Below are 56034 nucleotides of genomic sequence, written 5' to 3' on the forward strand. Positions count from 1 at the left end.
GATGCCATGTTGGCCCTGAGGGAGGGCGGTATCATCGTTCAGCAGAGCGAATCCCCCCTGCTGCACACCAATACCATCATCAAGGACATTCACGATGACATGCACAAAGCCGGTTTTGGCCATGTGCAGACATTGCCATTCCCCCAGCCGGTATACCCCACGGGCTGGTGGAGCTGCACCATGGGCAGCAAGGAAAACCCGCTGAAGTATTTCCGCGAGGAAGATGCCAACAACCGCCCCTTTGTCACCCGTTACTACAATGCCGGGGTGCACCACGGTGCCTTGGCCATGCCGCAGTTTATGGTGGATGCGCTGGAAGATGAGGTTCGCCCGGAAGAGGGTTGAACCAGAGCTTAAAGAAAAAGGGCGCCACAAGGGCGCCCTTTTTCGTTCCGATAGGTAGCGGTGTTACTGCTTGCCGCTGACAAACTCCGGATAGGCTTCCATACCGCATTCGGAGAGGTCGACACCTTCGTACTCTTCCTCTTCGGTCACACGGATGCCCATGACAGCCTTCAGGATACCCCAGACGACCAGACTGGCTACGAATACCCAGATGAAGATGGTCAGGGCGCCGATGATTTGGCCGCTGAAGCTGACATCGCCGTTGGTAACCGGTACCAGCAGCAGGCCCAGCAGACCACAGACACCGTGGGCAGAGATGGCGCCGACCGGATCGTCGATGCGCAGCTTGTCCAGAGTGACGATGCTCAGTACCACCAGGATGCCGCCCAGGGCGCCCCAGATAGTGGCTGTCAGCGCGCTCGGGGTGGATGGCTCGGCGGTGATTACCACCAGACCGGCGATCGCACCGTTCAGCAGCATGGTCAGATCAGCCTTGCCAAACATCAGGCGAGCGGTGATCAGGGCGGCAATAGCGCCACCGGCAGCGGCTGCGTTGGTGTTCAGGAACACCATGGCCACGGAGTTGGCACTGGCGACGTCGCCGAGTTTCAGTACAGAACCACCGTTGAAACCGAACCAGCCCATCCACAGGATGAAGGTACCCAGAGCGGCCAGTGGCATGTTGGCGCCCGGGAAGGCACGGATTTCACCGTTGGGGCCGTATTTGCCTTTACGCGGGCCAAGCAGCAGTACACCAGCCAGGGCCGCAGCGGCACCTGCCATGTGTACGATGCCGGAGCCGGCGAAGTCACTGAAGCCAAGATCACCGAGGTTGTACATACCGAACACATCGGCGCCACCCCAGGTCCACGCGCCTTCCAGCGGGTAGATAAAGCCAGTCATGAAGACCGCGAATACCAGGAACGCCCACAGCTTCATGCGCTCGGCAACCGCGCCGGACACGATGGACATGGCGGTGGCCACGAACACGACCTGGAAGAAGAAGTCAGAGGCCGCCGAGTAGATGGAGCCGCCGGTGAAGCCGTCTTCACGGGTGGCGAAGTCACCCAGTACGCCGTCCACGTCCACATCGGCGATGCCGGAGAGGAAGACGTTACCGCCGTACATGATGGCGTAACCGCACACCAGGTACATGGTGCAGGCCACGGCAAAGAGCGCGACGTTCTTGGTCAGGATTTCGGTGGTGTTTTTAGCACGCACCAGGCCGGACTCGAGCATGGCAAAGCCTGCGGCCATCCACATGACTAATGCGCCACACACGAGAAAATAAAAGGTATCTATTGCATACTGCAGGTGAAAGAGATTGCTTTCCATAGGAAGCCCTCCGCACAAGGCTCTTCAGGTTATAAGTTTTTTGCGTTGGCTGGGTGTCAGTTCTGGATCAGACCGCTTCTTCGCCGGTTTCGCCTGTCCGGATCCGGATAGCCTGTTCCAGTTCAGTCACGAATATTTTGCCGTCGCCGATCTTGCCGGTATTGGCTGCCTTGGTGATGGCTTCGATGACCTGGTCCAGCAGGTTGTCGCCAATGGCGATCTCCACTTTGACCTTGGGCAGGAAATCCACCACGTATTCCGCGCCACGATAGAGCTCTGTGTGGCCTTTCTGCCGACCGAAGCCTTTGACTTCAGTGACGGTTACGCCTTGTACGCCAATCTCGGATAGTGCCTCACGGACATCATCCAATTTGAAAGGCTTGATGATCGCTGTCACAAGTTTCATTGCTTTCTCCTTGGTAAAGCCGTCCCAACAGTGAGGGCCCGTCGGCCGGTTGTTGAGTTCGGGATGCTGCCACCTCGCACATCAATTGTGCGGATTGCGTACGAGGGCTTTAGCATCGGGTATGCCAACGCAAAAAATAGCTTTTAAAACAAACTCTTAATTATTGTCTGTGCCGAAATGGCGCAGCTTGATGCACCGTTGTGGTGCATTGTGCCTGCGATTGTCTCAAAACAGCGCAGTCGGGCCATCGGCCGCGGCCATTATAATGCCGACCGGGTACAGTATGGCAGGGGGTAGGGTGTGATACACTCCCGCAAACACCCCGGCGACACGGAAAATAGTCTGATATCGCCGAAAAACCGATTCGAGAGGTGATTGATGAAAGGGCCCCAGGAAATTTTTTCTCAGTTGCAGGGTCAGTTTGGCCAGTTTGTTCCCGATATGGCGCGGGCAGCACGGGAAGATTTTGAAACCCAGGCCCGGGCCACGGTGATGTCGGTTCTGTCCCGGCTGGAGCTGGTGACCCGGGAAGAATTTGATGCCCAGCAGGCGGTCCTGATGAAAACCCGTGAAAAGGTTGAGGCCCTGGAAAAACGTGTTGCCGAACTGGAACAACGCCAGAGTTCCTGATGGTTTGCCCGGGCGGCAGGGTCGCTGCCCGCAACGACTGATTGTTCTGTGCCATGGAAGGTTGTCATGCTCGCTATTGTCCATTCGCGCGCCAGCATTGGCGTGTCTGCTCCCCCAGTTACCGTTGAGGTGCACCTGTCTGGTGGCCTGCCGGCATTATCCATCGTCGGGTTGCCGGAAACCGGAGTGAGGGAAAGCAAGGATCGGGTTCGCAGTGCACTGCTGAATGCCGGTTTCGAATTCCCCGCCCGTAGAATCACCATCAATCTCGCGCCTGCTGACCTGCCCAAAGAAGGTGGCCGTTTTGATTTGCCCATTGCCCTGGGCATCCTGGCAGCCTCCGGCCAGATTCCCCCCGAAAGCCTCGAAAGCCACGAGTTTCTCGGAGAGCTGTCCCTGGATGGTGCGCTTCGGCCCCTCAAGGGGATATTGCCCGCGGTACTGGCGGCTCGCGAGGCGGGTCGTTCGCTGTTGCTACCGCAGGACAACGCCGAGGAGGCCGCCCTGGCCAGCCGTGATGATGTGCTTGCCGCCAGCCATCTGCTGACGGTCTGTGAGCATCTGGCGGGTCGTGCCCGGCTGGTTCCTGTTCCTCGATCTGAAACGCCGGGAGACGGTGCCGCAGCGGTGTCTGTGGCCGATCTCTCAGAGGTGCGAGGCCAGCAAGTGCCCCGTCGGGCGCTGGAGGTGGCCGCAGCTGGCGGTCACAATCTGTTGTTTTTCGGCCCTCCCGGAACCGGTAAAAGTATGCTGGCGAGCCGGTTACCGGGCATTCTGCCAGGTTTGCCAGATGAGGCAGCCATGGAGGTGGCCAGCGTGCATTCCGTTGCGGGCCAGCCGCTAAAGCCAGGTGGCTGGCGTCAGCCACCATTCAGGGCGCCTCATCACACGGCGTCTGCGGTGGCGCTGGTGGGCGGTGGCAGCAGTCCTCGCCCGGGCGAGATCTCTCTGGCGCACCGGGGGGTGTTGTTTCTCGATGAACTGCCGGAGTTTGAACGGCGGGTCCTGGAAGTGCTGCGGGAGCCTATGGAAACAGGCGAAATCTCCATCAGCCGGGCGGCGCGGCAGGTCACTTTCCCAGCGCGATTTCAGGTTGTGGCCGCCATGAACCCATGCCCGTGTGGTTACAGTGGTCACCCCAATATCGAGTGCCAGTGCACGCCGGCACAGGTGATGCGTTATCGGGCAAAGATCTCGGGGCCGTTACTGGATCGGTTCGATCTGCATGTGGAAGTTCCGGTGCAGTCCGGAGAGGTCTTGCTCGGTTCCGGGGTGTCCGGTGAGAGTAGCGCCAGTGTCAGGGCCAGGGTTCTGGCTGCCAGGGCCCGGCAGGAGGCTCGTGGGATGCTCAACTCGGCCCTCTCGGGAGCGTTGCTGGATCAGGCTTGCCGGCTGGATGCCGCCAGTGAGCGGTTGTTGACCCGGGCCATGGAGCGACTGGGGTTGTCGGCCCGGGCGCTCCATCGAATATTACGACTGGCCCGCACCCTGGCGGATCTGGAGGGTGCTGAACACCTGAGCCAGTCGCACCTGATGGAGGCGCTGGGTTACCGTCAACTCGACCGTCAGGCTGGCCAGGGGTCGGTTGTCTCCGCCTGAAGCTGCTGACTCTGGTAAACTGTGTGCCAGGTTTATTCCATGAGATCCGCTTTGAAGCTTGAGGACACAGAATGACTGACCAGAACGAGACTCAGGATACGAATCCGGTCACCACACGCCGCGGTGTTCGCAGCTTTGTACTGCGCCAGGGGCGGATGACCGAAGGTCAGAAGAAGGCCTTCGATCGCAACTGGGCCAAGTACGGACTGAGCCGTGACAATGGCATGATCGACCCCCGTGAGGTGTTTGGCCGCGATAACATGCTCAACCTGGAGATCGGTTTCGGGATGGGCAAATCCCTTGCCGATATGGCCGAAGCTGCACCCGAGCAGGATTTTATCGGCGTGGAAGTGCACCTGCCTGGCGTCGGCGCCTTGTTGAAAGAAGTGGAATCGCGTGGTCTTGAGAATGTGCGGGTATACAGCATTGATGCCAATGATGTGATTGACCTGTGTCTGCCGGATGCCTGTCTGGATCGGGTGATGGTGTTCTTCCCGGACCCGTGGCACAAGAAAAAGCATCACAAGCGCCGCTTGATCCAGCCGGAATTTGTTCAGCGCATCCGCCATAAGCTGCGGGTGGGCGGTATTCTGCACCTGGCCACAGACTGGGAGAACTACGCTGAGCACATGCTGGAAGTGATGAGTGCGTCAGAAGGCTTTGCCAATACTCAGGAGCAAGGTGGTTATTCGCCCAAGCCTGATGACCGCCCGATCACCAAGTTCGAGAAGCGTGGCGAAAATCTTGGCCACGGAGTATGGGATTTGTTGTTTTATCGCACCAACTGAGTTCAGTGGGAGTGAGTCAGGGGCCTGCGGCGGGAAGCACGGATGACCACCAGGCCCGCCATGCCAAGTATCAGGCCGGTGAATTTCACCAGCGCCAGAATGGTGGCGGTCAGGCTCAGGGAGTCTGAAGGCGGATTGAAGTTATTAAGCAGAACAATGTTTTCCGCTACATCGCTGATGCCTGCGATGACAAAAAGGGCGCGCACCCAGCGGGCGACCATCCGTTCCCGGATACCCGGTCTGTCCCGGGTGAAGTGGCGGGTTAATTGAAGCAGCGCGGCCAGATAGACCACGATGAACACAAAGTCGAGCCACAGTGATAGCCGTGCCATGGCGAGATTGCCGTCCCGCCAGCTGCGCAGAATGGCGTGAGTCTGCTCGGCGGTACCGGCCAGCTGTAAACTGACAATCCCCTGAGGCGCGGCGGACGTATGCAGTGGCTGGTTCAACGCCACCAGAACCAGCCACAGTGCCAGTGCAGCCACCAGGGAAACCTTCATGGGCAGCTTCATCGGGCGCATGGGAATAAGCGGTGGGCGCTGGGCTGAGTCCATCAGAGAAAGTGCTCCAGCAGGCTGTTCAGGTATCTTTGCCCCTTTGCCGTCGCCTGCAGACGGTCGGGGACGATCAGGTTTTCATTTCGTAACTGCTCAAGTTTTACCGCAATGGACGACAGTGGTAAACCTGTATGCTCACCGTACAGTCTTTCGTCGGTGCCGCTTTTTAGTCTCAACGCATTCATCATGAATTCCAGGGGCCGGTCTTCCGGCTCTATGGCTTCACTGCCAGCGGTGCGGGAGCCGATCCGGTTGAGATATGCGTCGGGCTGCCTGGTCTTCCAGTATCGCAGGATGCGTCCGTCGGCAAGGCTCACCTTGCCATGGCCGCCTGCCCCAAGGGCCAGATAATCCCCGAAGGTCCAGTAATTCAGGTTATGCCGGCTCTGAGCGCCCGGCAGGCTCCAGGCGGAGACTTCATAATCGTCCATCCCCGCCTGGCGCAGCAGATCTCCCCCGAGCTGGTAAATCTCCCAGAGCCGGTCATCGTCCGGCAGGGCGGGTGGTCGGGAGAAAAACTCGGTGTTGGGCTCGATGGTGAGCTGATACCAGGACAGGTGCCGGGGCTGGTAGCTCAACGCTGCCTGTAAATCATCCAGAGCCTGACTCGGTGTCTGGTCGGGCAGGCCATGCATCAAGTCGACATTGAAGTTATCAAAACCGGCCTTGCGGGCGGCTTCAATGGCGCTGTGGGCCGAAGCTCTGTCGTGAATCCGGCCCAGGGTTTTCAGTTGCGCCGGATCAAAGCTTTGAACACCGATGGACAGCCGATTGATGCCAGCCTCCCGGAAGCTCTCGAATCGACCAGTCTCCAGCGTGCCGGGATTGGCCTCCAGGGTGATTTCGGCCTCGGGGCTGAATGTTAGCCGTTCCCGGAGCCGCTCGAACAGGCGGTGGTAGAACGCGCCGCTCATCAGGGACGGGGTTCCGCCACCGATGAATACGGTTTCAATGGGGCGTTCCCGTACCAGGCCCAGATCCTGATCCAGGTCTTCCAGAAGGGCGTTCAGGTAGGCGTGTTCGGGAATCTCTCCCTTGACAGCGTGGGAGTTGAAGTCGCAGTACGGGCATTTGCGCACGCACCAGGGCACGTGAATGTACAGACTCAAGGGCGGGCAGACCGCCACGGGCAGGGTGGCGGTCACAGTATTAAAGCTCCGCCCTGAGTTGATCCAGAAGGCTGGCCAGAGCCCGTCCCCGATGGCTGATCCTGCCTTTCTGCTCCCGTGTCAGCTCGGCAGCGCTGCATCCATGCTCCGGTACCAGAAAGACCGGGTCGTAACCGAAGCCGCCTTGCCCGCGCGGCTCGGCAAGAATGCGGCCTGGCCAGCGACCATGGCAGATGATCGGCGTGGGATCGTCAGCATGGCGGAGATAAACCAGAACGCAGTGAAACTGAGCGCTGCGCTCTGCTTCAGGCGTGTCTTTCAACGCTGCCAGCAACGCCTCGACATTATCATTGTCGGTTGCCTCTTCGCCGGCAAAGCGGGCGGAGCGAACGCCCGGGCGGCCGTCCAGGGCATCCACGGCCAGGCCACTGTCGTCGGCCAGCGCAGGCAGGCCGGTGGCTTTCGCCGCATGGCGGGCTTTGATAATGGCATTCTCAACGAAGGTAACGGCCGGTTCTTCGGCCTCTGATACCCCAAGCTCACCCTGGGCGACCGGCTGCAAGCCAAGTGGCGCGAGCAGATCAGTCAGTTCGGCGATCTTGCCCTTGTTGTTGCTGGCGATGACGAGTTTGCGGGCCATGGTATCAGTCGTTGAACAGGGTATGGGAAAAACGGATCGGAAGATCTTCCTGGTGGCCGCTGGGGCGCGCCGTGACGTTGAACGTCATCAGATCTCCGGATTGATACTGGTACTGGGCAATGAAGTACACGGCATCACCTTCCTGAATGCGCCGGAACGCCAGAAAGTTCACCTGCTGGATATCGTTGGAGACCTGGCCTTCCACCTGCCCACTGACGGGCTGGATCTGGCCGTGCTCGTCTTCGGTCATGATCGAGATGTTAACGATGCCGATGCCCCGGCTGCGTTGCAGATTGTTGGCCTGTGCCACTTCCGGCGCCAGGAAGGTGCTGGGGAGCACGCTCCAGTGCACCTGATATTCTCCGAAATCCTTTTGTCCGGCCTGGCTGGTGATCGATACCAGCATGAGCCCGAATGCCAGAAACAGTGTCTTGCTTGCAGTCAGAAGGTTCATCATGTGCTCTCCCGTGTGATGCGGTATATGGCGATTTCCCCCAACAGATTGGGCCAGAGCCGCGCCAGCCAGCTGTTCTGATGCTGCCCGTCCACTACCCGGCGGCTTTTGATCTTGATGCCTTTCTGCCGGCACAGCGCTTCAAAATCCTTGAAAGTGCAAAGGCGGATATTGGGGGTGTTATACCATTTATACGGCAGTGCATCGGATTCGGGCATTCGGCCGCTCAGCGCCAGGCCCCAACGCAGTCGCCAGTGGGCAAAGTTGGGGAAGGTGACGATGCCTTCGCGACCCACCCTCAGCATTTCATCAATGACCTTGTCCGGGCGGCGTACCGCCTGCAGGGCCTGGGTCATCAGGACAATATCGAACATGCCATCATCGAAGTTGTCGAGGCCCTGGGTATCCAGGTTCTGCTCGATCACCCGTACGCCGCGGCCCATACAGGTGGTGATGTGGTCCGGGTTGATCTCAAGGCCAAATCCGGTGGCATTGCGCTCCCGTTGCAGGAAATCCAGCAGGGTGCCGTCGCCGCAACCCAGGTCCAGAATGTGGTGGCCCGGGCGCACCCACTGTTGAATAATTTCAAGATCTGCTCTCATGCGCCGACCTCCCGTGCTACCCGGTCCATATACGCAGTAAAGATGTCGGTGTATCTGGGGGTTGGGATCAGGAAGGCATCATGGCCCCAGGGTGCATCAATTTCGGCATAGCTTACGCGCTTTCTGGCGGAAATCATGGCATTGACCATTTCCTCGGAGCGCGCCGGCGAGAATCGCCAGTCGGTGCTGAAGGACAGTACCAGGTATTCACATTGTGCCGGTGCCAGGGCCTTGGACAGATCGCCGCCGAAGTCGTAGGCGGGGTCAAAGTAGTCCAGTGCCCGGGTCATCAACAGATAGGTGTTGGCGTCGAAGGTTTCGGAAAAGCGCTCGCCCTGGTAACGCAGGTAGCTTTCCACCTGGAACTCGGCGTCGAAACCGAACTTGTAGGCTTCCTCACGCAGTTCACGGCCAAATTTTTCGCCCATGGAGGCGTCTGAAAGATAGGTGATGTGGCCAACCATCCGGGCCAGCATCAGGCCGCGCTTCGGCACCAGATTCTCGTCGTAATAGCGGCCTTCGAAAAATTCCCGGTCCGAAGTGATGGCTTGCCGTGCGACTTCGTTGAAGGCGATGTTCTGTGCGGTCAGACGTGGAGTCGAGGCGATGACCACGGAATGCCTTAGCCGGTCCGGGTAGTCCAGGCTCCACTGCAGGGCCTGCATGCCTCCGAGGGAGCCGCCAACCACAGCGGCCCATTGCTGAATGCCCAGATGATCCGCCAGTCGGGCCTGGCTGGCGACCCAGTCAGCCACGGTAACGACCGGGAAATCCGGACCATAGGGTTTCCCGGTTTCCGGGTTGTTCGAGTTGGGGCCGGTGCTGCCGTGGCAGCCACCGAGATTGTTCAGGCTGACCACGAAAAACCGATTGGTATCAATGGGCTTGCCGGGGCCGATACAGCTGTCCCACCAGCCCGGCTTGCGGTCGTCCAGCGAGTGGTAGCCAGCGGCATGGTGATGGCCGCTGAGTGCGTGGCAGATCAGTACCGCATTGCTGGCATCGGCGTTGAGTTTGCCATAGGTTTCCACCACCAGATCGTAGCTTTCCAGCGACTGGCCGCAGGCCAGCTCCAACGGCTTGTCGAAGTGGATGGTCTTCGGGCTTACAAGGCCCACGGAATCCGAGGGCAGGGAATCAGGCATGGGTGTGATGAGTTCCTGGTTCGGTCCACTGGTGTCTGGCCACAGGCCTTGGTTGGCACCGGAACTGGCGCCAGCACTGCAGTTTAAAGGCGGGGGGAGGTTGCTGCAACCGGCGTTTAGGGTGCCTGTCTGGCGAGTCGCACCAAAGTAGTGCGGCTCGCCAGTGCCTGGTTACATGGCGCCGGAAATATTGACGACTTTTTGCTGGATCATCGTGGGCGCCGGCTTGCGAATCTGGCGCATCATGGCGTCGGCCAGTTCCAGCTGCTTGCGAAGGTCTGCCGTGGCATGATCCAGACGCTGGCGTTCGGCCCGGCTGTCCCGATCGGTGCGAACCATGTCGCGCAGGCGGCGGATCTGGTGCTCAAGCAGCTGTTTCTGTTCCATGGAGAACTGCATGATTGGCAGCAGGGCTTCGTGTGGCCAGCGCTCTACATCTTTGCGCACCCGGCCATGCAGCGTACGGGCCTCGCTCACCATCACATTGAAGAAGCGGCGGACCACCGTTGACTGTTCCGACAGCAGATTCTTCGGGTTATTGCGGAACCGTCGGGCTTTCTTGCGCAATTCACGAATGGCAATCACATGCCGGCCGGCCCGTAGCGGAATGGGCTCCAGGTGCCGGGCGCGGGTGTCTTCGTTGTATCTGCGATAGATGGCGCCTACCATTTTCTCCGCGAGCCGCCCTTCGCTCAGCAGGTTAGTGAGGTCGCTCTCCAGGAGTTCGAAAAAGTGTTCCATGGCCCGGTTCATGCCGGCCGTGGTCCAGCTTTTCGACATCATTTTCCGTACCTGGCTGGCGTGCTGCTCAAAGCGATCTTCGCTGACCAGCTTGGTGAGCATGTCACCCTGGGATTCCATCAGTCGACGCGATGAACGCAGAGTGATCAGCTTCTTGTAGTAGAAGTCATAATCCTTCTGGGCCCGTTCCGCGAGCCGGGACAGCGCGGCCTTGTCGAGGGTGGCGCCGGCGCAGGCCTGGCGTTCTTCTTCCAGGGCATCCAGGCGGTACTGCATGGCCGCCTGGCTGTTCTGTAGCATTCCCAGCAAGTCGTTGATCAGGTTCTGGGTAATCAGCTGCTCCTTATGCATCAGGATGCGCTGAATGATCAGCTGCTCCAGCCTACCGATGTTGGAGCGGTCGAACAGGTTGTTGTCTTTGCGAACCCGTGCCAGCAATCCCTGTTTTGCAGAGAGAGGAATAACGTCCTGCTGGCGGATGCCCAGATGGTCCGCGGTGTAGTTGCGAACACGGTCAATGGATTCCTGGGTGTGCTTCTCGCCCTGAAGGTCGTCCCATAGAACGTCGATCTTGTTGAGAACTGCAAACCGGCCGGCCCGGTGGTCGGCGTGCTCGGTATCGATATGCTCTTTCCAGATAGTCATGTCACTGGCTGTGACGCCAGTATCCGCGCTGAGCACAAAGATAACGGCATGGGCCCGGGGCAGCATGCTGATGGTCAGTTCGGGTTCCGAGCCAAGGGCGTTCAGGCCCGGAGTATCAAGAATGCGCAGGCCGCGCTCGAACAGGGGGTGGCGAATGCTGATCTGGGCATTACGCCAGGCCGGTACCAGCACATTACCGGGATTATTGCGATCGTGTTCCAGCATGGCCTCGTCGAAGCCCAGCTCCCGGGCCTCTTCCGGGCTCACGCTCTTGATCCGGGCAACTTCCGCCAGCACTTCGCGCATGACGTCCGGATTGCGCTCGTCGAGCTCATGCCGAATCCACTGTTCCGGCTTCTTGCGCAGCTGCTGCAGAGACAGCTCACCCGTGCGGGTTTCGATCGGGAGCAGAAGCAGATAGTTCTGGTTGGCGCTGCGATCAAAAAACAGCTCGGTCGGACACATGGTGGTGCGCCCGGCCTGGGATGGCAGCATGCGCTGGCCGTATTCCGAGAAAAACAGGGCGTTGATCAGCTCCGTCTTGCCACGGGAGTATTCACCAACAAAAGCAATGGTCAGCTCATCTTCAATGAGCAGCTCCAGCCCGTGACGAATACGGGTGCTGACGTCTTCTGAAAACAGGTTGTTATCCTGCAGCCACAGCCGATAGCGGCCAATCTGCCGGATCAGTTCCTTTTTCCAGTTGTGATACGCCTCAACCTGCTGCGACAGAGTTCCCTGCGGGTTCATCGGATAATCCTTCTGCGCGACTTCCGGGTATGTCCTGGGTGAGTCGGTGATGGTGAACACGTGTCGCCAATCGCTCGCCCAGATTAAATGCGTTTAATAATAACCTGTTTTGTTAATGTTTGAGGGTGCGCGAGTCGGCATTTCCGGGAAAGGGCCTGAGTTTGCTATCAAAAAGGCCAGCAATTCAGTGGGTTGAATTGCTGGCCATCGATAGTAACAAATCAGTGTATTGTGTAACGAAATGTATATTCGAGACGCGTGTTACATTCCGAGCCCGATTGAGCCCAGTCCGGCCGCCACTTTCATGTGATCAATGACCACGGTAATCACGTTCAGAATCAGGAACACGATGATTGGCGAAAGATCCAGACCGCCCATGGAGGGCATGATATTACGCACGGGTCGCATCACCGGTTCGGTGATCTGGGCCACCAGTTGAATGGCAGGGTGGCCACTCTGGGGGGCGATCCAGCTGACCACTACCACGGCAATGACCGACCAGAAGTAGATCTTCACGATCAGGCTGAGCACGTTCAGTACGGCCCAAACCAGCAGAGTAACCGGATTGATGGCGGGAATGCCGCCGTTCAGTGCGACCAGAATGAGGAAGAAGGTAATGGCCTGGATTAAAACCGCCAATACCAGGGATGCGCCGTCAATGCCGCCCCAGCCCGGAATGAAACGCCGCAGGGGACGCAGTGGCGGGTTGGTGGCCTTGACTACAAATTGTGAAATGGGATTGTAGAAATCCGCCCGCGCCAGCTGCAACAGAAACCGCAGCAAAACGATGGTCATATAGAAAGTGGACGCAATCAGCAGGATCGTAATAACAATATCTGCCAGCATGAAGCTGAGTCTCCGTTATCGGTTACTGTTTATCGGCCAGTTCTCTGGACATCTCGCGTGAGCGCTCGAAGGCAGCGCTGTAGGCTTTTTTCACCAGATCGCGCAGGCCGCCTTCCTCGAAGGTGTTGATGGCGCGTTCAGTGGTGCCGCCAGGGGACATCACGTTGCGTTTGAGCTGGCCGGGGTCATCCTCGCTGCGCGCGGCCATCTCGGCGGCCCCGGCCATGGTCTGAATGGCGAGGGCGCGAGCCGTTTCGGACTCAATGCCGGCTTCGGTTGCGGCGGACTCAAGTGCTTCCAGCATCAGGAAGAAATAAGCGGGGCCGCTGCCGGAAAGGGCGGTGACACTGTGCAGAAGGTTTTCGTCGTCAACCCACAGTGCCGAGCCGATGCTCTCGAACACTTTCTGTACCGCATTTCTTTGATCGTCTTTCACCTGGCTGTTGGCGAACAGACCGGCGGCACCTTTGCCCACCAGAGACGGAGTGTTGGGCATCACCCGAACCAGTGGCAGCCCGCCACCAAGCCAGGTATCTAGTGTGCCGGCGGTCAGCCCGGCCGCAATGGAAACCATCAGCGGGCGGGTGTTCTGAACTACCGGGGCAATGTCCCGGCAGACGTCGCCCATCACCTGGGGTTTGACCGCGAGCACCACAATGTCCGCCTGTTGGGCGCAATAGCGGTTGTCGGTTGTGACGCTGACGCCGAAACGTTTGCGAATTGACTGAAGATGGCCGTCATCCGGGGCGCTCACCCAGATGTCGCCGGCCTGAAATCCGCTATCCAGCATACCGCCGATGATGGCGCTGGCCATGTTGCCGGCGCCGATGAAAGAGATGGTGGGTGATCTGCTCAAGGTTCACTCCCGGTCTTGATCGTTTGAATCGTTGGTTCGGATGATAGCAGGAACCGCAGCGTTCAGCTCTGGCTGTGTTTGGCCGGGCGGGCGCCGAACAGGGCCGTACCGACACGAACCCAGGTGGCACCTTCGGCAATAGCCATTTCCAGATCATCTGACATGCCCATGGAGAGGGTGTCCAGTGGGCCGGCTTCAGGATGGTCCTGCCGCAGCTTTGTCAGGGTGGAGGCCAGCTTCCGGAAACTCAGCCGCAACTCGGCCTCGGGTTGGTCCGGGTCCGGAATCGCCATTAATCCCCTCAGGCGCAGATTGGGCAGTTCGCCAATGGCCTCGAGCAGCTCATCAAGCTCGTCCAGCGTGCAGCCGGACTTGCTGTCCTCATTGTTGATGTTCACCTGCAGACAGATATTGAGCGGCGGCAGGGTCTCTGGTCGTTGTTCGCTGAGCCTGCGAGCGATCTTCAATCGGTCCACACTGTGAACCCAGGCAAAGGCTTCGGCAATCTGGCGGGTTTTGTTGGACTGGATCGGCCCAATGAAATGCCACTCTATACCCTCTATGTCGGAGAGCGCCTGCATTTTGTCCAGGGCTTCCTGCAGGTAGTTCTCGCCAAAGGCGATCTGGCCGGCTTCGAAAGCGGCCTTCAGATCCTCCGCCGGTCGGGTCTTGCTCACCGCGAGAAGGCGCACGCTGCCGGGCTCCCGTCCTGCCTGCAATGTTGCTTTTTGTATGCGTCGGGTTACGCTCCCGATGTTGTCTGCTATGCTGCTCATAATGTGAGTTTGCCGCTTCTGGACTAAAAGAAAAAGCCCTCCGAGGAATCCTATGGATATTACTGAACTGCTTGCCTTTTCGGCCAAACAGGGTGCGTCGGATTTGCACCTGTCTGCCGGTTTGCCCCCAATGATTCGTGTCGACGGCGATGTGCGCCGGATCAACCTGCCCCCCATGGAGCACAAAGAAGTGCACGGGTTGATCTACGACATCATGAACGACAAGCAGCGTAAGGACTACGAAGAGTTCCTGGAAACCGACTTCTCGTTCGAAGTCCCCGGCGTGGCCCGCTTCCGGGTTAACGCCTTTAACCAGAACCGCGGTGCTGGCGCGGTATTCCGTACGATCCCCTCGAAGGTTCTGACCATGGAAGATCTGGGCATGGGCCAGGTTTTCAAGGATATTTCTTCTGTGCCTCGTGGTCTGGTACTGGTAACCGGGCCTACCGGTTCCGGTAAGTCCACCACCCTGGCGGCGATGATGGATTACATCAACGATACCCGCTACGAGCACATCCTCACCATTGAGGATCCGATCGAATTCGTGCACGAATCCAAAAAGTGTCTGGTGAACCAGCGGGAAGTGCATCGGGATACCCTGGGTTTTAACGAAGCCTTGCGTTCGGCCCTGCGGGAAGACCCGGACATCATTCTGGTAGGTGAGCTCCGGGACCTGGAAACCATTCGTCTGGCACTGACCGCTGCTGAAACCGGCCACCTGGTATTCGGCACCCTGCACACCACCTCCGCCGCGAAAACCATCGACCGGGTAGTGGATGTATTTCCTGCGGAAGAAAAGTCCATGGTTCGCTCCATGCTGTCGGAATCACTGCAAGCGGTTATCTCCCAGACTCTGATGAAGAAAATGGGGGGTGGCCGTATTGCCGCCCATGAAATCATGATCGGCACCGCCGCCATCCGGAACCTGATCCGGGAAGACAAGATCGCCCAGATGTACTCGGCCATTCAGACCGGTGGTTCCCTGGGTATGCAGACGCTGGACCAGTGCCTGGAGCGCCTGTTGCAGAAAGGTCTGATCTCCCGCGAGGCTGCTCGGGCCAAGGCGAAGATGCCGGATAACTTCTGATACTGAAAACTGGGTAGAAAAATGGAATTCGAGAAACTGTTACGGCTCATGGTAGAAAAGGGTGGTTCAGACCTGTTTATCACAGCAGGGGTGCCTCCCAGCATGAAGGTGAACGGTAAGGTGTTGCCCGTTACCAAGAGGGCCCTGACGCCAGAACAGACGCGGGAGTTTGTCTACGGCGCCATGAATGACAAACAGCGCGCCGAGTTAGAAGAAACCCACGAATGCAACTTTGCCATCAGTGCCCGGGGCATTGGCCGCTTCCGGGTGTCGGCCTTCTTCCAGCGCAACCTTTGCGGCATGGTGCTTCGCCGGATTGAGGTGAAAATCCCCCAGATTGACGATCTGTCGCTGCCGGAGATCATCAAGGATCTGGCCATGACCAAGCGTGGCCTGATCATGTTTGTGGGTGCAACCGGTACCGGTAAGTCCACCTCGCTGGCGGCCATGCTTGGCCATCGCAACCGTAACAGTCGCGGCCATATCATCTCCATCGAAGACCCGATCGAATTCGTGCATCAACACCAGGGCTGTATCGTGACCCAGCGGGAAGTGGGTATTGATACCGAAAGCTTTGAGGTGGCTCTGAAGAACACTCTGCGGCAGGCGCCGGATGTCATTCTGATTGGTGAGGTGCGGACACGCCAGACCATGGAATACTCGGTTCAGTTCGCCGAAACCGGCCACCTGTGTCTGGCCACCCTGCACGCCAACAACGCCAACCAGGCGCTGGACCGGATTATCCAGTTCTTTCCGCCGGAGCAGCACAACCAGATCTGGATGGATCTGTCTCTGAACCTGAAGGCCATCGTCGCCCAGCAACTGGTTCCCACGCCGGACGGCAAGGGGCGTAAGGCGGTTATCGAGGTATTGATCAACACCCCGCTGGTGGCAGACCTGATCCGCAAGGGCGAAGTGCACAAACTCAAAGAGCTGATGGCAAAATCGAACGAGTCTGGCATGCAGACCTTCGATCAGGCTCTGTACAAGCTGTATGCCGAGGGCTCCATCACCTACGAAGATGCCCTCGCGCACGCAGATTCCGCCAACGATCTGCGCCTGATGATCAAGCTGGGTGCTGACGCCCAGGGTGCAGACAAGCTGTCTTCCTCCGTCGACAAACTCACCATTCAGGACGACTGACGTCCTCGTCTTCCGCCCCCGTTCACCGGGGGCGGCATCTAATACCAAAGTTGTAATTGGTTAGCGGCGCGAACCAGTAGCTTTGGCATTTGAGGCAGTTGCCATGTGCTGCGTATACTCCGCGCGATTCTAAAAAAGGAGACACCATGCACAAAAATACCAACGCACTCGTAAAAGCGATCCGTTTGGCGACGCTGGCAGTCATAGCAGCACCAGCCAGTGTTCTGGCCGGCGGTTTTTCCCTGAACGAGCAGAGCGCCAGCCAGATGGGCGTGGCCAATGCCGGCGCTGCCGCCAACCCCGAGAACGCCACCACGGTTCTGTTCAACCCGGCCGGTATGAGCCAGCTTTCCGGCACCAATATTTCGTTTGGTGCGGCGGTGTTGGATATTGATGCTGAGGCGAAAAGTGGTGCGAAAGCGGTTAACCAGCTCGGCGGTGACGTAGAGGGATCCCGCGGTGGTGATATTGCTGATCCTGCGGTTCTGCCGAATTTCTATCTGACCCACGAAATCAATGACTCTATTGATGTTGGTTTTGGTATTCATGCTCCTTACGGCCTTGCCGCTGATTATGAAAACGACTTTGTTGGACGTTATTTTGCGGACAAGACAGAGCTGACGGCGATTGCCTTTACGCCGTCTATTGCCATTAATAACGGCAAGGGTCTGTCGATGGGCCTAGGTCTTAATATCATGTATGCCGAGGGCCGACTGACAAAGTACCAGGATTATTCAGGCATCTACGGTCGATGGCAGGCGGGTTATAGTCAGTTGGAGGCCGGTCTTCCTGTACCTCCCACTGCCGTAGGGGTTCCTGATCCATCCTCTATCGATGGTTTTGATCAAGGATATGCTGATATCGAGGGCGATGACGTCGCGATTAATTTTAGAATCGGCTTCTTGTATGAACTTTCAGACAGAACTCAGATTGGTTTGACAGCGCAGACTCCAACACGGTTTGATCTCGAGGGTGATGCTGAGGTCAGCAAAATTCCAGATACCGCTGTTGTGACGATTCCTGGCGTGGGAGAGCAGGTGTTTCCCACGGGGGAGCAAACCAATCAATCTGAGAAGGTAAAAGTTCCGCTGGAAATACCAGAAAGCATATCTGTGGGCATCCGGCACCAATTAGCTGACAGCATAACTTTGTTGGCCGGGGCCACATACGCGCGCTGGAGCCGTTTTGAAGAGCTGGACATCAACTCCCGCGAGGGAGCGACCGGAGATATCTCGTCAGCGACTGGTAGGACTGGCGACACGCCAATTACCCACATTACCGAGAAGTGGAAAAACACCTGGCAGTTTAATGTTGGTGGAATTTGGCAGGCTTCGCCTGCGTGGGCATTTAAGGCAGGCTATGCCTTTGATGAGTCGCCAGTCGACCAATATGTGACTGCACGCATTCCTTCTGAAGACCGTCATTGGCTCACCCTGGGTACTCAATGGAAGGACGTGCAAAGCGGCTGGACTGTTGATGTGGCTGTGGGCACGTTGATCTTTGCCGACGACGCCAAGGTTGATGAGTTCCAATACCTTCATGATGCGCCATCTACAGTTGATCCGAACTCCGGTGCCTCAAACTACCAAGCTGAATACGAACTCAGCGCCTGGAGCGCCGCATTCGAAGTCAGTAAAGCCTTCTGATTCTCGAATAGCCCTCTGCGGCTGATTCCTTCCGGAATCAGCCCACCACCTGCCCCCGGTAGATCACCTTTTTCTGCCGGGGGCAGTCGCTTCCGGACATTTCCGCCGTAGCCTTTCTGTTACCTTCTTCCGCGATAGGTTGTCCGCGGTACATCCGTGGCGCAATTTCCTCTTCGATATTGGAGGTATTCAGCTCCGGCACTCTCTGCTTAAGCGCTTCCCAGGTATGAACCAGATGCTTTGAACGGGTTTTACGGGCGTACTCGGCCAGGTGTTGCTCCAGGCCATCTTCGTTAAGGTGCAGTTTTACGCCGAATTCAGACTGGATAAGCCGGCGGCACTGATGCACGAGTTTCAGAAGACTGGGGTCGAACAGCCAGTTGCGTTCGCTGGTTGCGGAATTCATCGCTTGGACCTCGCATTGGTGTCACTGCATGGGGCGAAGGGCCCCGAGACATCGGAGGACAATGCAGAATTCGTGCCTCAGTGCCGATGGCCGTCTTTGCTGGTGTCTGCGAGGGTGTGAGCGGAGAGTCTGCCCTGTTTCTGTGCCCGGAAGCGGGATGTTGTTCAGAAACAGGGCGTTATCCGAAGTTGCGGGGCTTTTAGTGAGCCTGGTCCCAGTTGTCACCCACACCGGCTTCCACCAGCAGTGGCACATCCAGGCTGGCGGCGGCGGACATGCGCTTGACCAGGCCTTCTTTGACTTTCTCGACGGCTTCTTCGCGAACTTCGATGATCAGTTCGTCGTGTACCTGCATGGTCATGCAGGCATCGTCGGCGTGTTCGCTACGTAGCCAGTTGTCTACCTCGATCATGGCTCGCTTGATGATGTCGGCGGCCGTGCCCTGCATGGGCGCATTGATGGCGGTGCGCTCGGCGGCCTGCTGCAGCTGCTTGTTACGTGCGTTGATCTCCGGCAGGTACAGGCGGCGGCCGTAGAGCGTTTCCACGTAGCCGTCGTCATGGGCCTGTTTGCGGATGTTGTCCATGTATTTGAGTACGCCGGGGTAACGCTCGAAATACCGGTCGATGTATTCCTGGGCGGTTTTTCGGTCCACCTCCAGCTGGCGCGAAAGTCCGAATGCCGACATGCCGTAGATCAGCCCGAAGTTGATCGCCTTGGCACTCCGACGCTGGTCGCCGGTTACCTCATCCACTGTCACGCCGAAGACTTCGGCTGCGGTGGCCTTGTGAATGTCTTCGCCGTGTTCGAACGCGGTCAGTAGACCTCTATCGCCAGACAGGTGAGCCATGATGCGAAGCTCAATCTGGGAGTAGTCAGCGGCCAGCAACTTGTAGCCTTTCGGGGCAATAAATGCCTGGCGTATGCGTCGGCCTTCCCGGGTCCGAATCGGAATGTTCTGCAGGTTGGGTTCCGATGAAGACAAACGTCCTGTCGCTGTCACCGCCTGATGATAGGAAGTGTGCACTCGCCCGGTGCGGTGGTGGATAAGCTCGGGCAGGGTGTCAGTATAAGTGGACTTCAGCTTGCTTAAACTGCGGTGCTCGACAATCAGCCGGGGCAGTTCGTGCTCGTGGGCCAGCTCCTGCAGAACCGGCTCGGCCGTCGATGGCGCGCCCTTTGGTGTCTTCTTGATGACCCGCAGGCCAAGTTTGTCGTAAAGGATGGCCTGCAATTGTTTGGTGGAGCCCAGGTTGAAAGCTTCGCCGGCAACCTCGTGGGCTTCCTTCTCCAGTTCAGCCATGCGCTCTGCAAGTTCCTGGCTGTGCTGGCGTAGCGTGCTGGCACTGATCAGGGTGCCCCGCTGTTCCATCCGGGACAGCACCGGCACCAGCGGCAGGTCGATTTCCCGGTAGACGGATTCCAGCTTGCCGGTGTCTTTCAGCCTCGGGGCGAGAGTCTGGTGCAGGCGCAGGGTGATGTCAGCGTCTTCGGCGGCATAGGGCCCCGCGCTTTCCAGATCGATTTGGTTGAACGTCAGTTGCTTGGCGCCTTTGCCCGCAATCGATTCGTAGGTGATGGTTTCTTCATCAAGATAGGTTCGGGCCAGGCTGTCCATGTCGTGGCGGGTGCCGACCGAATTCAGTACGTAGGACTCCACCATGGTGTCCTCGGCGATGCCCTCCAGCTGTATATCATGGTTGGCCAGCACGTTTTTGTCGTACTTGAGGTTCTGCCCGACCTTTTTGTGTTTCGGGTCTTCAAGCAACGGCTTCAGCTGTTCCAGCACAGAGTCGCGGTCCAGTTGCTCCGGCGCGCCCATATAATCATGGCCCAGTGGCACGTAAGCGGCCTTTCCCGGCTCAACAGCAAACGAAACGCCGACAATTTCGGCATCCATGTAGCGGAGGCTGGTGGTTTCGGTGTCGAAGGCGAACAGATCGGAATCTTTGAGTTTCTTCAGCCACTGGTCCAGGTCCGCCTGCTCGGTAATGACCTGATACTGCTTTTCCACCGAAGGTTTCGGCTGTGGTTGGCTGCTCTGGGAGCCGTCGTCTGATGAGGAGCCGTTTTCCAGTTCCGCGATCCAGGTGCGGAATTCGTACTCTTTGAAGAGCTCCAACAGACTGGCGTCGTCCTGCTGGCGTTCCTGAAGATCCTCCAGCCCGAATTCGAGTTCCACATCGGTCCGGATGGTGGCCAGCTCCCGGCTCAGGGGCAGGGTGTCGGTTGCTTCCCTCAGGTATTCGCCGATTTTGCCTTTGATCTCGTCGGCATGCTCAATGAGGTTGTCGAGGTTGTCGTAGCTCTGCAGCCATTTCACGGCGGTTTTCGGGCCGCATTTGTTTACACCGGGAATGTTGTCGACTTTGTCACCCACCAGGGCCAGGTAATCGATGATCTGCTCCGGGGTAACACCAAACTTTTCAACGACCCCGTCCCGGTCCATGGCGGTTTCGGTCATGGTGTTGATAAGGGTAACGTGGTCACTGACCAGTTGGGCCATGTCCTTGTCGCCGGTAGACACGACCACATCGATGCCCTTGCTGGTGGCTTCATGGGCCAGGGTGCCGATGACATCGTCGGCCTCGACGCCGGGCACGATCAACAGTGGTAAGCCCATCGCCCTGACAATCTCGTGAATGGGTTCAATTTGTACCGCCAGATCATCCGGCATGGGGGGGCGATTGGCTTTGTATTCCTCATACATGTCGTGCCGGAAAGTCTTACCCTTGGCATCAAATACCACCACGGTTTTTGAGCCCGGAAAGTCCTGTTCAATCCGCCGCAACATGCTGATTACGCCTTTGATGGCGCCAGTCGGGTGATTCTTGCTGGTGGTCAGTGGCGGCAGGGCATGGTAGGCACGGAACAGGTAAGACGATCCGTCCACCAGAACCACGGGAGGGTTGGTTTGTTCAGTCATATCAAAACAGGTCCGGATTCTGATTGAAGCGTGGATTGGCTTGTGCAACTCTAGCCAGAAAGATGAACCAAAGGGTACCACGAAAATGAAACGAATCGCCTGTTCCGCCCTGCTGTGGGGCTGCTTCTCTGCGCCGTTGCTGGCCCAGGATGAAGGGGCTCTGAATGCCACCCCGGTGGTTACCCCTCAGGAACCTGTGGTTATTTCCGATTACCAGCCGCCGGAGGGTGGTGCGGAGATTGTTATTCGCCCCGGCGAGAAAGAAGTGTTTTATGAGTATCGGGTGAATGGCCAGCTGATGGAGATCAAAGTGGTGCCTGAAATTGGCCCGGAATACTACCTGGTGCCGGCCGACGGCGGTGGCTGGGTTCAGGATACCGAGTCCGACCTGCTCGTGCCCAGCTGGGTGATCTTCCGCTGGTAACCCGTCCTTCCGGTCAGATCAGGTTGACCTCAACCGGGTCTGATCGCCTGCTTTCCAGGCCATCCACATCAATGGTTGTGATTGAGAACTCGTAGGCGCCGGGCTGCATCTCCGACAGGGTGTATCGGGTTTTGCTGCCATCGTTCAGCGGAATGACGCTGAAGCTCTCCTGATGTTTCAGTCGGTAATAGATGCGGTAACCGGCAATCTGACCAGGTGTCAGTGCTGAGCCATCTTCACGGGTGAGCGGTGGGTTCCATACCAGGGTTTTCGGGATGTCGGCGCCAGGTGGCTGTGGCGTTTCCTGATCGTCCGGCTGGCTTTGGCCGAGCGTGGCAAGCAGGTCGCCCTGCGCCTGTTTCAGGCGGCTGTCTGCCATCTCCGAAGCGCGTTTTGAATCCAGTTTACTGGCTCGCGTGTCTTCCTGGCAGCCGGCCAGAACTATGGCAAACAGGCAAAGGAGTGTGGCCGCGGTTCGTGACAGCGGACTGGGATAAAGCGTTCTCTTCATAACTACTCGCATACGGGGCGCTGCAGGTGCACCCTCTGGTGTTCGTTCGTATGGAGCCTGAATACAACCGGGAGACGGGCTTCGTTAAAACAGTGTGCGATTATGCCAGCGAGTATTCTGTGATCAAGTGAATAATCGGTAAAAACCCCTATCCGTGTTTAGTATGAACATTCTAATTTTTAGCCGTACTTTGGTAGGTGAAAGTTACCAAAGGCTCTGCAAAACGCGGTGCCGAAACGACTCGGAAAACAGGGAGAACCACCATGGGTAAACTGAAATCCTACCAGGAACAGCTGCAAGACATCGTTGAGAAAGGCATCAACGCGGCTGAAGAGCAGCAGAAGAAGCTGGCGTCCAAGCCGTTTGATTATGCAGAAAAGCTGGAAGCGGAAGCGCGTGAGTACAGCGTAAAGACCCTGCGCAAGCGTTACAACGGCTACTCCGAGAACCTGTTCGAGCAGCTGCGTTCGCTGAACTTCCGCTTTGGCAACTTCGCCGCTGAGCTGGTTGCGAAGCTGGAAAAAGAAGCTGCCGAAGGTGCGGACGCTGTTTCAGAGGCAGCCGACGATGTTTCAGAGGCCGCTCAGGATGCCAAGAAGTCCGTAACGGCCAAGAAGCCGGCTACGCGCAAGACCACTGCTCGCAAGCCTGCGGCCAAGAAAACCACTGCCGCCACTGCTTGATTCGACGAGTTGGTGAGTCATACGCAAAGGGCGCTCGGTTGAGCGCCCTTTGTCATTAGTGGAGCTTAGTTTTCTTCCGGCTCCAGGGGGAGTGTTCGTGTCTCCCCGGTGATTTCTTCCAGACGCTTGATGTCTTCTTCGTAGGCCCTTTTCATTTCGCCGATATCCTGCCGCTGAGCGGAAATCTCCCGCTCGATATCTCGAATCTGGGCTTCGAGCCTGCGGATTTTTTCCAGCGTCGTTTCCGGGATGTCCCGGCCGGCGCGCTCCATATCCGCCGCGCGGCTCTGCTCGCTGTCGAGCTGGCTGGAAATTACTGAAATGTTCCCGCGCTTCAGCTGGATAATGCCCTCCAGTTCGCGGATCTTGCGATGCATGGCGCGCACAGCCTGATCCGGATGGCTGAAGCGTTTCAGGAGCAGACGATCCTGCTCCTGCTGGAGTTCCAGTTGCTTCTGGCGCTCTTTCTCGGCTTCCCGGGCGGCGATTTCTTCCGCGGTGGGGGCGGGGGCAACGGTTTCGACCACCCGGCCGTTGTTGCTCAGGATATCGTAACCACGTTTGGTCGCTTCCTGGGGAATGGTGTTGCTGATAACCAGCCGTCCGTTTTCATCCGTGTAACGGTACATGGTTGCCTGGGCGCCGGCCGCAAACAGCAGTCCGAAGGCCGCAACGCCGGCAACAACAGGAGAAACGGTCAGATGGTGACGCATTCATCAGACTCCGTAGCGGTCCCGGTAGCTGGCCACGTTCTCCGCATGGCCGGCAAATTCCGGATTGGACTTCAGGTAGTCCAGTACCTGTTCAAGACGAATGATGCTGACAACGGGGATGCCGAACTCTTTCTCGACTTCCTGGATGGCGGACAGTTCACCGTTGCCCTTTTCCTGTCGGTCCAGGGCAATCAGCACGCCCGCCGGTTCGGCTCCGGCGGCCCGGATGATGTCGATAGATTCCCGGATGGCCGTGCCTGCGGTAATCACGTCGTCAACAATCAGTACCTTACCTTGTAGTGGGGCGCCAACAATATTGCCACCCTCACCATGATCTTTCTTTTCTTTGCGGTTAAAGGCAAAAGGTTTGCTGTTACCGTCTGTTGCAAGTGCCATGGCAGTTACCGTGGCCAACGGAATGCCCTTATAGGCAGGCCCGAAAATGATGTCATAATCCAGCCCGCTGCGTGCTATCGCAGCGGCATAGGCCTTGCTTAACTCAAGCAGGTCGTTTCCGGTGTTGAACAGTCCGGCATTGAAGAAGTAGGGGCTGGTGCGCCCGGATTTGAGTGTGAATTCTCCAAAACGCAGCACATTCCGCTGGATGGCAAACTCAATGAATTTTTGCTGATAGTCATGCATGGCAAGGCTTCTGGCGGGGTTTGATCTTTAATTAAAGCGTAAAAACGGTATCATACACACAAACCGAATCAGGGAACACGTATGCGGGTAGTATCAATCAGCGTCAATGGTCTTGAGCAGGCTGTTGAAAAGGGTTTTTTTGACTGGCTTGCCGAACAGGACGCTGATGTGGTCTGTGTGCAGGACCACCGCATGCGCGCCTACGAAATTGAAGACAGGAACCTGGTTCCGGAAGGCTACGAGGCCTACTTCATTGATGGTGAACTGAACGAACATGGTGGTGTAGGCATCTACACCCGTCATTTTCCGAAGGCCATCATGTATGGCTTTGCCAATGAACAGTCAGACCGGGAAGGCCGCTTTATCCAGGCCGACTTCGACAAGGTTTCCGTTGCCTGCGTGCTCGCGCCCTGCGCCCTGGGCCGCGAAGAAGAGCTGACTGGTGAAGACGATCTGACGGTTCTCGATCACAAAGACGAGTTCATGGAAGCCTTTGGCGTGCACATGCAGAAAACCCTGCGCAAGCGTCGTCAGTTTATCTTCTGTGCCAACCTGCAGACGGCTCACCATGTAACGGATGCCAGCCCGCTCTACCACAAGACGGATTTTTCCGGCTTCCTGCCCCATGAGCGTGCGTGGCTGGATCGTTTGTTCGATGAGATGGGCTGTATTGATGCATTCCGTGAGATCAACAAGCAGAGCAACCAGTTTACCTGGTGGCCGGAGCAGACCGAGGGTTCCCGCAAGAAGGCCGGTATCCGGGTGGATTACCATTTGCTGACGCCGGGGATTCGCAAGACCATTCGCGATGGCTGGATTGATGACGGTACGCGGTTCTCTGACCACGCGCCGGTGATCATGGATTACGATATCGAAATCGGTTTTTAAGCCGTTCCTTAATCCGGGGGAGGGCGCCGTTGTGGCAAGCCTTCCCCAGAACCGCTACGAGCACATCCCTGTGCGCTTATCTCAGGCCATCCATGGCCTTCGAAATTCTGGGGAAGGCTTGCCACAACGCCACCCCAGACTCCTGAGTTAGCCTTTCAGGGCTTCTTTCTGCAGTTCAAACAACTGATTAATCGCTTTCCTTGCCAGCGCCAGCATGGCGTCCAGTTCTGTTTGTTCGAACGGTGCGCCTTCGGCAGTTCCCTGAATTTCGATGAAGCCGCCCTGATCGGTCATGATTACGTTCATGTCGGTTTCGGCTTCGGAGTCTTCCGGGTAGTCCAGGTCGGCTACCGGCATGCCTTTGTATACACCCACTGAAATGGCCGCGACCATTTGCTTGAGCGGGGATCGCTTCAGGCGTTTGTTGGTGACCAGGTGGTTCAGGGCGTCTACCAGGGCAACGCAGCCGCCGGTGATGGCTGCGGTGCGGGTGCCGCCGTCGGCCTGGATGACGTCGCAGTCGATGGTGATGGTGTGTTCGCCCAGGGCTTCGAGGTCTACCGCTGCGCGCAGGCTGCGGCCGATCAGGCGCTGGATTTCCACGGTGCGGCCACCCTGTTTTCCACGGGCAGCTTCCCGGCCCATGCGGCTGCCGGTGGAGCGGGGCAGCATGCCGTACTCGGCGGTGATCCAGCCTTTGCCTTCGCCGCGCAGGAAGGGCGGTACTTTGTTCTCTACCGAGGCGGTGCAGATAACCTTGGTGTCGCCGAACTCAACCAGCACCGAGCCTTCGGCGTGGCGGGTGTAGTTGCGGGTGATGCGAACGTCTCTGGGTTGCTCGGGCGTTCTGCCGCTTGGTCGCATAGTGTGTCCTGTTTTTGAAGATGAATGTCCGGCTGTTGCCGGTCGGGCGTTTTGAAAGGGCACCGAGTATAGCATTTGGTCGGGTTCGCTGCTCCGGGCGTTTGCCTGTTAAACTCGAAACTCTGTTGAATAAGACTGGAGCCATTATGATCCGCAGCATGACTGCTTTTGCCCGCAAGGATTCCCGGGGTGACTGGGGTACTCTCACCTGTGAGATCCGTACCGTAAACCATCGCTACCTGGAGCCATCTTTCCGCCTGCCGGAGGCTTTCCGTGAACTGGAAAACCGGTTCCGGGAGGAGTTGCGCAAGCAGGGGCTGAAGCGGGGCAAGGTGGATATTTCCATGCGCCTGCAGTCGGTGGAGAGCGAGGTGCAGAGCTTCGAGATTAGCGATGAAATGGCCCAGGCGGTGAATGAGGCAGCCAACCACATTAATCGTATGCTGGATAACCCGGCCCATATCAACGCTTTGGATATTCTCCGCTGGCCGGGGGTGATGTCGTTGCCGGAGAAGGATTACAGCGCGGCCAAGGAAGCGGCGGCGGGGCTGTTCGCGGAAACTGTCAAGGAGCTGATGACGGTTCGCGAGCGAGAGGGTGAGCGCCTGCGGCCACTGTTCGAGGACCGCCTGACCGCCATGGGTAAGCTGGTGGCGGAAGTTCGGGAGAAAATGCCCCAGCTGCTGGCCGCCCAGGAGCAGAACCTTCGTGATCGCTTTGAGAAAGCCAAGGTAGAGCTGGACCCGGAGCGCGTGGCCCAGGAAATGGTCATGCTGGCCCAGAAGAGCGACGTGGCCGAAGAGCTGGACCGCCTGGATGCCCATATCAGCGAAGTCACCGACACCCTGCAAAACGACGATGCCATCGGCCGGCGCCTGGACTTCCTGATGCAGGAGCTGAACCGGGAAGCCAATACCCTGAGCAGCAAGAGCATCGATGCCGCCGTCACCCGTGCAGCGGTGGACCTGAAGGTGCTGATCGAGCAGATGCGGGAACAGGTGCAGAATATTGAGTGATGTTCTTGGGGGTTCGACGTTGTTCTTGATGGCATTATAAATCAAATAGTTATGTAATTTTGACGCTCATAATGTTCGTGTAAGTTCTGCCAAGTTTGGGTAGTGATGGGTAGTAGATTGGGGAGTATTTTCTCGCTATATTGTATCGGCGAGATTGTACTCCCCAATTTTTTTAAGGCAGGAAAGTGGGCAAGCTACACGACAAGACCGTCAAGAAACTGATCAAAGAGAAGCCATCCGTGCGGCATGCCGATGGCAATGGTCTCTACCTCATGACCCCGAAGCGCGGCGATGCCTACTGGATGCTGCGCTATACCACCCCAGCTACCAAGCTCCGGCGCGAATACACCATCGGCAAGGTGGACGACTGGTCATTGGCCGACGCCCGTGATGAGGCGGCGAAGCTGAGGTTGGCGATCAAGCGTGAGGGTGCTGACCCGGTTCAGGAGCGGCAGAAGGTCAACCAAAACCCCTTCAAAACGCTCAATGACCTGTACGCGGACTACTACGAGCTTCGCAAACGAGAAATCGCGTCCCACCATAAAGAGAAGAGCCTGTACGAGCGTGAGGTCGCCTGGCGCATCGGAAAGGTGGAACTTGAAAAGATCCGACCAGTGGATATCAGTGAAATCCTGCGGGACGTGGCCACTGGCTATGACGACAATAAGCCCCGCCCAACCCTATCAAATGATTTGATGCGCCTGCTGAGGAACCTGTTTGATCATGGCATCAAACTGGACGTCACCAGGTTCAATCCAGCCTCGCCATTCCGTCCCAGGGACGCCGGCGGGGAGGAGAAGGCCGCCAACTACCCAATGAATGAAGACGAAGTCACCGAGTTCTTCACCAAACTCCGGGTGATTCCGGCGCAGTTCAGCCGTGAAAACTACCTGGCCTGTGCTTTGTTGATTGCGACCTGTACGAGAAAAATGGAGCTGCTGGCAGCGCCTTGGTCGGAATTCGATCTGGAGAACCGTATCTGGTACCTGCCCGAGGAAAGGACCAAAAAGAGAAGGGCCATCGATATCCCGTTGGCGGAGCCCGCCGTGGAATGGCTGAATGAGCTGAAGGTACGTTCCTGCGGTAGTGAGTGGGTATTTCCAGCTCGCAGGATCAGTAAAAAAGCACGGACGCCGTTTGTGTGTGAAAACACGCTGAACCATGCGCTCAAGAAACTCTTTGAGAAAAAGTTCTTTTCGTTCGACAAGCGCCGCGTCCACGATCTGCGTGGCACGGCCAGGACGAAGCTGGGCAAGCTTGGTTTTGATGACAATCTGGCTCAGCGCTGCCTGAATCAACTGCCCGGCAACCGGACGGACCGGGTTTATAACAAGCATGCGTACTTTGAAGAGCGAAGAGCGGCTCACGAGGCGCTCTGCGAGTGGCTGGCGCCCATCGTGAGAGGTGAAGTCAGCTCTGGAGGGTAAAGGGGCCAGATCAGGCCCCTTGTTGCTCAATCCAGGCCAACAGATCCGATAGTCGCCACGCCACCGAGTTGCAGCCCAACTTGAGCCGTGCCGGAGCCACTCGCTTTCTTTCCAAAGTCCACCACTGCGTCCGACTGACACCCGTAATCGTTCGACGGTCCGACTCCCGAACCAGCCGCTCACACTGTCCAGAACGAGCCAGAAGCTTGGTGCGCACCTCTTCCGAAGGCGGACTGAAGGTTTTATCAATCATCCTCCTCTACCTCCGAATCACCAGTGGGAATAGTGGGAAACTGGGAAAGTCCATCTCCATCCGGTAGCGCTTCCCAATACGCCTTGATGCGATCAGGCCACAGGGCGAAAAAACGCTCCGATCGATCCCGTAGCTTGATTTTCATGGTGCCACGGCTCTGTTCATTGGTTTCCAGGAAATCTCTCTGGATCAGCGGCTCAATTTCCCGGGTGTATCGACTTCGAAGGCCAAGCTCCTTGATAAGAGTATTTTTGGGTATCAGCCACTGCGTCTCACCGGCCACTTTGCGTCGCAGACCAATTGCTCTTCCGTAATCCCCCCGCTCTATGTCAACGAGACGGTGATTCCATTTGTAAATAGCATCGCGAAGGCGGGCCAACAGGCGGTACTCCTCCGAATTGAAGATGTGACCCCGGCTCCGAAGCCAGGCTCCAACGACTTGGTGTACTGCTCGAACCGACTCCGCTTCCGTCCAGGGGAGGAGATAGTTCCGACATGCCAGGCATAGTGCAGCGGTGATCAGTGCGAACCGCCTGATCACTCGGACGACTTGCGAAGCCATATGAGGGGTCTTCCATTGCTCCGTCAACCGGGCAACCTCATTCTGGATGTAGCTGGGTAGGTCATTCACATCTTCTGTAAGACGCTCGAGCCAGTGCCGGAACAGTGTGCCGTGGTAGTGCCCGGTACGGCTTTTCAACGTGTCCACGAACTCTTGGGCACTGTTGAATCCATGCAACTTGTCAAAGGCTCCAAACCTCCCAAAAATCGGAATCTCGACAAGTCGGGTTTCTTGGCCGGCTTTAACCGACTTGCCTATTTCCTGAAATACTTCCGATAGCCATACCTCACCGGTACTTAAAGCCAGAGTTCGCCAGTGCGTTTGTGCAGTAAGGTCCCCTGATATATTCGCACGCAACTTACTGGCACCGGTCATTATATGATACGTCGCTACATCGACATCTTCCGGGCGCGCCAGGCCAATTTCATCCAATGCCAGCAACATGTCATTGTGCTCAGCAGCCACGGCTGCCAAGCCATTGGCAGTCGATACCCAGTTCCGCACAAACGTTGGTGCACCACACACGCTCGCGGCCGCCTGCAGTAGTGTCGTTTTACCGCTGGAGCTATTGCCGCCGAAGTGAAAAGCCCCATTTTCAATCTCCGCATGCTTCAGCAGTGGTGCCGCAAGGGCTACCCCAATGCTGAACATCGCCAGCGGGTTGCCCTCACACAGCTTCCCCACTTGAGCTTGCCAATCCTGGAGAGAACCGTTTTCCTGAAGTAGAGGGGAGGTTGATAGCTGCCCGACGAAGTAGTGCTGCTCATCCGCCTGACCTGCCGTCCAGCTACTCGTCGCGAAGATGGGGCCGTGCCAACCTGTACGGTCGACGGTTGTGGCCGGCGGCGCCTTTGCCATTTCCTCAAGCAGGTAGCGTTGTAGTCGTGCCCAACTGATATTGCCAGGCTCCAGCGGATAGCCGCTGTCCACGAGCAGCTCCCGTATCTGTCGGGCGTTATCGCCGTTCAGGTTGCGCGCATACACCACCTCGCGGAGCAGGACGTTGTCCATATTTTTCCACTGCAGCAGCGCACCGTGACCGTGCTTCTTGTTGGAGAGTCGGGTTCTGGCAATAACCTCAATCCATCCACCAACTCTTTGCCATTCATCAGAGCTGAAGCAGTACAGGCCAGAGTCTCTCAATTGAAATTTCATTTGCCCCTCCGTCACAACCGATCCAGCCAGTTTCTAACATCCTGGATCCGAAACCTGACGGCTCGACCTTGCGGGTTTGGCTTGATGGGGGCGGGGAAGCGACCTGATCGGACGTATCGACGTAGCGTGGCTTGCGATAGCTGAGTGACGGCGCACACTTCTTCGTATGTGAGCAAGCGCTCGTTGGTCTCGCTAGAAAACATGTGTTTCATTATCTACTCCTGGTTCGTTGATTAACGGCAGGAGTGATTATTAGTAATCAGGAGTCAGGACCAGAACCGTGAAATTGGCCATTTTGGGCGCAAAGAGAAAAAAATTATAACTAGATGAAATTAAAGGTTAACTTCTGTCATTAAGGCGATTTTCATGGGAGCCTCATCGGTTTACGAGCAAAATCTGGCGAAATGTAAGCAATCGCTGTTACCCGCCACCATCACGGCATCATTTTGTGAAGCGGTAATGCGCATTGACTTTCACATGTGAAAGTCAATGCTGGACGTGATCAAAACAGCCTCTTAAAGAGCCTTTTCGAGGCCCTGTTATTTTACGGGGCATGTCCATATCACAACGGGGCTCCAAAAGGTCTCTTCCAAGCCCTTTGTAAGTGCCCCGAGGAAGTAGCGGGAATTGTCGTAGCGACGACAGTCAGTCCGGTTCCATCAAGCCACCGGATACCGGTGTTTTCACTGAGGTGGGAGGCCAGGGTCCCAAATAAATAATGGAGCGCGGATCCTTCAGCCCATGCGAGCTATTTCATGGCGCGTGGGAGCGCAGCGGCAAAGTCCCAAATCAGGTAGTCACGTGGACAGGAATTGGAAAGGTCCCATGGCTTGGAGGAAGGAATCTGCCTCCGCCCCCGCCTTTGTGTCCAAAAAGGACAAAAGCACATGGCAGCTCAAAGCACTCGACGGATTACGATTGTTGGCAAATCCATAGCGAGGAGCCAGCCATGAGCAAACGAATGACTCACCAGGAAATCTGCGAAGAGTGGGAGTCGGTCAGCCGAGCCCAAAATTTGGACCATCGTCGCGGCACCGAAGCCGCCATCAGGCAGTGCCGCCAATTTCTGGCCGCGATTCAGCAACAAGCAGACGTGGAGCAAGCCAGATATCGCTATCTGGCGCAGCGGCTCTGTGATCACTTCTGGTCCCACAACGTCGCGCATCGTACCGACCAGACACCCGGCTATCCCGGGCACTTCGGCTGCCGCGTTCGACTCAGAAAAAGAAAGCTGGAGTTGTCCTGGTACTACAATCGCTTTGTACCGAAGAAGGGTAGTGAAGGCCGCTCGGTGTTCAGTGAATACATCCGCAAAGAAGGTCAGTATCGCTACCACAAACCGGCCTTCACGCGGGCCCAGGATTGGGAGCAACCGCTCATCATGGAGACTGAGACCGGTTTTGAGATGTTGCGAAGGCTCAATGCCAACCAGGCGGAGCTTTGTCGAATCGTGCGGAAAAGCGAGCGCCTTCTGAAAGATCTAGAGGACCACCTCCGTGGACTGAAGGAAGCTACCAGCGTGAGTTCAAGCCGCTCCAGCGAGGAGAGATGAGGGCTTTTGGCGGTAAAAGGCCTGTCGTTCACACCGCAGGTGTTGATTGTGTGGGGCTATTGATGGGGTCGCCCAGATTTTACATGGCTATATGCGCCGTTCTTTGCTGGTCTATCCGGGTCAAATCGGTTGAATGCGGCGTGGTACCTCTATATATTGATCAGTCAATCTAGTGTAGGGCTGCTCCGCCCACGAAACCATGCCGCCTCAGATGAGGCGGCAACACCATCGCCCATAGGAAGCGAAAACATGGCCGAGATGGAAGATCGCTGGTTATCCGTAGACGAAATAGGCAAGCACCTCGGTGTCAGCAATGACACCGTGTACCGCTGGATCGACAAGCACTCAATGCCCGCCCACCGCATGGGGCGATTTTGGAAGTTCAAAAAAGTCGAAGTAGATGAGTGGGTCAAGGGCGGAGGAGCCGCCGAGACGAGCAAAGGTGAGCGTTCCGAATGACCCAAGGCCGGTATCGCATCTCCTTCACGTCCGGCAGCCTGTATCACCGCGAATCGGTGAAGCTGGCCGAGCTGTACCTGTCGCTCCGTGACTGGGATGAGGTGCGGACTCAAGCTCTACATGACAACCTTCTACAGGCCAGAACGGAAAGCACGGCAAAGCGCACCTGTAGAGAGGCGATTGCACGCCTGAAGACGTTGACCGAAAGCGAACTGACTTTCCTGGCCGAGGCAAACCACCAGGACCAGGCGCACCTCCTCTGGGTTGCAGTGTGCCGCCTGTACCGCTTTATCGCGGACTTTGCGGTGGAAGTGCTACACGAACGGTTTGTCGCGATGAAGCTGGATCTCAGTTTTGAGGATTTCGATGCCTTCTATAACCGTAAATCGGAATGGCATGACGAACTGGATAATGCCAGCGCCTCAACGCGCGATAAATTGCGGCAGGTCCTGTTCAGAATGCTGCGGGAGGCAGGGTTGTTAGCTAAGGACAAAACCATAAACGCAGTTCTGCTCAGCCCCAGGCTGGTTGAGTTGCTGCGTCAGAACAATCCTGACGAGTTTTTCTACTTCCCAGTCTATGAATCCGATATCAGGGGGATGTCAGCTTGAAAAAGGACATTGCCAAAATGCCGATGCAGGAGCGACTACAGCACCTGTTTAGCGTGGTTTCCGGCCAGCGGTTCCTGAACAAACAGGGACTGGGTAATGAAGTGCCTTTCTTCATCTGCCCCTACCGGCCTGAAGAAGCGGTCGAGATGGAGCGTCTTCAGCGGCAGTTGGTTAACCGGCTGGAGCAGGCGGGCATCCGGATCCTGAGTATCAATCTGTACGACCTGGCCGTCGATATTTTGAAAGAAAGAGACATCTGGGAGCAGGTGTTGGAGCTCGAGCCCACGGTCTCAAAGGATCAGCTGAAAGAACTGCTACAGGGAGTGCTGGACCCGGAAGCCCATTTGGTGCCCGCTATTGCGGCAAAACTCCAGTCCGTTGAGTTTGACGTGCTGTTTCTCTCAGGGGTGGGCGAGGTTTTCCCCTACATACGCTCCCATAACGTGCTCAACAACTTGCAGAGCACCGCCAAAGACCAGCCAACGGTGATGTTCTTTCCGGGGTCCTATACCCACTCGCTGGAAACCGGTGCATCGCTGGATCTGTTCGGCAGGCTGCATGACGACAAGTACTACCGTGCGTTCAACATCTTTCATTACGAAGCCTGAGCGGACGATACGATTCGAGGCGTAATCATTAAGGGAAAGTACAATGACATTGAAGAATATTTTTCTAAAGCCCGTTGACCGCCCCATTGAAGGCGTTATCAAAGCCGACGATGAAGCCAGTCTTCGCCTCGAAATTGAAGAATACGTACTGACCAACGAAGTCGAGAAACGCCTCGAAGAGTTCCTGGACGCCTACAATAACTACGAAGGGGCGAACGGGGTCTGGGTATCCGGCTTCTTCGGCTCAGGCAAGTCGCACCTCCTCAAAATGCTGGCCCTTTTGCTTGAAAACCGGGAAATGGACGGTGCTACAACCCTGGACCTGTTCCTTCCCAAGTGCAGTGAGAATGAAATTCTCCGGGGCGACCTGAAGCGAGCTGTCTCAATTCCGGCGAAGAGCATTCTGTTCAACATCGACCAGAAAGCCGATGTCATCAGCAAAACCCAGATCGATGCGCTTCTGGCCGTGTTCGTTAAAGTCTTCGACGAAATGTGCGGCTACTACGGCAAACAAGGGCACATCGCCCAGTTTGAGCGCGATCTGGACGGCCGTGGCCTGTACGAGCAGTTCAAAGCCGAGTACGAGGCCATCGCCGGTCGCCTCTGGCAGAAAGGCCGGGAGCAAGCCCTTCTGGAAGGCCCGAATATTGCCAAAGCCTACGCCGCTGCGACCGGTGGCGACCCGCAGTCGGCAGCGGGCATTCTGGATAAGTACCGCAGCGAATACCGAGTTTCAATTGAAGACTTCGCGGACAATGTGAATGCCTATATCGAGAAGCAGGCAAAAGAGGGTGGCCACAAAGAGTTCCGCCTGAACTTCTTTGTGGACGAGGTTGGCCAGTACATTGCCGACAACACCAAGCTGATGACCAACCTGCAAACCATTGCCGAGAGCCTCGCCACCAAGTGTCGGGGCCGGGCCTGGATTATCGTCACTGCCCAGGAAGAAATGAAAAACGTGGTTGGCGAAATGGGCAAGCAGCAAGGCAACGATTTCTCGAAAATTCAGGCGCGGTTCAATAACCGCATGAAGCTCTCCAGCGCGGACGTCGCGGAAGTAATCCAGAAGCGCCTACTAACCAAGACCGAAGAAGGCGTCAATCAGCTGTCGGACGTCTACCACGCACAGGCGAACAACTTCAAAACCCTGTTTGACTTCGCGGATGGATCGGCCACCTACCGGAACTTCCGGGACAGGGACCACTTCATCCACAGCTACCCCTTCGTCCCCTACCAGTTCGCGCTGTTTCAATCGGCGATCCAGAACCTGTCACAGCACAACGCCTTCGAGGGTAAACACAGTTCTGTCGGTGAGCGCTCCATGCTTGGGGTTTTCCAGCAGGTGGCCATCCACATCGGCAACCATGAGGTGGGCCAGCTGGCCACCTTTGACCTGATGTTTGAAGGCATCCGCTCTGCACTGAAATCACAAATACAGAGGGCGATTATTCAGGCCGAGAACCACCTCGATAATGCCTTCGCCATCCGGCTGCTGAAGGCCTTGTTCCTAGTGAAGTATGTCAAGGAATTCAAGCCCACGGTGCGCAACCTATGCGTGTTGATGCTGGATGCCTTCGATCAGGACTTGCCGGCACTTCGCACTAAGGTCGAGGAAGCCCTGAGCCTTCTGGAGCAACAGACCTACATACAGCGCAACGGCGACCAGTACGAGTACCTCACGGACGAGGAAAAGGACGTCGAGCAGGAGATCAAGAACACAGAGGTTGAGTCATCGGACGTTGCGGACGAGCTGGAAAAGATCGTTTTCGACTTTGTTATAAAACAGCGCAAAATCCGCTATGACGCCGGCTCCTCCCAAAACCAGGGGCAGGACTACTCCTATTCGCGCAAACTGGATGATCGTCTGTATGGGCGTGAATACGAGCTCTCGATTAATGTCATCAGCCCGTTCCACGAGCATACTGACAACGAGCAGATGCTACGCACAGCCTCGACCTACAAGGCGGACGAGTTGTTTGTGCTAATGCCGTCAGACGAGCGCCTGGTGCGCGATCTGCTCATGTTCAAGCGCACCGAGAAGTACATCAAGCAGAACATTTCCGTTACCCAGCAGGAAGCCGTTAAGCGGATCCTGAATGACAAGGGCTTTCAGAACCGTGAGCGCGAGGCCAGGCTCCGGCAGCAGGTTCAGACCCTCATTGGCAAGTCCAAGTTGCTCATTGGCGGCGCCGATGTGGAAGTGGCGAATGAGGACCCCCAGACCCGCATTATTCGGGGCTTCCATGAGCTGATTTCACGGGCTTACCCCAACCTCCGCATGTTGCGCGGCGTTTCCTATACGGAGAACGACATCAGCAACTGTCTTAGCCGCACAGACGATGGCCTTTTCGGTAACGACGCCACGGCCCTGGCGGAATCCGAGCAGGAAGTGCTGGCGTTCATTCAGAGCAACAACCGGGGCGGTGTCCGCACCACCCTCAAGAGCCTGCTGGAAAAGTTCGAACGGAAACCCTACGGCTGGTATTACGCTGCGATTCTCTGCACCCTGGCCAACCTGTGCGCCCGTGGCAAGGTGGAAGTTCGTCTCGACGGGAATATCCTGGAGGACAGCGAGCTGGAGCGCGCCCTGCGTAACACTCACGGCCACGGCAACGTGGTGCTGGAACCACAGATTGAGTTCACCGCCTCTCAGGTCCGAGCCCTCAAGTCGTTCTACGAGGACTTCTTCGACAGCCCGCCCCGCAGCAGCGAAGCCAAGGCCCTGGGTAAAGAGGCCGGCGAAGCCTTCCAGGACATGTACCACGACCTGGACCGGCGGATAGCGCAGGTCGATCAGTATCCCTTTCTCAATGCCTTGAAACCTGCCCTGGTGACGCTGAAAGAGGTCGCCGGAAAGCCCTACACCTGGCACCTGACGGAATTGGGCAAGCAGGAAGACCAGCTGCTGGACCTGAAAGAGGATGTCATCGACCCCATCCGCAAGTTTATGGGCGGTTCACAAAAAGACATCTACAACCAGGCTCGGTCCTTCCTGCAGAGCCAGGAGCCCAACTTCATCTATGTGTCCGGGGACGAGATCGAGCAGATCCGCACCATCCTGAACGACCCCAACTGCTACAAAGGGAATCGCATTCAGCAGCTCAAGGGCCAACTGGATAGCCTGCAGGAGCGCATCGACGAGAAAGTGCAGCAAACCCGAGCTCAGGCAGAAACCTCCCTGAAGACCATGCAGGAACGCATGCAAAGCATGGACGAATATCAGTCCCTGCCGGAGCCGCGCCAGGATGAACTCAACAAACCGTTCCGGGATCTGGTCGATTACATCGGACAGGAGCGCCTGATTGCTGTGATCAAGGACCGTACCCGGTACTTTGAAGAAGAGGGCTACCAGAAGCTGCTGGGCAAAATGGTGGCGCTGGCCAATCAGAAATCAGCACCGGCAGACGACCCCGATCAGCACCCAGGTAGCCAGAGTGAAGACCAGAGTGACGGGGGGACTCCCGAGGTCAAGGAATCGGCAGCCGACTACGTTCACACTCGCAACCTCCGTGTCGCGTTCGACAAGGCCTGGCTGGCCAACGAGGGTGATGTGGACCGGTACCTGAATGCCCTGCGCGAGGCCCTGCTGGTTGAAGTCCAGCAAGGCCGAAAGGTCCAGATCTAAGCGTGCCGAACCGTCTAACCGGTCGATGTTGGGGATAGCCATGCACGAAGCCGAACAGGAAATCCAGACGCTCATTCGCGGCGGCGAGAGCCTCGCCGTCGAGTTCAAGAGCGACGTCAAAAGCCTGCCGGACCGGGATCTGGTGGCCGCGGTGGTGGCCCTGGCCAACACCGAGGGCGGCGACCTGTTCCTGGGCGTTGAAGACGATGGCACCCCAACTGGGCTGCATGCCAACCACCGCAACCTCGCCGGCCTGCCCGCACTGATTGCCAACAAGACCATTCCCTCGCTGGCCGTGCGCGTTGAGGCCCTGGAGCTGGAGGGGCAAACTATTGCCAGGATCCAGGTTCCCAAGTCCCGGCAGCTGGTGTCGACCTCGGATGGCCTGCTGCAACGTCGGCGCCTGAGAATGGACGGCACTCCGGAGGCCGTGCCCTTCTACCCCCATGAGTTTGTTCAGCGCCAGTCCAGCCTGGGAGTAACGGACCCCTCGGCCTTGCCGGTGGAAAACCTGGCGGTTGAGGATCTGGACCCGATTCAGCGGATCCGCATCCGCAACGCCATCAAGAAATACGGCGGCGACCAGAGCCTGACGCCCCTGGCGGATGATGAGCTGGACGGCGCCCTGGGGCTGACCGTGAACGTGGGAGGCCAGCGTCACCCCACCGTGGCAGGGCTGCTGCTGCTGGGGAGCGACATGCAGCTCCGACAACACCTGCCCTCCCACGAGGTAGCATTCCAGGTGCTGCGCGGTACCGATGTGCTGGTCAATGAGTTCTACCGCAAACCGCTGCTGGAGACCTTCGAGGAGGTCGAGGTACTGTTCCGCGCCCGGGTGGAAGAAGAGGAGATTCAGGTCGGACTGTTTCGCGTGCCCATCCCCAACTTCGACCGCCGGGCCTTCCGGGAAGCCTTTGTGAACGCCCTGGTTCACCGCGACTACAGCGCCCTGGGCGCCGTGCACGTCAAACTGGACGATGACGGCCTGAGCATCAGCAATCCCGGTGGTTTTGTGGAGGGCGTCAACCTGGACAACCTTCTGGTGGCTGACCCTCGCTCCCGTAACCCCTTGCTGGCTGACATTATCAAGCGCATCGGCCTGGCCGAACGCACGGGCCGAGGCATCGACCGGATCTTCGAGGGCATGCTCCGCTACGGGCGCACTGCACCCGACTACTCCATGTCGTCCGCTCACACCGTCTCCGTGCGCATGAGCGCAGCGGACGCGGACGCCGAGTTCCTGCGCATGATCGTCGAGCGCGAGGAACAGACCGGCGCCGCCATGCCAATCGACAGCCTGATTATCCTGTCCCGGCTGCGCAATGAGCGGCGCTTGAGAACGGCGGACTTGGCCAAGTCGGTACAGAAGCCGGAAACCGTGGTCCGGGGCACCCTGGAGAAACTGGTGGAAGCCGGCATGGTGGAAGCCCACGGAACCGGCAAGGGCCGCACCTACACCTTGGGCGCCAAGGTATATCAAGGGGCGGGGCAAAAGGCCGCCTATGTACGCCAGGCAGGGTTTGATCCTATCCAGCAAGAGCAGATGGTCATGAGCTTTATTGATACGCACGGCAGCATCAAACGTGCTGACGTGGTTGAGCTGTGCCATATCAGCCCGGATCAAGCCTACAAGTTGTTGGCCAGATTGAAGAAAAGGGGAGAAATCGAGCAACTAGGCGAGCGTAAAGGGGCTATTTACAAGCGCACGCGTTAATTTATGCGCTCAGCGTAAATATATACGCTCATTTATGCGTCAGCGTATATCGCTCGGTCACGATCAAAACCAAGGCATGAATCGATGGAAACCGCAAAACTCAGAAAATTCGCTCAGTTCGCCCGCCGCAGCCTGATTGAACAGGTCGGCGCCAAGCTAAAACTGGTATTGGCCGAAGAAAGCCCCGCCCGGCGGGAAAGCTCATCGGCCATCAAAAAGCTGGAAGAGGCGATAGCCGAGCAGGGTAAAGAGCAGGTTGTCGAGCGGGTGGCGTATATCTGGTTTAACCGGCTCGTAGCCCTGCGGTTTATGGACGTGAACCGATATAACCGCATTGGCGTGGTCTCGCCTGCCGAGGGGCAGTTTCAGCCCGAGATCCTGGCGGATGCCAAGATGGGCCATATCGATGAAGAGATGGTCGTGGAAAATACCCGAAAACGGGTCTTCGCCCTGCTCGATGGCAAAATGCCCAGCCAGGATCCACAAGGGGAAGCCTATCGCTTACTGGTCGTAGCCGCCTGTAACTATTGGTACAGCGCAATGCCGTTCCTGTTTGAGCGCATTGACGATTACACCGAGCTTTTGATGCCGGATGATCTGCTCTCCGGCAACTCAATTCTGGCCTACACCCGCGAGGCCATGACGCCGGTTGCCTGTGAGGATGTCGAGGTGATCGGCTGGCTGTATCAGTTCTATATCTCCGAGAAGAAAGACCAAGTATTCGCCGATCTTAAGAAGAACAAGAAGGTTACTCCCGAGAATATCCCTGCGGCGACCCAGCTGTTCACACCGCACTGGATTGTGCGTTATCTGGTGGAGAACTCACTCGGCCGCCTTTGGATGCTCAACCGTCCTGATTCTGGCTTGATTAAGCAGATGGATTACTACATCAAGCCGGAGGAACCAGAAACTGATTTTCTCCGCATCAGTAGCCCGGAAGAAATTAAGGTTTGCGATCCAGCCTGTGGCTCAGGCCATATGCTGACTTATGCCTTCGATTTGCTGTATGCCATTTATGAGGAGGAAGGCTATGAGTCCGCTGAGATTCCGGCCAAGATCCTGACTCAAAACCTATACGGTATCGAGATTGACGAGCGTGCTGGTGAGCTGGCCGCCTTTGCTCTGACCATGAAAGCGCGTGCAAAACATCGGCGGTTCTTTCGGAATCCGGTACAGCCGAATGTTGTGGTTCTTGATAATGTGGTCTTTACCGAATCTGAGATGCAGGATATAGCTGCTCTATTGGGTAAAGATCTTTTTAAAGACGAACTGCGTGAGACACTGAGTCAGTTTGAGCAGGCGAGAAACTTCGGCTCATTGATCGAGCCGAAGTTGCGCGAACCGACCGAGATTCTACGAGCGCTGGAAGCGCGAGATTTCGGCTCTGATATGCTGCTAAAAGTTTTGTACGAGCGGCTAGTGGACGTGCTATGCATGGCCGAGGTGTTATCGCCGAAATATCATGTGGTAGTGGCGAATCCTCCTTATATGGGTCGTGGTGGCGCAAATGAAGCTCTGTCATCTTGGACTCAGAAACAATACCCAAAGAGCAGAGCAGATTTATACGCGATGTTCATTGAGAGGTGCGGGCAGTTGTCAATTCCGGCCGGCTTTTTCTCTATGATCACTATGCATGGCTGGATGTTCCTATCGACGTTCGAAAAGCTTCGGCGTGAGCTACTGCTCGAAAATCATATTGTGACAATGGCCCATCTTGGTGAGCGGGCATTCGACTCGATCGGCGGGGCTGTTGTTTCAACAGCAGCTTTTGTATTCGAGCACAAAAGGCGACTAAGCGCACGAGGCACCTATATCCGCCTAGTAGAAGGTGGTAACGAACAGGTAAAACGAGATGCGCTGATTGATGCCTCCAATAACGAAAATTCCATTTTTCGTTTCACGGCTTCCTCAAATGACTTTAACAAGATTTCGAGTGCTCCTGTCGCATACTGGGTGTCACCTCGCCTTTTCAGTCTTTTCGAGGATGGAACGCCGATAAAGGATAAGGTCATCTCAAGAGATGGATTGAACACGGGAAATAATGAAATTTTTATTAGGCAGTTCTGGGAAGTTCCCCTTGAATCTTCGAAAGCCGGAGCGAAGTCCGCTGAAGAATTTTGGTCATCAGGAGCGCGCTGGGCGCCACTCATCAAAGGCGGCCCGTATCGGAAGTGGTATGGCAATCTTCAGCATGTGATCACCTATGACAAGCAAGGTTTTGAACGGCTAGCGCGGTCGGGCAACAAGCTGCCATCACGTGAGTTCTACTTTAGAGAATGTTTTGCGTGGACCCGAATCTCTAGTCCAGCAGGCTCGTTCCGCTACTATCCAGAGGGAGCGATATTCGAAAGTGCAAGTCTTTGCGTCTATTCAGATAGCCCCGAAGATCTGAGAGAGTCATTGGCCTTTTCGAATAGTAATCTGGCTCCCAAGGAACTCGCTGCGCTCAGTCCTACGGTTAATCTTCTCTCAGGCTACTTTGATATGCTCGTGGTGCCTCCTTTGGGTAACCAATCGCAAAATATCATTGAAACCTGCGGACAGTGCATTGATATTGCCAGAAGCGACTGGGACGCATACGAAACCTCTTGGGATTTCACGAGATTGCCTTTGTTGAATCCTAACTACCGTCAGCCAAGTCTATATGCCTCCTATCAGAACCTTCGCGCCTACTGGCGAGAGATGGCACAGGAAATGCGACGGTTGGAGGAAGATAATAACCGCATCTTTATCGACGCTTATAGTTTGCAGGATGAGCTGGCACCAGATGTACCGTTGGAGGAGGTCACTCTCACTTGTAACCCCCACTACCGCTACGGCAACAACAAAAGTGAGGAAGAGCTGGAGGCGCTACTGCTGGCCGATACCATGCGAGAACTGGTCTCCTATGCTGTAGGCTGCATGTTCGGCCGCTATGCTCTGGAAGAGCCGGGGCTGATCCTGGCCAATCAGGGAGAGACCATCGAGGACTACCTGAAGCAGATCCCAGAGCCGAGCTTCCCGGCGGATGATGACAATGTTATCCCTATGCTCGATGGCGACTGGTTCACCGACGACATCACTGAGCGCTTCCGTGAATTCCTGCGCATCGCCTTTGGCGAAGAGCACTATGGGGAAAACCTCCGCTTTGTCGAGCAGGCGCTGGGCAAAGATATTCGCAAGTACTTCCTGAAGGACTTCTATAACGACCACGTGCGCCGTTACAAGAAGCGGCCCATCTACTGGTTGTTCTCCTCACCCAAGGGCTCATTCAATGCGTTGATCTACATGCACCGCTACCAGCCTCACACCGTGGGCACGGTGCTGGAGTATCTTCGGGATTTCAAAGACGAGAAGCTAAAAGCCCGGAAAAACCATCTGGAGGCCCTGAGTATCAGCGCCGGGGCCTCCCAGGGTGAGAAGACCAAGGCCCTGAAAGAGATCGAGAAGATCAACAAAACCCTCGCCGAGCTGGATGACTACGAGCGGGATGTGCTCTACCCACTGGCCACCGAACAGGTGGAAATTGATCTCGATGACGGGGTGAAGACCAATTATCCGAAATTTGGCGAAGCTTTAAAGAAGATTACCGGCCTCTCTGGCTAGGAGCACAGGCATGCATATCAACAAACTAACCTTGCAGCGCTTTCGTGGCGCTCAAGATCTACCGCTGGATCTGGATGACAAGCTTAATGTGTTTGTCGGCATGAATGGCACGGGTAAATCCAGCATTCTGGATGCCTCGGCCATCATGCTGTCCTGGCTGGCGAATCGGATTAAGCATGCGGGTGCGTCTGGGCGTCCGATTGCCGAATCCGATATCAGGAATGGTGAATCCTCCGCCAATCTGGCCATTCAGCTATGTGATGAGGGTACTTCCTTCGGCTGGAACTTGGCGAAGGTGCGTAAGGGGTACAGCAAAAAGGACCTGGCCTCTGTTCTGATTTCTGCATCCGAAACGGCCAAGGGTATTCAGGCCGGCATCACCGAACACAACGGGAAGGTAAACATCCCCTTGTTTGCTTACTACCCGGTGAATCGCGCTGTGTTGGATATTCCACTGCGTATCCGAGAAAAGCATCAGTTCGGGCTTCTTTCTGCTTACGAGGAGTCGCTAACCAGTGGCGCCAACTTCCGTACTTTCTTTGAATGGTTCCGGGAGCGTGAAGACCTTGAGAACGAGAACCGCAAATACATAGATGATCTGATCAAGCCGGACGATTTCGAGTTCCCGGATTCGCAGCTAACGGCGGTGCGGCGGGCCCTTGAGATTTTCATGCCGGACTTCCAAAACCTGACCGTAAGGCGCCAACCGCTGCGGATGGAGGTAACGAAGAAAGGCCAGCGGCTGACGGTAAACCAGCTTTCCGATGGCGAAAAATGCTTGATGGCCATGGTTGGCGACCTTGCCAGGCGCATGGCCATAGCCAACCCGGAGCGAGAAGATCCGCTGCTGGGAGATGGCATTGTGATGATCGATGAAATTGATCTGCACCTGCATCCGAAATGGCAGCGCCTGGTGGTGCCCAGTTTGAGGGCGGTTTTCCCGAACTGTCAGTTTTTTATCTCCACTCATTCACCGCATGTAATTACCCATGTGAAACCGGAGAATCTGTTCCTTATGAACATGACAGATGCCGGGGAATTGGAGATTGTTCGCCCGAATGAGTCCTACGGGAAGACGGTGGACAGGGTACTTGAAGATCTGATGGGCCTTGAGACCACACGCCCTGACCAAGTGGAAGATGCTCTTCGAGCTATTTACGGGCAAATCAATGATGGCGAGCTTGATACTGCCAGAAAAGGCATTGCTGAATTGGAACGAGACATTGGCGAAGATCCGGAACTGGTAAAAGCCAAGGTGCTGATCAAACGCAAGGAGCTGATTGGCCGATGAAGTATGTGGAGAAGCGCCACGAACCTGAAGTTTTTACGCAATGGAAGGCTCTGGCCAATGTCAATGAAGACTGGCAGCCTACCTATGGCGACCTGAGGGGTGAGCCCAAAGCCTCGGTAAAGAGATCATTGATGCGGGAGCAGGGTTACATCTGCTGCTATTGTGAACGCCGGTTAACCGAGGGCGATTCCCACATAGAACACTTTCAGCCTCAGAGTGACCCGACTGTGGATCCGCTGGATTACGGCAATCTTTTGTGCTCCTGCCAGAATCAGATCAGAAAGGGTGAGCCCCGTCACTGCGGTAACCTGAAAGGCGACTGGTTTGACCCCGAGCTGTTGATATCTCCGCTGGATGCGAATTGTGAGCCCCGGTTTGGTTTTGAAGGTGATGGTTGGATTAAACCTGCTGACAATAACGACCGGGCGGCCTGTGAAACCATTACCCGACTGGGCCTCGACCTGCCCAAGTTGAATGAGTTGAGAGCTGGAGCAATTGAGCCTTTCCTGGATGATAGCTTGAGCCATGATGAGCTGGGTCAGTTCGTGTCGGGCTACTTAACCATGGGAGCAGACGGCCGTTTCGGTGAGTTCTGGACCACCATCAAATACCTGTTTGGGGACTATGCCGCCGCATGAGTAATCGAATTTCCCAGGCCTCTCATGAATATCCCAGGTCGCTCATGAAGGAGGGCTACCTATGAAATTGAAAGAAATTGCCGTTAAAGGCTTTAAATCCATCAGCAATCACGACTACGAGCGTATTGCCTTTAACGATGTCACGGTGCTGTTGGGGGCGAATGGCTCCGGGAAAAGTAACCTGATTTCACTGTTCCGGCTGTTGGGATTTATGACCACTGGTGCTCTGCAGCAGTACGTTGGCAGGCAGGGCGTCAGCCAGCTTCTGTTTTATGGCCCAAAGGTGACCGAATCGCTGAGTTTCAGCGTGAAACTGGAAGATGACAGCACCACGGACTCCTACGATGTAAAGCTATCGTATGGGTTGCCGGACCGGCTGTTCGTCAGCGGTGAACAGGTAAGCTATCACAAGGCCGGTCACCCCAGACCGCAGGAATACTTTCTGTCCAGTGGTGGCCCCGAAGCGGATCTGGGGCAGGATGATCGGCCCACCAGTAAAGTGCTTACCGGTCTGCTCAGAGGCATACAAACCTTCCAGTTTCACGACACATCCGACACCGCCCGAATCAAGGACCGGGTGTACGTTGATGATGTGTCCTACCTGCGCAGCGATGGGGGCAACCTCGCGGCCTTCCTCAAGATGTTGAAGGAGTCGGACAGCTATCGTCCTTACTACGAACGAATTGTCCGGCATATTCGCAAGATTATGCCGCAGTTCAACGACTTCGTACTGGATACCCTTCCTGGCAATGACCGTTTCGTGCGACTGAACTGGTCTGATACCTACCGCCAGGATTATCTTTTTGGTCCGGATCAGATTTCCGACGGGTCTCTTCGCTTCATGGCGCTGACCACACTACTGTTGCAGCCACCGGCGTTGCTTCCAAAAGTGATCGTTCTGGATGAGCCGGAGTTGGGTCTGCATCCGGCTGCCACGCTTGAGCTTGCCGGTATGATCAAACGTGCATCCCAGAAAACGCAGGTGGTCCTGGCCACCCAGTCCACACGGCTGGTGGATGAATTCCTGCCGGAGCAGATTGTGATTGTGGAGCGCGATTCAAAGACCGGCGCCAGCTCGTTCCACCGTCTGGAAGCGGAGGCGCTGGGTGAATGGTTGCAACGGTACAGCCTCTCGGAGCTTTGGGAGAAAAATGTGTTGGGAGGGCAGCCGTGATTCGACTGCACATAACCGCAGAGGGCCAGACCGAGAAAGCCTTCGTCGACCAGGTTTTGACACCCCATCTGGCGCACTTTGATGTCTACACCGACGCGCGCTGTGTGTTAACGAGCAAGGACAAACGGGCAGCCAAAGAATACCGGGGTGGCTTGATCAGTTACCAGAAGGCAAAAGCAGACATCGAAACCTGGATGAAGGAAGACGCCAACCAGGAATGCTGGTTTACCAGCATGTTCGATTTATATGCCTTGCCAGACGATTTCCCAGGATTTGACGAGGCGGAACGGCTGGAGCCTTATCAAAGGATCGAACGGCTCGAAGCTGCTTTTGGCAATGAAATGAACAAGCCAAACTTTATTCCCTATATCCAGTTGCATGAATTTGAAAGCCTGATTCTGGCTGACCCGGCCAAGCTGGATTGGGAGTACCTGGAGCACGACCAGCCAATTGGAAATCTAGTGAAGATGGTCGGCTCCCAAAATCCGGAGCTCATCAATGACGGTCGAGAAACAGCGCCATCAAAACGAATTCTCAAAGAGATACCGGAGTACGACAAGGTGACATCAGGGGTATCGGTTGCGGCTCACATCGGCCTCGGTGCTCTGCGGGCCTCATGCAAACACTTTGATGAGTGGGTGTCGCGCTTGGAGAAGCTCGGGGGCAAAGAATGAGCCAGCAAATCAATTATGCGCTGGGCAGGCTTTTCGATAAGCACCGGGTTGTGTTCTGGTACGACACCAAGCAAGAGCTGCGCAGTGACTTCGAGGCGGTTTCCATTCCGGACGTGGAGAAGCTGGAGATCGCCAACAACGAGTACGGCCTGAAACATCGCATCCTGCGGGAGGCACCGGAACAGAAATTCTTGCTGTACAAAGAAGGGCCACAACCGGAGGATCTGGACAACTGGTTGCTGGACGTACAGCTGGCCCACGGCGAGTTCCGGACCGACCAGGTGGCCATCTGGCTGTCCGAGTTGGAGTTGGGCCTGGAGTTCGCCGAGATAGCTCAGGCCCATACGGAGTTCTTTCAGGCGATCAAGCGCAAGGAGGCACTGAAGAAGTTGCTGAAGCCGGACGATACCGCCGGCCAGCTGCGCCTGAAGATGCTGGCCGTGTGTGCCGGTAGCGAGCCCCGTATGGACTCGGTGGTGGAAACCCTGCTGCAGCAACTGGCTGAAGACCGTGATGATGGCATCCGGCTGATTGAGCGCTGTGGTCTGGGCAGCTTCCTGTGGGAGCAACTGACCCGTTTCTACGGCTACGAGGCCAGTGAACCCAGCCTGCGCGATTTCGTGATCGAGCTGTTCAAGTCCTGCTACGCCATGGGTACCGATGGCGATGTCAAACTGACCGGCGACGCCCTGGTGTTCCTCAAGCGCTGGAAAGACAGCCGGCAGTTCGAGCAGGGGTTTGAAACCCTGTCTGCCGAGTGTGCCGAGGTGCTGGGCATTGAGCAGGATCTGGGTAAGCGGGACTTCCGGGACCTGGTTGAGCTGGATTACTTCCGGCTAATCGACCAGAAGATTATCAGTGACCTGGTGCGGGCGGTGGTAGGCCGCACGGTCACTAGTGGCGATGTGGCATTGTGGGTACGGCAGCGGCGCCAGGGCCACTGGTACGGGGAGTTCCGCCACCTGTATGAAGCCATTGAGTTTGCGGCCCGTTTTGTCCAGATGCTCGGTGAGGCTCGTCTCACCATGGACAGCCTCTCCGACGGCGTTCAGCGATACAGCCGTTCCTGGTTCCAGTTGGATCAGCTCTACCGCAAATTTACCTACCATGTGCGCATGTCCGGCCAGGCATCGTTAATGGGCGATCTCAGTGAGCAGGTGGAGAATTTGTATTCCAACAACTACCTGCTCAAGCTGGGCGACGGCTTCCAGGTTCACGTGGATGCCGCGCCGCGCTGGGAGGCCTATCCGGTCGTTCAGCAAACAGCCTTTTTCGAGCACTGGGTTCGCCCGTACCTGTGCAAGGACAAACGGATCTGCGTGATCATTTCCGACGCCATGCGCTATGAGATTGGTGATGAGCTGCTGGGCCTTATCCGGCAGGAAGATCGCTACAGAGCGGAGCTTGAACCGGCACTCTCGACCCTTCCCAGCTATACCCAGCTCGGTATGGCGGCGCTACTGCCCAACAAGTCCCTGGCAATCGCCGACAACGATACCGGTACGGTACTGGTGGATGGCCAAAGCTCACAGGGCACGGTCAACCGTACCAAAATCCTGCAGGCCGCCTTGGATGGTCGGGGCCAGGCCGTCAAGGCGGAGGATTTTATGCAGCTCAACCGGGAAGACAGCCGTGAGCTGCTCAAGGGTAATGATGTGCTGTACATCTACCACAACCGCATCGATCACACCGGCGACAAGATGCATTCAGAGGGGCAGGCCTTTGAAGCCGCAGAACAAACCCTGGATGACCTGATTCGACTGATCAAGAAGCTCACGGCGGCCAACGCCAATAACCTGCTGATCACCGCTGACCATGGCTTTATTTACCAGAACCGTGAGCTGGATGAGAGTGATTTCCTGGGCGATGCCGTTTCTGGCGATGATATTCGCTACCGGGACCGTCGGTTCGTGCTGGGTAAGGGGCTGTCCGCCTCTCCGGCCTTCCATCACTTCTCGTCTGAGCAGCTTGGGCTGGATGGCGATATGGAAGTGCAGATTCCCAAGTCCATCAACCGGCTGCGTCTTAAAGGCTCTGGCAGCCGCTTTGTGCATGGCGGCGCATCCCTTCAGGAGGTTGTGATTCCAGTCCTGAAGGTTAACAAGAAGCGCCAGAGTGATGTCAGCGCCGTTGAGGTGGACATCCTGCGTGGGGCCAGCTCGGTGATCACTTCCGGCCAACTGGCCGTCACCTTGTATCAGTCCGGACCGGTTACCGAGAAAGTACAGCCTCGCCACCTGCGGGCTGGGATTTATACCCAGTCAGGGGAGTTGATTTCGGACAGTCACGAACTGTCGTTTGACCTGACCTCGGAGAACCCCCGCGAGCGGGAGCTTCAGGTGCGCTTTGTGCTCAGCCGCAAGGCGGACGAGGCCAACGGCCAGGAGGTTTTCCTGAAGCTGGAAGAACAGCACGCCGGCACCTCCCACTACAAGGAATACAAGTCGCTCAGGTATTTGATGCGGCGGTCCTTTACCAGCGATTTTGATTTCTGAGGGTTATAGCCAATGAGTACGCTTGACCAAAAGATCAACGAACACTTCCCCGGGTTGGTGGTGCGCAAAGACCTGGTGAAAACGGTCAAGGGCAACGCCATCGTTCCCTCATACGTGCTGGAGTATCTGCTCGGCCAATACTGCGCCACTAACGACGAGGCCACGATTAAAACAGGGATTGAAACGGTCAAGGAGATTCTGGCCAAGCACTATGTCCACCGGAACGAGGCCGGACTGGTGCGCTCGAATATCAAGGAAAAGGGGCGCTACAAGGTTATCGACAAGATCAGTGTGGCCCTGAATGAGAAGACGGATGCCTACGAGGCGCAGTTTTCCAACCTGGGAATCAAGAAGGTATTGGTGGATTCTGGGACCGTCAAGGCCCACCCCAAACTGCTGGTAAGCGGCGTATGGTGCATTGCGGACATCGAATACGTATTTTCTGAAGACCAGAACGTCAGCCCCTGGATTCTGTCCACCCTCAAGCCGATTCAGCTATCGCACTTCGACTACGACGCCTACGTTGCCGCGCGGCAGCAGTTCAGCACCGATGAGTGGATTGACCTGCTGATCCAGAGTATCGGCTTTAACCCGGAGATGTTCGGACGGCGCAGCAAGCTGACGCAACTGGTCCGATTGATTCCGTTCTGCGAGCGGAACTACAACCTTATCGAACTTGGCCCCAAGGGGACGGGTAAATCCCACGTTTACTCCGAATTCTCGCCCCATGGGATCCTGGTTTCCGGTGGTGAAGTCACCGTACCCAAGCTGTTTGTGAATAACTCCAGCGGCAAAATCGGCCTGGTGGGCTACTGGGATTGCGTGGCCTTTGACGAATTCGCCGGTAAACAGAAGCGAGTCGACAAGGCCCTGGTCGACATCATGAAGAACTACATGGCCAACAAGTCCTTCTCCCGTGGCGTGGAAACCCTGGGCGCCGAGGCGTCCATGGTGTTCGTGGGGAACACCCGGCACACTGTTCCTTACATGCTGAAGCATTCAGACCTGTTCGATGAACTGCCGGACAAGTTCTACGATTCTGCCTTTCTGGACCGGATCCACTTCTATATTCCGGGATGGGAGGTCGACATCATCCGGGGCGAGATGTTCTCCGACGGCTATGGCTTCGTGGTGGACTACCTTGCAGAAATCCTGCGCTCGATGCGGAACTACGATTACTCCGACCAGTATAAGGAGCACTTTACCCTTTCTTCGGATATCTCGACCCGTGATCGGGACGGTATTAACAAGACCTTTTCCGGCTTGATGAAGATCCTGTTCCCCCAGGGGGGAGCGACCAGGGAAGAGGTTGAAGAAGTGCTGCGCTTTGCCATTGAGGGGCGCAAGCGGGTCAAGGACCAGTTACAGCGGATTGATACCACCTACGGCGAAGTACGCTTTTCCTATCAGGATCAACAAGGCCAGGAAATACTGGTCACGACACTTGAGGAGGAAGAGTACCCAGGCTACTACCACCAGACGGTCTCGACTCCTGATGACGAGGGAGTAGAACCCGAGCCAACAGCGGACGTTAAAGGTGTCGAGCCAGAAGAGCTGAATGCCCCCGAGCCAGTACTGGAAGAAAAGCACCTGACCTTCCAGGAAAATCAGAAGGGCATCTCATTCGACGGCTTGTTTGGCGCATACCTGAAAGGAGCCAGCAAGATCACCGTCACAGACCCCTACATCCGGCTTTTCTACCAGATCCGCAATTTCATGGAGTTTCTCGAAGCCATCGTGAAGAACAAGGCCGAAGAAGATGAAGTGGAGGTTCACCTCGTCACCGTCAGGGACGAGTTCAAGGGTGACCTGCAAGACGAGAGTTTTGAAAAAATCCAGGAATCCGCTCGCACCGTGGGCATCGACTTCACCTGGGCGTTTGACGAAAGCGGCACCATTCACGCCCGTCATATCGTTACGGACCACGGCTGGAAGATATCGCTGGATCGGGGGTTGGACATCTTCCAGCACTACGAGATGAATGAAGCCTTCGCGTTTGCCAACCGGTTGCAGCAGTTTCGGTCTAGCAAGGCCTTCGAAATTACCTTCATCAAACAGTCATAGATCCACCCGGCAGTGCAATGGGAGGCGGTGTGTCAGGCGCTCGCTTCCCACTCCCACCAGGACTGAAACAGCTCGTCACCACCCGGCACATAGGTGTGAACCTCCCGGCCATTCCAATCCAGCGCCAGAACCTGCAACGCAGCCTGTTGCAGCTCGGCATCCAAGGCCCTCAGCCGGTTCAGCTCGAATGGCCAGTGACTCGCGTTATATAGGCCAAGCAGGAATCGCCGGATATGCCGGGCCTGGCCGCCTCCACTATGAGCGGCGTCGATCAGTATTGTGAGAGCCGGAAGCCCCGCGTCCTCCCGCAGCTGCCTCCGCTTTTCTTCCTGTTCCAGCAAAAATAGAAAGCTTTCGGGAAGCATGGCTGTTTTGTCCGTCATGTGCATAACCTCATATCGACTTCACGATTATGCTGCCATGGACGACGCAGTAGGCACGGCTCTCAAACTGCCCGTTTTGGGCAAGAACACCGGTTTGCCCCGAATTTATTTCAGATCGCCATTGTGTCGGGGTGATTTTTTTCGGAACTTTCGCTCCAGGAACGCTTCCAGCCGGTCCGCGTTGCGGTAGGCCACAACGCAGATAAAAAGTACAACTGCGACAAAGCTCAGGAATGCAATCAGTGTGGCAGATAGGTTCAGCATATTCACGTCTCCAATAGTTGACTGCCCTTTGAGGGCAGTTTGTTGGTTTCAGGCCACAGCATCGGCCTGTCTTTGTTCTTTGGCGACAGACGCAATCAAGTGCCGCGAGCAACTCAGCATCTCCTGGATCTCGCTGTAGCTGTGGCCACTGCGTAGCAGGCTGGCGATGTGCTGTCTGCGCTTCAGGTCTGGTTGCCGCCCCTGGTACTTGCCCTCCGTTTTTGCTTTATGAATGCCCTGGAACTGCCGGCGCCGACGGTCTTCGTAATCTTTGCGGGCCACGGCAGCCAGCATGTCGAGCATCATGGCGTTGACCGCTCGTAGAATGGAGTCGGTGAATCCGGTGTCGTCTTTCTTTTCCAGAGCGAGCCAACTGGTTGGTAATTCCGGGGAGACGATGGCTAACCGCTTGGCGGCCAGCTTTTGCTTGAGGGAGTCCCAGTCACTTTTTTTGAGGCGAGCCAGCCGGTCGATCTGTTCGACCAGCACAATGTCACCCTCACCGGAATCTGTGATCAGCTTCATCAGCTCGGGTCGGTGCAAAGTAGCGCCGGACACGTTCTCCACGTAGAAAGCGGCAATACGCTGACCGTGGTTGGCTGCGAACTGTACCAGTGACTCCCGGGCTCGCTCCGCATTCTGTTCCTGCGTGGATGCCCGAAGGTAGGCTCGAATAAACATCGTCGGTTCCTCAGTCTGTTATAAGTGGTTCTCTCTGGCCGGTCTGGTTTAGGTGGTTCTGGTGGCCGTTACCGGGTTCGAACCTCTGGTTCTCCTGATCTGTACCCATAAGGAACCACCTCAAGAGTCGAGAAACTCCCCGAACGGATCGTCCGCTCGATAAATCTGGTTGATTCTGTCGTCATCGAAGAAACCCTCTGTACCGCCATTGCTCCCATTGCCGGAAGTTGCCTTGTTGCCCGCGCCGGTTGCCTCCTCATCACTGCCTCGACTGAACGACGCCATCTTTTGTTCGAATTCAGGAAACGTCATTTCCCCATCGGGTCCCTTGGCGAAAACCGTCTTGTAGGCATCGACTACGGCCAGTGCGAAGCGAATGAACAGTGCGACCACCCAGAGCACGAACAATAAATACCATGCGTAAAGCGCTGCATCGGTACCCCTAAAGGCGAGCTCCACAACGCCGATCCCGGCGAGCCCCACTGTTACGATTTTTGCCACTCTTACCATGGCCTCAGTCCCCGATAGTTCTTTACTTCGAAGCTACCAGAACCTGAGAAAATGCAAGTTTTTCCCGGCGTCAGGCCGCTGCGGCTTGCCCGGCCAGCCACGGCGGTTTCACCTTGCTGTAGGCATCGTTCGTCATCGCCCTCAAGTCCTGCTCGAGCTCGACCCAGCAATGGGGAGCGGTGGTCATTCGGCTCAGTCGGTCCTCCGCGTATCCGATCCGGCATTGATGGAAAATGCCTCGCTCGCTCAGGGCATTGCTGATCACAAAAGTCATGTAGACGCTATCGACTCTCAGGTCCTCCAGCGGCAGCAGTGCCAACTCAAGTTCATCGTGCCAGTCACTCATGGTCGGGCTCCCTGAACATCAGCTGTTGGCCCTGTTCATACAACACCGGATAGGGGAGCGGCTCGCCGTCCTGGATCACGGTGTTCGGTGGAAAGTACATCACTATCCAGGGAGGCATGCCGGCGCTGACAGCGCCATAGAATTCATCTACAGGAAAGGTACGTTCATGGCCGGACTGCCGAAATACCAGTCGGGAATATTTCTCGGGATGGTTGGCAGCGATGTTGTAACTGGCTGCTTCACGGCCGATGACATAGCTTGGTGTCTTCCAGTGATTCGGTTGTTGGATGTTATAGGCGATGATGCAGTTGCTATCGGCACAGCCATATCGCTCGACTGTTACCGACCACAGCATGAGCGGGTTCCCATCAATCTCCGGCGTCTTCACGTCTGTGAGCTTCGTTACATTTATCGCCATCGACTCGGCGGCCTGGGTGATGGCCTCATCTACAACGGCAACATAGTGGTCATAGGCGTCATCCTCGTTCGCCGCCAGTGATTCCGGCATCCAGCCCATCAGGCTGGGTCGCGCCGAAGGGTTGTCCGGCGTCATCATGATGTCAGTGGCGTTGAAGAACAGCGTCTGGGTGCCGGTAAGATGACGAAGCGGCGCATCTAATGAGGTGGCCAATCTGGCCAGGTCGAGGGCGCTTACCAGCAAACCCTTTCGATGCGAGCGCGTCCCGTCTGGTGAATCCCGCAGGTCCTGATCGTAGACGCCGCCGGCACGGGCCAGATTCAGTGCGCGGGATGATTCGTCGTCATAGTGTCGAGGCATGACAGCGCAACCCGCGAGCGCGGCTGTAGTTACAGCAAAACAAATGGTCTTCAACTTGGTCATTTTGAACTCCTGCGTTTTCTAAAATACTCGCATGAAGTTGCAAATACGCAAGAGGGAAATGGAAAAATTGGTAATAGAATCAATAGTTTGTGGTGTCAGTACAAACTTCGGTGTATCAGCGGTGGTGCATCGGGAGTGTCGCTCTTGCTAGACTTGCCAGCAGGATTTTTTCGGTTGAGGCGAGGTGTTGGTAAATTGGAAAAGGATCAGAAATTCCCAGTTTCCCACTTATCCCAGTTTATAAGCATGGGTAGTAACCGACCGGGCCAATAGAGAAAAAGTTTCTATTCATGCAAGAAACAGCGGGATGACGACTGCCTGAACGATACTGGTCTGCGCTTTAGTGCCGATGTGCCGGTGGAAGTCATTGAACACATGCCATCGGAGCAGATCGGGCCGGACGCCGACCAGTACGACATCCTCGGCACCAAAACCTCCTACCGGCTGGCCCAGCGGGCCTCCAGTTACGTGGTGCTGAAGGTGGAACGCCCGGTGTTCCGGCGCAAAGGGCACCGAGAAGCCTGCGACAACACCGGCTCTATTTAACGTGCTGCACAACAGCCTGGCCGATGTCAGCCTGCTGGTGGACAAGTTTCAGTCCCCCTGCCGTTGTATCGTCAGCACCAGCGCATCCAGCAATCCGGCATCACCATCAGCCGCAGTACCCTGACCAAGCTGGTCAAGCGAGCCATCGACCTGCTGCGCCCCATTGTGGATGCGCAGACCGACAACGTGCCGCGCAGCCGGTACTGGCCATCGACGAAACGCTCATCAAGGCCGGCCACCAGGGCCGGTCAGGCCCCCAAAAAGGCAAGATGAGATCCGGCTGGTTCTGGCGGCTGTCTGGCGATGCTGGCGAAGTGGTGTCATCCTGACCGACAGAACAAACAGCCCGAGGCCCCGTCGCTTGCGGTGGCCAGGATCCACCTTGCCGGCAGACTCGGCTTTGCAGTTGATGAGTCTGGCATAGGAAGCGAACTTCTGAACTGACTCAAAGCGCTGGATATCACCGATTTCGTAGAGAATGGTCAGCGCTAGGATGCGCCCTACACCGGGAATGGTCCTTAGCACACTCAGAGAAGTGGGATTATGTTGTTTGGCTTGCCGCTCCAGGTGTTCTTCAAGCTTGCTCAGCTCACGGTGATAGCACTCGATGATGGCCAGTCCGAGATTGATGTTGTGCTGGACATCCTGTCCGGCAAAGGCCGCCTGAACCTGTTCCCGGACTCCCACATTCTTAAGGTTTACCTTATTGGGTGGCAGATTGTATTGGCTGGTGGTGTTCACCACGTGGGTTTTGAGCATGGCCCCGTGCTGGACGATGCGGAAGCGTCGTCGCAGTAGGTCGCGGGTGGCCCGCATCTCGTTGGGATAGGTGTAGGCCAGCGGGAAGTTGCCGTCCTTTGATTTCCTTGTGTAGCAACACCTCCCCCTGCTGGTTGATGATACAGACGTACAGGCATGCAGCAGATCGACTCCACAATAATGATGGTAGGTGCTACGATAAAGTTTATTGAGTCTTCTCCCTTGTGGTGTTTGGTCGCCTTCCAGCTTAGCGGTCAACCGCTAGACTGGGGAGAGGGCTTAATAAGTATCAGGACAGTGACATGGACCCGCAAATCCCTCGGGATCAGTTTCCTTTCACCAGTGTCCGGTTAGCAAGGCGCTGGCGCAAGTTGCTGGATGAGCGCCTGAAAGACCTGGGGGCTACCCAGGCTCGCTGGTTCACCATGGTCTGCCTGCAGCGTGATGGTGGAGGGCTGACATAGCGGGAGATAGCCCACCTGATGGTCATCGAGAATCCGACATTGGTCCGCCTGCGTGTTTTTGAGTAGGTTATGGAAAGCGCGTGACCAGGAGGTGAAGCATGCTACCTAAGGATATCGTTGTCTTTCTTGAAGAGGCTCGGCCCTATGACCGGCGACTGGCGATCGCCGCTGACATCGCCG

At 56.5% G+C, this 56034-nt stretch carries 55 protein-coding genes and 2 pseudogenes (2 of these 57 running past the window's edge); 29 read left to right on the forward strand and 28 right to left on the reverse strand.

What is annotated here, in order from left to right; all coding sequences use genetic code 11:
• Positions 1-345 carry the 3' end of a polyamine aminopropyltransferase gene (speE, locus tag Q669_RS10230; protein WP_011784066.1) on the forward strand. It extends 537 nt beyond the left edge of the window, so only the last 345 of its 882 coding nucleotides appear in the window; the start codon falls outside the window, past its left edge; the stop codon is at positions 343-345.
• Between the two features lie 63 nt (positions 346-408).
• Here speE and Q669_RS10235 read toward each other — a convergent pair whose 3' ends face one another.
• Positions 409-1680: an ammonium transporter gene (locus Q669_RS10235; protein WP_011784067.1), complete on the reverse strand. Its 1272-nt coding sequence runs from the start codon at positions 1678-1680 to the stop codon at positions 409-411.
• A 67-nt stretch (positions 1681-1747) separates the two neighbouring features.
• Entirely contained in the window at positions 1748-2086 is a 339-nt protein-coding gene (glnK, locus tag Q669_RS10240) for a P-II family nitrogen regulator (RefSeq protein ID WP_011784068.1), read from the reverse strand.
• Between the two features lie 378 nt (positions 2087-2464).
• Here glnK and Q669_RS10245 point away from each other — a divergent pair, with 378 nt between their 5' ends.
• The 3 genes from Q669_RS10245 to trmB all read left to right on the forward strand — a co-directional run bounded on the left by Q669_RS10245 (position 2465) and on the right by trmB (position 5103).
• Complete coding sequence (locus Q669_RS10245) at positions 2465-2716, forward strand: accessory factor UbiK family protein (protein WP_011784069.1); 252 nt, start codon at positions 2465-2467, stop codon at positions 2714-2716.
• 66 nt (positions 2717-2782) lie between these two features.
• Positions 2783-4315, forward strand: coding sequence for a YifB family Mg chelatase-like AAA ATPase (locus Q669_RS10250; RefSeq protein WP_022992150.1), 1533 nt, complete (start codon positions 2783-2785; stop codon positions 4313-4315).
• 71 nt (positions 4316-4386) lie between these two features.
• Positions 4387-5103, forward strand: a complete 717-nt coding sequence (gene trmB / locus Q669_RS10255) for a tRNA (guanosine(46)-N7)-methyltransferase TrmB (protein ID WP_014420388.1) — start codon at positions 4387-4389, stop codon at positions 5101-5103.
• A 2-nt stretch (positions 5104-5105) separates the two neighbouring features.
• On the opposite strand, the gene Q669_RS10260 is transcribed toward trmB, so the two are convergent.
• The 10 genes from Q669_RS10260 to Q669_RS10305 form a co-directional block, all read right to left on the reverse strand.
• Complete coding sequence (locus Q669_RS10260; protein WP_011784072.1) at positions 5106-5657, reverse strand: hypothetical protein; 552 nt, start codon at positions 5655-5657, stop codon at positions 5106-5108.
• Positions 5657-6805: a radical SAM family heme chaperone HemW gene (gene hemW / locus Q669_RS10265; RefSeq protein WP_011784073.1), complete on the reverse strand. Its 1149-nt coding sequence runs from the start codon at positions 6803-6805 to the stop codon at positions 5657-5659. Before hemW ends, Q669_RS10260 begins: the two co-directional genes overlap by 1 nt.
• Before the next feature lie 4 nt (positions 6806-6809).
• Positions 6810-7409, reverse strand: a complete 600-nt coding sequence (gene rdgB, locus Q669_RS10270; protein ID WP_022992151.1) for an RdgB/HAM1 family non-canonical purine NTP pyrophosphatase — start codon at positions 7407-7409, stop codon at positions 6810-6812.
• A 4-nt stretch (positions 7410-7413) separates the two neighbouring features.
• Positions 7414-7866 carry a DUF4426 domain-containing protein gene (locus Q669_RS10275; RefSeq protein ID WP_011784075.1) on the reverse strand — a complete coding sequence of 151 codons (453 nt, stop codon included), beginning with the start codon at positions 7864-7866 and terminating at the stop codon, positions 7414-7416.
• Positions 7863-8465 carry a methionine biosynthesis protein MetW gene (gene metW / locus Q669_RS10280; RefSeq protein WP_011784076.1) on the reverse strand — a complete coding sequence of 201 codons (603 nt, stop codon included), beginning with the start codon at positions 8463-8465 and terminating at the stop codon, positions 7863-7865. Before metW ends, Q669_RS10275 begins: the two co-directional genes overlap by 4 nt.
• Positions 8462-9610: a homoserine O-succinyltransferase MetX gene (gene metX / locus Q669_RS10285; protein WP_011784077.1), complete on the reverse strand. Its 1149-nt coding sequence runs from the start codon at positions 9608-9610 to the stop codon at positions 8462-8464. Before metX ends, metW begins: the two co-directional genes overlap by 4 nt.
• Positions 9611-9781: 171 nt before the next feature.
• On the reverse strand, positions 9782-11746 hold the full coding sequence (locus tag Q669_RS10290) for a dynamin family protein (protein ID WP_022992152.1): 1965 nt from the start codon (positions 11744-11746) through the stop codon (positions 9782-9784).
• Between the two features lie 261 nt (positions 11747-12007).
• The gene (locus Q669_RS10295; protein WP_011784079.1) at positions 12008-12592 is read right to left on the reverse strand and encodes a YggT family protein; all 585 of its coding nucleotides are present in this window, start codon (positions 12590-12592) and stop codon (positions 12008-12010) included.
• A gap of 22 nt (positions 12593-12614) precedes the next feature.
• A complete protein-coding gene (gene proC, locus Q669_RS10300; protein WP_011784080.1) occupies positions 12615-13448 on the reverse strand; it encodes a pyrroline-5-carboxylate reductase in 834 nt (277 codons plus the stop codon).
• 62 nt (positions 13449-13510) lie between these two features.
• The gene (locus Q669_RS10305; protein WP_011784081.1) at positions 13511-14224 is read right to left on the reverse strand and encodes a YggS family pyridoxal phosphate-dependent enzyme; all 714 of its coding nucleotides are present in this window, start codon (positions 14222-14224) and stop codon (positions 13511-13513) included.
• Between the two features lie 52 nt (positions 14225-14276).
• Here Q669_RS10305 and Q669_RS10310 point away from each other — a divergent pair, with 52 nt between their 5' ends.
• The 3 genes from Q669_RS10310 (at position 14277) to Q669_RS10320 (ending at position 18100) form a co-directional block, all read left to right on the forward strand.
• The gene (locus tag Q669_RS10310) at positions 14277-15311 is read left to right on the forward strand and encodes a type IV pilus twitching motility protein PilT (protein WP_011784082.1); all 1035 of its coding nucleotides are present in this window, start codon (positions 14277-14279) and stop codon (positions 15309-15311) included.
• A 21-nt stretch (positions 15312-15332) separates the two neighbouring features.
• Complete coding sequence (locus Q669_RS10315) at positions 15333-16454, forward strand: PilT/PilU family type 4a pilus ATPase (RefSeq protein ID WP_022992154.1); 1122 nt, start codon at positions 15333-15335, stop codon at positions 16452-16454.
• Between the two features lie 146 nt (positions 16455-16600).
• Positions 16601-18100, forward strand: a complete 1500-nt coding sequence (locus Q669_RS10320; RefSeq protein ID WP_022992155.1) for an OmpP1/FadL family transporter — start codon at positions 16601-16603, stop codon at positions 18098-18100.
• 37 nt (positions 18101-18137) lie between these two features.
• Here the strand turns inward: Q669_RS10320 and Q669_RS10325 are convergent, their stop codons facing one another.
• Both Q669_RS10325 and polA read right to left on the reverse strand, forming a co-directional pair.
• A complete protein-coding gene (locus Q669_RS10325; RefSeq protein WP_022992156.1) occupies positions 18138-18506 on the reverse strand; it encodes a hypothetical protein in 369 nt (122 codons plus the stop codon).
• A 199-nt stretch (positions 18507-18705) separates the two neighbouring features.
• Entirely contained in the window at positions 18706-21432 is a 2727-nt protein-coding gene (gene polA / locus Q669_RS10330; protein ID WP_022992157.1) for a DNA polymerase I, read from the reverse strand.
• Positions 21433-21517: 85 nt separating this feature from the next.
• Here polA and Q669_RS10335 point away from each other — a divergent pair, with 85 nt between their 5' ends.
• Positions 21518-21856 (forward strand): DUF2782 domain-containing protein, encoded by a 339-nt coding sequence (locus Q669_RS10335; RefSeq protein WP_022992158.1) that lies wholly within the window; start codon positions 21518-21520, stop codon positions 21854-21856.
• A 13-nt stretch (positions 21857-21869) separates the two neighbouring features.
• On the opposite strand, the gene Q669_RS10340 is transcribed toward Q669_RS10335, so the two are convergent.
• Complete coding sequence (locus tag Q669_RS10340) at positions 21870-22367, reverse strand: fibronectin type III domain-containing protein (protein WP_022992159.1); 498 nt, start codon at positions 22365-22367, stop codon at positions 21870-21872.
• A 263-nt stretch (positions 22368-22630) separates the two neighbouring features.
• On the opposite strand from Q669_RS10340, the gene Q669_RS10345 reads away from it, so the two are divergent.
• Positions 22631-23050: a hypothetical protein gene (locus Q669_RS10345; RefSeq protein WP_022992160.1), complete on the forward strand. Its 420-nt coding sequence runs from the start codon at positions 22631-22633 to the stop codon at positions 23048-23050.
• A 65-nt stretch (positions 23051-23115) separates the two neighbouring features.
• On the opposite strand, the gene Q669_RS10350 is transcribed toward Q669_RS10345, so the two are convergent.
• Both Q669_RS10350 and pyrE read right to left on the reverse strand, forming a co-directional pair.
• Positions 23116-23763: a DUF4124 domain-containing protein gene (locus tag Q669_RS10350; protein ID WP_022992161.1), complete on the reverse strand. Its 648-nt coding sequence runs from the start codon at positions 23761-23763 to the stop codon at positions 23116-23118.
• Positions 23764-23766: 3 nt separating this feature from the next.
• On the reverse strand, positions 23767-24405 hold the full coding sequence (pyrE, locus tag Q669_RS10355; protein ID WP_011784091.1) for an orotate phosphoribosyltransferase: 639 nt from the start codon (positions 24403-24405) through the stop codon (positions 23767-23769).
• 81 nt (positions 24406-24486) lie between these two features.
• Here pyrE and Q669_RS10360 point away from each other — a divergent pair, with 81 nt between their 5' ends.
• Positions 24487-25293 (forward strand): exodeoxyribonuclease III, encoded by an 807-nt coding sequence (locus Q669_RS10360; protein ID WP_022992162.1) that lies wholly within the window; start codon positions 24487-24489, stop codon positions 25291-25293.
• A 147-nt stretch (positions 25294-25440) separates the two neighbouring features.
• Here Q669_RS10360 and rph read toward each other — a convergent pair whose 3' ends face one another.
• On the reverse strand, positions 25441-26157 hold the full coding sequence (rph, locus tag Q669_RS10365) for a ribonuclease PH (RefSeq protein ID WP_022992163.1): 717 nt from the start codon (positions 26155-26157) through the stop codon (positions 25441-25443).
• Positions 26158-26303: 146 nt separating this feature from the next.
• Between rph and Q669_RS10370 the strand changes: the two genes are divergently transcribed.
• The gene (locus Q669_RS10370; RefSeq protein WP_022992164.1) at positions 26304-27173 is read left to right on the forward strand and encodes a YicC/YloC family endoribonuclease; all 870 of its coding nucleotides are present in this window, start codon (positions 26304-26306) and stop codon (positions 27171-27173) included.
• Between the two features lie 185 nt (positions 27174-27358).
• Positions 27359-28600: a tyrosine-type recombinase/integrase gene (locus Q669_RS10375; RefSeq protein ID WP_022987607.1), complete on the forward strand. Its 1242-nt coding sequence runs from the start codon at positions 27359-27361 to the stop codon at positions 28598-28600.
• 10 nt (positions 28601-28610) lie between these two features.
• Here Q669_RS10375 and Q669_RS19315 read toward each other — a convergent pair whose 3' ends face one another.
• Genes Q669_RS19315 through Q669_RS10385 form a run of 3 tightly spaced genes read right to left on the reverse strand, consistent with a single transcriptional unit; the run spans position 28611 to position 30782 of the window.
• Complete coding sequence (locus Q669_RS19315) at positions 28611-28853, reverse strand: helix-turn-helix transcriptional regulator (RefSeq protein ID WP_008174217.1); 243 nt, start codon at positions 28851-28853, stop codon at positions 28611-28613.
• Entirely contained in the window at positions 28846-30570 is a 1725-nt protein-coding gene (locus tag Q669_RS10380) for a DUF927 domain-containing protein (RefSeq protein ID WP_022992165.1), read from the reverse strand. Before Q669_RS10380 ends, Q669_RS19315 begins: the two co-directional genes overlap by 8 nt.
• Before the next feature lie 11 nt (positions 30571-30581).
• Positions 30582-30782, reverse strand: a complete 201-nt coding sequence (locus Q669_RS10385) for a helix-turn-helix transcriptional regulator (RefSeq protein ID WP_022987609.1) — start codon at positions 30780-30782, stop codon at positions 30582-30584.
• Between the two features lie 737 nt (positions 30783-31519).
• Here Q669_RS10385 and mobI point away from each other — a divergent pair.
• The 13 genes from mobI to brxL all read left to right on the forward strand — a co-directional run bounded on the left by mobI (position 31520) and on the right by brxL (position 51060).
• Entirely contained in the window at positions 31520-32122 is a 603-nt protein-coding gene (gene mobI, locus Q669_RS10390; RefSeq protein WP_036149400.1) for a conjugative transfer protein MobI(A/C), read from the forward strand.
• Between the two features lie 249 nt (positions 32123-32371).
• The gene (locus tag Q669_RS10395; RefSeq protein ID WP_022992167.1) at positions 32372-32581 is read left to right on the forward strand and encodes a helix-turn-helix domain-containing protein; all 210 of its coding nucleotides are present in this window, start codon (positions 32372-32374) and stop codon (positions 32579-32581) included.
• The gene (locus Q669_RS10400) at positions 32578-33192 is read left to right on the forward strand and encodes a DUF1819 family protein (RefSeq protein WP_022992168.1); all 615 of its coding nucleotides are present in this window, start codon (positions 32578-32580) and stop codon (positions 33190-33192) included. Before Q669_RS10395 ends, Q669_RS10400 begins: the two co-directional genes overlap by 4 nt.
• 17 nt (positions 33193-33209) lie before the next feature.
• Positions 33210-33800 (forward strand): DUF1788 domain-containing protein, encoded by a 591-nt coding sequence (locus Q669_RS10405; protein WP_011784100.1) that lies wholly within the window; start codon positions 33210-33212, stop codon positions 33798-33800.
• Between the two features lie 43 nt (positions 33801-33843).
• A complete protein-coding gene (brxC, locus tag Q669_RS10410; RefSeq protein ID WP_022992169.1) occupies positions 33844-37425 on the forward strand; it encodes a BREX system P-loop protein BrxC in 3582 nt (1193 codons plus the stop codon).
• Positions 37426-37465: 40 nt separating this feature from the next.
• A complete protein-coding gene (locus tag Q669_RS10415; RefSeq protein ID WP_022992170.1) occupies positions 37466-39139 on the forward strand; it encodes an ATP-binding protein in 1674 nt (557 codons plus the stop codon).
• 84 nt (positions 39140-39223) lie between these two features.
• Complete coding sequence (pglX, locus tag Q669_RS10420; protein WP_022992171.1) at positions 39224-42724, forward strand: BREX-1 system adenine-specific DNA-methyltransferase PglX; 3501 nt, start codon at positions 39224-39226, stop codon at positions 42722-42724.
• A gap of 10 nt (positions 42725-42734) precedes the next feature.
• Positions 42735-44015, forward strand: coding sequence for an AAA family ATPase (locus Q669_RS10425; RefSeq protein WP_022988845.1), 1281 nt, complete (start codon positions 42735-42737; stop codon positions 44013-44015).
• Positions 44012-44653, forward strand: a complete 642-nt coding sequence (locus Q669_RS10430; RefSeq protein WP_022988844.1) for a retron system putative HNH endonuclease — start codon at positions 44012-44014, stop codon at positions 44651-44653. The genes Q669_RS10425 and Q669_RS10430 overlap by 4 nt, the downstream gene beginning before the upstream one ends.
• A gap of 61 nt (positions 44654-44714) precedes the next feature.
• The gene (locus Q669_RS10435) at positions 44715-45827 is read left to right on the forward strand and encodes an AAA family ATPase (RefSeq protein WP_022992172.1); all 1113 of its coding nucleotides are present in this window, start codon (positions 44715-44717) and stop codon (positions 45825-45827) included.
• Entirely contained in the window at positions 45824-46501 is a 678-nt protein-coding gene (locus Q669_RS10440) for a DUF4276 family protein (RefSeq protein ID WP_022988842.1), read from the forward strand. The genes Q669_RS10435 and Q669_RS10440 overlap by 4 nt, the downstream gene beginning before the upstream one ends.
• The gene (pglZ, locus tag Q669_RS10445) at positions 46498-48996 is read left to right on the forward strand and encodes a BREX-1 system phosphatase PglZ type A (protein ID WP_022992173.1); all 2499 of its coding nucleotides are present in this window, start codon (positions 46498-46500) and stop codon (positions 48994-48996) included. Before Q669_RS10440 ends, pglZ begins: the two co-directional genes overlap by 4 nt.
• A 12-nt stretch (positions 48997-49008) precedes the next feature.
• Positions 49009-51060, forward strand: coding sequence for a BREX system Lon protease-like protein BrxL (gene brxL / locus Q669_RS10450; RefSeq protein WP_022992174.1), 2052 nt, complete (start codon positions 49009-49011; stop codon positions 51058-51060).
• Between the two features lie 32 nt (positions 51061-51092).
• On the opposite strand, the gene Q669_RS10455 is transcribed toward brxL, so the two are convergent.
• The 6 genes from Q669_RS10455 to Q669_RS10475 all read right to left on the reverse strand — a co-directional run bounded on the left by Q669_RS10455 (position 51093) and on the right by Q669_RS10475 (position 54085).
• Positions 51093-51443 (reverse strand): hypothetical protein, encoded by a 351-nt coding sequence (locus Q669_RS10455; protein ID WP_081699727.1) that lies wholly within the window; start codon positions 51441-51443, stop codon positions 51093-51095.
• A gap of 105 nt (positions 51444-51548) precedes the next feature.
• Positions 51549-51707 carry a hypothetical protein gene (locus tag Q669_RS19730; RefSeq protein WP_022992176.1) on the reverse strand — a complete coding sequence of 53 codons (159 nt, stop codon included), beginning with the start codon at positions 51705-51707 and terminating at the stop codon, positions 51549-51551.
• Positions 51708-51755: 48 nt separating this feature from the next.
• The gene (locus tag Q669_RS10460; protein ID WP_022992177.1) at positions 51756-52388 is read right to left on the reverse strand and encodes a recombinase family protein; all 633 of its coding nucleotides are present in this window, start codon (positions 52386-52388) and stop codon (positions 51756-51758) included.
• A gap of 120 nt (positions 52389-52508) precedes the next feature.
• Positions 52509-52898 (reverse strand): hypothetical protein, encoded by a 390-nt coding sequence (locus Q669_RS10465; protein ID WP_011784116.1) that lies wholly within the window; start codon positions 52896-52898, stop codon positions 52509-52511.
• Between the two features lie 70 nt (positions 52899-52968).
• A complete protein-coding gene (locus Q669_RS10470; RefSeq protein WP_011784117.1) occupies positions 52969-53244 on the reverse strand; it encodes a hypothetical protein in 276 nt (91 codons plus the stop codon).
• Positions 53237-54085, reverse strand: a complete 849-nt coding sequence (locus tag Q669_RS10475) for a hypothetical protein (protein WP_011784118.1) — start codon at positions 54083-54085, stop codon at positions 53237-53239. Before Q669_RS10475 ends, Q669_RS10470 begins: the two co-directional genes overlap by 8 nt.
• A 375-nt stretch (positions 54086-54460) precedes the next feature.
• On the opposite strand from Q669_RS10475, the gene Q669_RS19860 reads away from it, so the two are divergent.
• Both Q669_RS19860 and Q669_RS19865 read left to right on the forward strand, forming a co-directional pair.
• Positions 54461-54631, forward strand: a complete 171-nt coding sequence (locus tag Q669_RS19860; protein WP_220150157.1) for a hypothetical protein — start codon at positions 54461-54463, stop codon at positions 54629-54631.
• Positions 54632-54694: 63 nt separating this feature from the next.
• On the forward strand, positions 54695-54904 hold the full coding sequence (locus Q669_RS19865; RefSeq protein WP_022988836.1) for an IS66 family transposase: 210 nt from the start codon (positions 54695-54697) through the stop codon (positions 54902-54904).
• Here the strand turns inward: Q669_RS19865 and Q669_RS19735 are convergent.
• A pseudogene (locus Q669_RS19735) lies at positions 54857-55489 on the reverse strand (transposase); the annotation flags it as partial. The gene Q669_RS19865 and the pseudogene Q669_RS19735 sit on opposite strands and share 48 nt — an antisense overlap.
• Positions 55490-55692: 203 nt before the next feature.
• Here Q669_RS19735 and Q669_RS10490 point away from each other — a divergent pair.
• Positions 55693-55851: pseudogene (locus Q669_RS10490) on the forward strand (MarR family transcriptional regulator); the annotation flags it as partial.
• 101 nt (positions 55852-55952) lie between these two features.
• Positions 55953-56034: the beginning of a universal stress protein gene (locus tag Q669_RS10495; RefSeq protein ID WP_022992179.1), read on the forward strand. 758 nt of this gene lie beyond the right edge of the window; only the first 82 of its 840 coding nucleotides appear in the window; the start codon lies at positions 55953-55955; the stop codon falls past the right edge of the window.

It is taken from the genome of Marinobacter sp. C1S70, assembly GCF_000475355.1.
Lineage (GTDB): Bacteria > Pseudomonadota > Gammaproteobacteria > Pseudomonadales > Oleiphilaceae > Marinobacter > Marinobacter nauticus.

Excerpts from the sequence above, each read along its gene's own strand:
- Q669_RS10435 (WP_022992172.1), top strand. The coding sequence starts at position 44,715 with ATGAAATTGAAAGAAATTGCCGTTAAAGGCTTTAAATCCATCAGCAAT.
- brxC (WP_022992169.1), top strand. The coding sequence starts at position 33,844 with ATGACATTGAAGAATATTTTTCTAAAGCCCGTTGACCGCCCCATTGAA.
- Q669_RS10245 (WP_011784069.1), top strand. The coding sequence starts at position 2,465 with ATGAAAGGGCCCCAGGAAATTTTTTCTCAGTTGCAGGGTCAGTTTGGC.
- Q669_RS10395 (WP_022992167.1), top strand. The coding sequence starts at position 32,372 with ATGGCCGAGATGGAAGATCGCTGGTTATCCGTAGACGAAATAGGCAAG.
- Q669_RS10405 (WP_011784100.1), top strand. The coding sequence starts at position 33,210 with ATGCCGATGCAGGAGCGACTACAGCACCTGTTTAGCGTGGTTTCCGGC.
- Q669_RS10260 (WP_011784072.1), bottom strand. The coding sequence starts at position 5,657 with ATGGACTCAGCCCAGCGCCCACCGCTTATTCCCATGCGCCCGATGAAG.
- pglX (WP_022992171.1), top strand. The coding sequence starts at position 39,224 with ATGGAAACCGCAAAACTCAGAAAATTCGCTCAGTTCGCCCGCCGCAGC.
- polA (WP_022992157.1), bottom strand. The coding sequence starts at position 21,432 with ATGACTGAACAAACCAACCCTCCCGTGGTTCTGGTGGACGGATCGTCT.
- Q669_RS10380 (WP_022992165.1), bottom strand. The coding sequence starts at position 30,570 with ATGAAATTTCAATTGAGAGACTCTGGCCTGTACTGCTTCAGCTCTGAT.
- metX (WP_011784077.1), bottom strand. The coding sequence starts at position 9,610 with ATGCCTGATTCCCTGCCCTCGGATTCCGTGGGCCTTGTAAGCCCGAAG.
- rph (WP_022992163.1), bottom strand. The coding sequence starts at position 26,157 with ATGCGACCAAGCGGCAGAACGCCCGAGCAACCCAGAGACGTTCGCATC.
- pglZ (WP_022992173.1), top strand. The coding sequence starts at position 46,498 with ATGAGCCAGCAAATCAATTATGCGCTGGGCAGGCTTTTCGATAAGCAC.
- Q669_RS10310 (WP_011784082.1), top strand. The coding sequence starts at position 14,277 with ATGGATATTACTGAACTGCTTGCCTTTTCGGCCAAACAGGGTGCGTCG.
- Q669_RS10415 (WP_022992170.1), top strand. The coding sequence starts at position 37,466 with ATGCACGAAGCCGAACAGGAAATCCAGACGCTCATTCGCGGCGGCGAG.
- brxL (WP_022992174.1), top strand. The coding sequence starts at position 49,009 with ATGAGTACGCTTGACCAAAAGATCAACGAACACTTCCCCGGGTTGGTG.
- rdgB (WP_022992151.1), bottom strand. The coding sequence starts at position 7,409 with ATGGCCCGCAAACTCGTCATCGCCAGCAACAACAAGGGCAAGATCGCC.
- Q669_RS10460 (WP_022992177.1), bottom strand. The coding sequence starts at position 52,388 with ATGTTTATTCGAGCCTACCTTCGGGCATCCACGCAGGAACAGAATGCG.
- trmB (WP_014420388.1), top strand. The coding sequence starts at position 4,387 with ATGACTGACCAGAACGAGACTCAGGATACGAATCCGGTCACCACACGC.
- Q669_RS10250 (WP_022992150.1), top strand. The coding sequence starts at position 2,783 with ATGCTCGCTATTGTCCATTCGCGCGCCAGCATTGGCGTGTCTGCTCCC.
- Q669_RS10235 (WP_011784067.1), bottom strand. The coding sequence starts at position 1,680 with ATGGAAAGCAATCTCTTTCACCTGCAGTATGCAATAGATACCTTTTAT.
- Q669_RS10295 (WP_011784079.1), bottom strand. The coding sequence starts at position 12,592 with ATGCTGGCAGATATTGTTATTACGATCCTGCTGATTGCGTCCACTTTC.
- Q669_RS10425 (WP_022988845.1), top strand. The coding sequence starts at position 42,735 with ATGCATATCAACAAACTAACCTTGCAGCGCTTTCGTGGCGCTCAAGAT.
- Q669_RS10290 (WP_022992152.1), bottom strand. The coding sequence starts at position 11,746 with ATGAACCCGCAGGGAACTCTGTCGCAGCAGGTTGAGGCGTATCACAAC.
- Q669_RS10400 (WP_022992168.1), top strand. The coding sequence starts at position 32,578 with ATGACCCAAGGCCGGTATCGCATCTCCTTCACGTCCGGCAGCCTGTAT.
- Q669_RS10370 (WP_022992164.1), top strand. The coding sequence starts at position 26,304 with ATGATCCGCAGCATGACTGCTTTTGCCCGCAAGGATTCCCGGGGTGAC.
- Q669_RS10345 (WP_022992160.1), top strand. The coding sequence starts at position 22,631 with ATGGGTAAACTGAAATCCTACCAGGAACAGCTGCAAGACATCGTTGAG.
- Q669_RS10305 (WP_011784081.1), bottom strand. The coding sequence starts at position 14,224 with ATGAGCAGCATAGCAGACAACATCGGGAGCGTAACCCGACGCATACAA.
- mobI (WP_036149400.1), top strand. The coding sequence starts at position 31,520 with ATGAGCAAACGAATGACTCACCAGGAAATCTGCGAAGAGTGGGAGTCG.
- Q669_RS19860 (WP_220150157.1), top strand. The coding sequence starts at position 54,461 with ATGCCATCGGAGCAGATCGGGCCGGACGCCGACCAGTACGACATCCTC.
- Q669_RS10465 (WP_011784116.1), bottom strand. The coding sequence starts at position 52,898 with ATGGTAAGAGTGGCAAAAATCGTAACAGTGGGGCTCGCCGGGATCGGC.
- Q669_RS10275 (WP_011784075.1), bottom strand. The coding sequence starts at position 7,866 with ATGATGAACCTTCTGACTGCAAGCAAGACACTGTTTCTGGCATTCGGG.
- glnK (WP_011784068.1), bottom strand. The coding sequence starts at position 2,086 with ATGAAACTTGTGACAGCGATCATCAAGCCTTTCAAATTGGATGATGTC.
- Q669_RS10385 (WP_022987609.1), bottom strand. The coding sequence starts at position 30,782 with ATGAAACACATGTTTTCTAGCGAGACCAACGAGCGCTTGCTCACATAC.
- Q669_RS10470 (WP_011784117.1), bottom strand. The coding sequence starts at position 53,244 with ATGAGTGACTGGCACGATGAACTTGAGTTGGCACTGCTGCCGCTGGAG.
- Q669_RS10430 (WP_022988844.1), top strand. The coding sequence starts at position 44,012 with ATGAAGTATGTGGAGAAGCGCCACGAACCTGAAGTTTTTACGCAATGG.
- pyrE (WP_011784091.1), bottom strand. The coding sequence starts at position 24,405 with ATGCATGACTATCAGCAAAAATTCATTGAGTTTGCCATCCAGCGGAAT.
- Q669_RS10350 (WP_022992161.1), bottom strand. The coding sequence starts at position 23,763 with ATGCGTCACCATCTGACCGTTTCTCCTGTTGTTGCCGGCGTTGCGGCC.
- metW (WP_011784076.1), bottom strand. The coding sequence starts at position 8,465 with ATGAGAGCAGATCTTGAAATTATTCAACAGTGGGTGCGCCCGGGCCAC.
- Q669_RS10340 (WP_022992159.1), bottom strand. The coding sequence starts at position 22,367 with ATGAAGAGAACGCTTTATCCCAGTCCGCTGTCACGAACCGCGGCCACA.
- Q669_RS10360 (WP_022992162.1), top strand. The coding sequence starts at position 24,487 with ATGCGGGTAGTATCAATCAGCGTCAATGGTCTTGAGCAGGCTGTTGAA.
- Q669_RS10325 (WP_022992156.1), bottom strand. The coding sequence starts at position 18,506 with ATGAATTCCGCAACCAGCGAACGCAACTGGCTGTTCGACCCCAGTCTT.
- Q669_RS19315 (WP_008174217.1), bottom strand. The coding sequence starts at position 28,853 with ATGATTGATAAAACCTTCAGTCCGCCTTCGGAAGAGGTGCGCACCAAG.
- Q669_RS10315 (WP_022992154.1), top strand. The coding sequence starts at position 15,333 with ATGGAATTCGAGAAACTGTTACGGCTCATGGTAGAAAAGGGTGGTTCA.
- Q669_RS10475 (WP_011784118.1), bottom strand. The coding sequence starts at position 54,085 with ATGACCAAGTTGAAGACCATTTGTTTTGCTGTAACTACAGCCGCGCTC.
- Q669_RS10335 (WP_022992158.1), top strand. The coding sequence starts at position 21,518 with ATGAAACGAATCGCCTGTTCCGCCCTGCTGTGGGGCTGCTTCTCTGCG.
- Q669_RS10455 (WP_081699727.1), bottom strand. The coding sequence starts at position 51,443 with ATGACGGACAAAACAGCCATGCTTCCCGAAAGCTTTCTATTTTTGCTG.
- Q669_RS19730 (WP_022992176.1), bottom strand. The coding sequence starts at position 51,707 with ATGCTGAACCTATCTGCCACACTGATTGCATTCCTGAGCTTTGTCGCA.
- Q669_RS10320 (WP_022992155.1), top strand. The coding sequence starts at position 16,601 with ATGCACAAAAATACCAACGCACTCGTAAAAGCGATCCGTTTGGCGACG.